This is a genomic window from Nocardia sp. NPDC055050, from assembly GCF_053608345.1.
This window is the reverse complement of sequence record NZ_JBSGVG010000003.1, coordinates 54,970-112,640: the sequence shown is the minus strand read 5'-3', so window position 1 is coordinate 112,640 and position 57,671 is coordinate 54,970. Positions and strand designations below refer to the sequence as shown.

The following is a 57,671-nucleotide window of genomic DNA, read 5'->3' as shown; positions in this document are numbered from 1 at the left end:
AGCGAGTCGAAGTCGGTGGACTGGGCCAGCGTGACCGGTGGCTTCCGCCGCGGATCGATGTCGAGAAACATGGTCGGACTCCTCGCGAATCGGCGCCGGTGACCGCCGGGAAAATTGGATCAACTGATCCAATCATCGACATCTGACACGGCCGGTGTCAACAGTCGGATCGGTTGCTTCTTCGGTGAATCGCAGCATTTCCCGCTGATCGGGAGAAGCACTTCTGGATCAGTTGATCCAAGTCGAAGCTGAGGACGACGCCGTGAGCCCGCTCACCGCACCGTTTCGACGAGGAGACGCACCATGTGGAGCCCCAGTTCGATCAGATTCGGTGCCTTTCTGGCTCCCTATCACCCGCTCGACGCCGACCCAGCCCTGCAGCTGCGTCGCGACATCGACCTGATGGAGCACCTCGACCATCTCGGATTCGATGAGGCGTGGATGGGCGAGCACCATTCCACCGGCGCCGAGATCGTGCCCGCGCCGGACCTGTTCATCGCCGCGGCGGCCGAACGCACCCACCGCATCCGGTTCGGTACCGGGGTGGTGTCGCTGCCCTACCATCACCCGCTGGTCACCGTCGACCGCATCACCCAACTCGACCTGCAGACCCGCGGCCGGGTCATCTTCGGCACGGGGCCGGGCAAGATCCCCCTCGACGCGCACATGATGGGCATCAACCCGTCCGATCAGCGCCGTCGCCAGGGCGAAGCACTCGAGGCGATCCTGGGGCTGCTTCGTGGCGATGTCGTCGATATGCGGACCGACTGGTTCACCCTGCGCGATGCACGGGCCCAGCTGCCCACCTACGACCCGGCCGGTATCGAGGTGGCCACCGCGTCCACCATCTCCCCGAACGGATCGGTCCTGGCGGGAACGCACGGACTGTCATTGCTGTCACTGGCCGCGGGTTCGCCGACCGGTTTCGCGGCGCTGGACCGCAATTGGGGCGTCTACGAGAAGACCTGTGCCGAGCACGGTCATCTCGCCGATCGGGCGAACTGGCGGCTGGTCACCCCGATGTTCTTGGCCGAATCGCGCGCCGATGCCGAACGCGCGGTCTCGCGGCGCATCGGGTCCATGGCTGCTTACGTCAACCGCCAGACCGGGCAGCGCCCGGACTGGGCGCGGACCTCTCACGGGATCGTCGAGCAGTGGCGCAACGACACGCTCGGTGAGTTCGGGCAGGCCGTCATCGGCACACCGGACGAGGCCATCGCGCAGATCCAGCGGTTGATCGACAAGACCGGCGGATTCGGCACGTTGCTGATCCTGCACGTGGACATGGCCGATTGGGAGGACACCAAACGCAGCTACGACCTGTTCGCCTCCGAGGTCGTCCCGCACTTCAAGAATCGCAATGCCGGACGCCGGGCCAGCCTCCAGTTCGCCGAGGATCACCGCGAGTTGCTGATCGGGCAGTTGGTCACCGCGATCACCGAGGCCACCACCGACTACTACGGCGCCGACGCCGTGACGGGAGCGTGAGGATGCGCGCCGTGCGATTCCTCGACGGAGAATTCACCGTCGGCGAGGTACCCGAACTGCCCGAGACCGGTCCCGGCCAGGTTCGCATCGCGGTGGCTGCCTGCGGAATCTGCGGCAGTGACCTGTCGGTGTCCAAGGATGCGTGCCGCTTCGTCGAAGTCGCCGAGGCGGGCGGGTACCCGCTGGCCGCGTTCGACACCGAACGACCGGTGGTGCTCGGGCACGAGTACGCCGGGGTGATCACCGAGCTCGGTGCCGGGGTCACCGATTTCGCGGTGGGCGACCGGGTGGCGGGTATCGGCTTGGCCACCGATGCCGCGACCGGTATCCCGACGATCATCGGCTACTCCAACACCTACCACGGGGCGTTCGGTGAGGCGATCATCGTCGATGCCTGCTGGGTGCGCGCAGTCCCCGACGACCTGCGACTGGACCATGCGACCCTCGCCGAGCCCCTGCACGTGGGTGAGATGCACGTCCAGCAGTCGGGGCTCACCGCCGCGGATTCGGCGCTGGTGATCGGCTGTGGGACCATCGGTTTGGGCGCCGTCGTCGCGGCCAAGGCTCGTGGCGCGAGGATGGTGATCGCCTCCGAGCCCTCGCCTCGGCGCCGGGAACTGGCGACGCTCATGGGCGCCGACATCGTCGTCGATCCGACCGAGCAGAATCCCATCGAGGTGTGGAACGCCCTGGTCGCCGACGCCGGCTCCGTTGTCGGTGCGGCCGCGAACGGAATCCTGATCGCCTACGAATGCAGTGGGCGTGCCGGGATACTGAACGAGCTCACCCATCAGATGCCGTTCAATTCGCGGATCCAGGTGCTCGCCGCCGGATTCACGGCCGAAACCATCACCCCGGTCGTGCCCCAATTCCGGCGCATCGCCGTCAATTTCGGTCACGGGCCCTACCAGGACGCCTATGACATCACGCTGCGGCGGCTGGCGGCCGGGTCGATCGACGCGGAGGCGATCATCACCGCGCGCGTGGATCTCGGCGGTGTCGCGGACGCGTTCACGACCCTGCGTAGCCCACAGGATCACGTGAAAATCATCGTCCGGCCCGGTCTTTCCGCGGACTGACCCCCACCGTACGCGGGCAGACCGGGTCTGCCCGCGTCAGTTCAGATGCCGAAACCGCCGGAGACCGACAGTTGCTGACCGGTGATGTACCCGGCCTGTTCGGAGGCCAGGAACACGCAGGCGGCGCCGATGTCGGCCGCCGTGCCCCATCGTTTCATCGGCACGAAGCGGCGGGCTTCGGCCTCCCAGGCCGCGTCGACCACGCCCGTGGCTTTCAGCTCGAGGAACATGCCTGCCTCGATGACGCCGACCAGCACCGAATTGGCGCGGATATTGTGCCTGCCTTCCTCTTTCGCGATGCCGCGGACCAGCGCCTCGTTGGCGGCCTTGGGCAGCACGGACAGACCGTCGAGCCGGGGCCACCACCGGTCACCGGCGGAGCCGAGGTGGATCACCGAGCCGCCGCCGTGCTCGCGCAGATGCGGCAGCACGGCGTGCACGGCGGTGAACATTCCGAGCGCTTCCACCTCGATCGACTGCCGGTAGCGGTCGGGTTCGGTGTCGACGAGGGTGATCTGGTCGACGACCGGGCCGGCACCCCACACCAGCGTGCGGATCCGTCCGTGCTCGGCGATCACCTCCGCGATCACCCGGTCGACGGCGGCCGTGTCGCGGACATCGACCTGATGGGCACTGGCCCGCACGCCGAGCGCACGCAATTCGGCCACGGTGGTCTCGGCCACGGATTGTTTGCTGCGGTAGCAGATCGCCACGTCACCGCCCGCCCGTGCGAAGTCCGCGGCGACGGCGCGGCCGAGGCCGCCACTGCCACCGAAGACCAGTGTGACACCGTCGAGAAGAGTCAGTTGCATCATGGGGGAAAGCTAGCGGCGCCGTGTCTTTCGCCGCATGCGGGTCTCCCGCCCAGCGGGAGCCACGACTGCCGCCTCAACGGACGCCGAAGAGCGCGCCGCCACCGAATGCCGCGCGATGCGAGACCGGTTGTCCGCCATCGATATCGGTGATCCCGTAGTCGACGGCGGCCTCGGCCGTGATCACCGTACTGCCGCTGCGCGCGCCGACCTCCGGATCGGTGGCCAGGGCCAGGACGACCCGGCCGACGAATTCCGGTGTCTCCGCGCCGGCGATCGGGAACCCCTCGATGTCCTCGACACCCAGTGCCAGGACCTGCTCGGTGCGCACGATGCCGGGCCACAGCGACAGCGTGCTCACGCCGGTGTCGCGCAGTTCTACGGCCATGTCGGCCGCCATCTTGTCCAGGCCGGCCTTCGACATTCCGTACAGCACCGAGTGCAGGTAGCCGCGGGTGCCGAACGAGGAGATGTTGGCGATGACGCCGCTTCCGCGAGGCACCATGAGCCGTGCCGCTTCGACCGAGGCCACGTAGTGTGCCCGCAGGCCGACACCGATCAGGGTGTCCCAGTCGGCGACGGGCCGTCGCCAGAACGGATCACTGAATCCGGCGAAACCGTCGGGATTGGCCCAGACGTTGTTGACCAGCAGGTCGAGCCCGCCCTGTTCGGCGGTGATGCGAGTGAACACCGCGGCGATCTGCGCGTCGTCGCGGTGGTCGCAGCGCACGGCGATGCCGGCGCCACCTCGAGCGCTCACCTCAGCGGCCGCGACTTCCAGGGGGCCGCCGTCACCTTCGGTGCCGCGCCCGGTCAGATACACCGTCCAGCCTGCTGTGCCCAGTGCCAGCGCGATTCCCTTGCCGACGCCACGGCTGGCGCCGGTCACCAGAGCGATCTTCGACATGTCCGCTCCTACTGTGCGATCCGGGTGGCGTCATCGAGGGGGTGGGTGATCGCCCACAACTGGTGGAACGTGCATGTCGCGATCTTCCAGTGCCCGTCCTGCACCCGGTATTCGTCGGCGTACTCACCGGTGGCGACGGTTTCGGTGCGCTCGATCAGGTTGACCTGGCGAAAGCGCAGCGTCCACCGGCCGCTGGCCGTGCCGTCCTCGCGCACGGTGATGTCGGGGTGCACGCCGTGGTGCATGTCGAGGATCGCGTTCTTGCCGTCCACCTGCTGCAGCGCGATCGAGGCGAAGACCGCGGCCATGCCGTCGGCGTCGGTCGTACCGAGCGTGCCGTAGTCCAGCACCGAGCCGGCCGCGACGAAACAGTCACGGAACCCGACCGGGTCTTTGGCATCGCAGGCACGGAAATAGCGGTGCTTGAGCGCGGTGATCGACTCGATCGCCGCCAACCGTGCGAGGTGGCGGGCCGGGTCGTCGGACGGCGGTGTTGCAGACATCGAGCTCCTTGGTCGAATCGACAGATCAGACGTGAAGAAACTCGAATGGCTGTGAGCGTCCGCTACGTCCCGCGGTCGCCACCGTAGGCCCGGAACGCGGTCACCGCCTGCCTGTCTTCCCGCTCATCGGGAACGCCCGCGGGCCTGTGTACACGCTCAGGGGCGGTCGACGTCGGCGATGATGACCTCGGGCTTGAAGATGACCTTGTAGTGGTAGCGACTCACCTCGGCGGCCTCGAGCTGTTCGACGAAGTAGCTCACGTTGTCCGAGAGGCCGAGAAAGTGCTTCTTGTATTCGTCATCGCCGGTCTTGCACGTCACCTCGAGCTGGTTGTTCTCGTCCTTGATCGAGCACTTGCCCTCGATGGACAGCAGGTACTTGTCGGTGATCCCGTTGAAGAACACCACGCGACGGTTGATCTTGAACTGGTCCGATTCCTTGGACAGGTTCTTCGAGACCACGTCGGCGTCGCTCGAGCACCCGGTCACTGCGATGGCACCCGCGAACAGCGCCGCGACAGCGGCGATCAGTTTCTTGTTCATTCCCCCACCTCGTTCGTCCTTCTTCAGACCATCATGAGTGTCAGCGGTCGAGATCGCCACTGTCAGTGCCATTCCCACCCGATTCGGGCGATGACACGTCGGACGGCGGCGAGCTGATCGCCGACCCGATGGCTGCGCCCGCCCGGCTGTGCATCCCGCACAAACCAGCTGGGCTCAGATTGTCCGAGTCAGGACGTGGGGGTACCAGCGGCAGATGCCCAGGGCGAAGCGTAGTTCGAAGGTGTCGGTGTCGACGGCGATGCCGTAGCGGCCGGTGACCTGTTGGATGCGGTACTGGACGGTGTTGCGGTGGACGTCGAGGACGCGGGCGGTGCGCGAGTAGCTGGCGCCTTCGGCGAGGAACACCTCGAGGGTGTTGCGCAAAAGTTCCACTTTGGCGCCGTCGCCTGCCAGCGATCCGAGGACGCGGTGGACGAGGCCGGTCAGCTCGTCGGGATCGTCGGACAGCAGCGCGAAGGGCGCGATCGTGTCGTAGTCGACCACAGTAGGCGCGGTCTCCCCGGCCGAGACGACGAGCGCCTTGGCCCGTGCCGCGCTGCGGGCCGAGCGCCGGAAGCCCGGCAGCCCCTGGCCGACCGGCCCGAGCGCTACCCGTATCGGCAAGCCGGAAGCCGCGAGCTGGGCGGTGAGTTCCTCGACCGCGCAGGGCTGTCCGGTCGGGAACCACAGGCACATGGCGCGGTCTCCCGACGCGGCGACCAATTCGGCGCCACCGGTGCCCATCGCCGCGGCGAGCAGCTGTCGGGCCTGCTCGAGCGCGCGCACAGCCTCCGCGCCGGTGACCGTCGACCACACTTCAGTGGCGTAGTGCCACTGATCGAGTTGGTAGCCCAGCACTTCCTGGGCGGCGGCGACATCGACATCGTCGTTGTCGAGCAACCGTGCGATCCATTGCTGGCGTGCGGCTTGGCGGCTGCTGAGCCAGCGGTCCCGTTCGGCCTCGTAGATCCGCCCCATCGACGAATTGAGGCGATCCAGGTAGGTGCCCGCGAATTTGAGCAGTTCGGCAATCCGGGCGGGCTGGTCAGGGCCGGGAACGGCCAGGACGAGCCCGATCGCGGCGTCGAGGATCCGGTACTGCCCGAGCCCGTAGGCGCGCAGCAGGATCGTCAGCGGCACACCGCGCCGGGCCAGCCGTTGGGCGTAGGCGGCGGCCCCGGGGGGCGGGCCTGCGGTGGCCGGGTCGATGCCGTTCGCCAGCACGTACTGCACGGCGGCGATGTTCTCGGCGATGCTGGCGGCTCGCATCTCGGCCAGATCGGCGGCGACGTCGTTGAGCGGGATCATCTGCTCGGTCACCCGGATGAGGTCGGCGGTGATGGCGTCGACGCGCGGGCCCAGGGCCTGTCCCACCCACACCAGGGATCCGTATGCCGCCATGCGCGCTTCCGTCCGTTGAACAAAAACCGTCGACGGCATTGTGCCATCCGCACAAATTTCTGGTCGATTCGGTCTCGGCGTCGATAAACAAACCGGTCATGTGGTCGTGACAGCGTGACATGTGGTGTCATGGTCGCCGAACGCCCCGATATCGACTCCTTCTTGCTTGTTCGACACTGGTCCGCCCCGGTAGGCCGAATCCGACAGGGTTCGTGGGTCATCGCAGAGCTGTGGGCCGGTTAGCTGAAGGATGTTGTACTCGAATGCGTGAAGCGCGCACCTCTCCACGTGAAGTTCGTCGTGCGCCGCGCGGTCGAGGCAACCGAAAGTCGAGTGCTCCCCTCTTCCCTCAGCTGCTGACCGCGGCGGTCGACACCGCCGGTGATGCCGTCGCTGTGTCCTGTACCCCGGTCGACGGTGCACGCCGCGAACTCACCTACACCCAACTCGACGAGTACTCGTCCCAACTGGCCAGAGACCTGATCGCGCGCGGCATCGGTCCCGGCGATGTCGTCGCGCTGGGATTCACCCGGTCGATCGAGTCGGTGGCGGCGGTGTGGGCGGTGGCCAAGACCGGCGCTGCCTACGTCCCTGTCGATCCGGCGCTGCCCGCCGAGCGGATCGCCTATCTTCTCGAAGACTCCGGCGCCGTCCTCGGTCTCACCGGCACGCCACATCGGGAGATGCTGGGCGATTCGGTCGACTGGCTCGACATCGACGCCCCGGCCCAGCGCGACCGCATCGCCACCTACCCCGCCCACCCGATCTCCTACCTCGACCGAGTTCGTCCGCTGACCGATCAGCACCCGGCCTATGTCATCTATACCTCCGGTTCGACCGGGCGTCCCAAAGGCGTGGTCGTCACCCATACCGGTCTCGGTGCCTTGGTCGCGGCCGCCCGGGAACGCTATTCGGTCGACGAAGGCGACCGCGTGCTGCACGTGTGTTCGCCGAACTTCGACGTCTCGGTACTCGAGCTGCTGGTGGCATTCAACTCCGGTGCCACGCTGGTGGTCTCACCGTCGACGGTCTTCGGCGGCCCCGAACTCGCCGAGCTGCTGCGCCGCGAACGCGTGACCCACCTGCTGATCACCCCGGCGGCGTTGGAATCTGTCGACCCCCGCGACCTGGACGCCCTGCGTGTCGTCGTCGTAGCGGGCGACGCTTTCGGCCCGACCCTGGTCGAGCGCTGGGCCGACGGGCGTGCCTTCTTCAACGGCTACGGCCCGACCGAGGCCACCATCCTCGCCACCGGCACCACCGCGCTACGGCCCGGACAGCCCATCACGATCGGCACGGCGTTCGCCGGAGTCGGTGCGACAGTGCTGGATTCGCGCCTGCGCCCGGTTCCCGCGGGCGTGGCGGGTGAGCTGTATCTGTTCGGGCCCGCGCTGGCCCAGAGTTATCGGGGCAGGCCCGCGCTCACCGCTGAACGATTCGTCGCCTCACCTTTCACCGATTCCCGCATGTATCGGACCGGCGACCTGGTCCGGCGCACCGCCGACGGTGACATCGAATACCTCGGCCGCTCCGATTTCCAGGTCAAGATCCGCGGCTTCCGCGTCGAACTCGGCGAGATCGACGCCGCGCTCACCGCCCACCCCGACATCGAGTACGCGGTCACTCTCGGCACGAAAGCCGACTCGGGGGCGACCGTGCTGGTGTCGTATGTGCTTGCCCAGCAAGGCAAGTCGATCGACGCCGACGCGGTAGCGCGCTTCGTGGGCACCTCCCTGCCCGCCCATATGGTGCCGACCGTCCTGATGACCCTCGACGAGATCCCGTTGACCCCCAACGGCAAACTCGACCGCAACGCCCTGCCCGCACCGGTTTTCGGGGCTGTGGGTTCGCGTGCGCCCGAGGGCCCGGTCGAGACCGCCATCGCCGAACTGTTCACCCAGATCCTGGGTCTGGAGCAGATCGGTGCCGAGGATTCGTTCTTCGCCGCCGGTGGTGACAGCATTCTGTCCATCCAGCTCGTGTCGCGCGCGCGCAATGCCGGCATCACGTTCACCCCGCAGGCCGTGTTCGAACACCGCACCGTCGCCGGGCTGGCGCGGGTGGCGGTGGTGGGTACCGAGTCCGCGCCCACGTTGACCGAACTACCCGGCGGCGGTGTGGGCATGATGCCGTTGACGCCGGTGCTGGCCGCGTCGCTGGCCGGTGGGCGGGTGTTCGGCCGGTTCACCCAGCAGATGGTGTTGGCCCTGCCTGCCGGTATCGACCGAAATGCCCTGGTGGACACTCTCACCGCGGTGATCGACCACCACGACATGCTGCGGGCCGGTCTGCGACAGGTCGACGGGCAGTGGGAGCTGCACACTCTGCCGCCGGGCGCGGTGGACGTGGGCGACCTGCTCCAGCGCGTCGATGTCCCGGCGGGCACCGACGCGCTCGGTGAGATCGCCGACACCGCGATGGATTCCGTGCTCGCGGCGCTGGACCCGCAGACGTACCGGATGATCGGCTTCGCGTGGCTCGCTCGTCCGGACGGCCCCGACGGTTTAATTGTCGCCGCCAACCACGCGGCGATCGACGGAGTGTCGTGGCGAATCCTGTTGTCGGACCTGGTCGCCGCGGGGGCCCAGGTCGGCCGACGTGTCGTCCTGCCCCCGGTCGGCACGTCGTTTCGTCGCTGGGCGCACGGCCTGACCGAGGCGGCGCCGAGCAGGCGCGAGGAACTCGACCACTGGCGCCGGACCCTGTCGGTACCCGACCCGCTGCTCGGCGATCGCCCGCTCGACTCCCGCGATACCGCGTCGACGGTGCGAACCATCAACGTCGAAGTTCGCGCCGACATCACCCAGGCGATCCTGACCGACCTGCCCACCCGGTACCGCGCGGGCGCCGAGGACGGCTTGCTCGCCGCCCTGGCCATGGCTGTGCGCACGTGGCGAGCCCGGCGCGGTGTCGACGCCCCCACGACCCGCGTCCGCCTGGAAGGCCACGGCCGCGAACAGTCCGCGGTCGACGGCGCCGATCTGACCCGCACGGTCGGCTGGTTCACCAGCATGTATCCGATCGCCCTCGACCTGAGCGAGGTCGAGGGCGACGCCGCGTGGCACGGTGGCGACGCCACGGCCGCCGTCGTCAAGGCCATCAAGGAACAGCTGCGCGCCGTGCCGCACAAGGGCATCGGTTTCGGCATGCTCCGCCATCTGGACCCGGAATCGGCATCGCGGCTCGACGGCCCCCTCGGCCAGGTCGGCTTCAACTATCTGGGCCGGATCACCGCGGGCGACCTCGGCGATACCGACCACAGCTGGCTACCCACCGCCGGGTGGGGCGAGCCCGTCGCCGAACAAGACCCCGATCTGCCCGCTGCCGCCGTCATCGACATCAACGCCCTGGCCACCGGTACCGACGCCGGCCTGACTTTGCGCGCGTCGTTCTCCTACGCCTCCGGCATCATCGACGAGGCGTCGGTGCGCGAACTGGCCGACTGCTGGACCGCGGCCCTGACGATCCTCGCCGAACACCTGCGCGATCCGGCAGCCGGTGGACTCTCGCCCGCCGACGTGCCGCTGGTCCAGGTCACCCAGGCAGAACTCGACACCTGGCATCGCGAACGCCCGCACCTGACCGATGTGCTGCCCTTGGCGCCGCTGCAGCTCGGTCTGTTCTTCCTCGCCCAGGTGTCGCCGGCCGACCCGTATCTGGTCCAGCTCGCGGTCGAGCTGACCGGCGAGGTCGACACCGACCGCCTGCGCCGAGCCGCCCGAACCGTCCTCGACCGCCACGCGATCCTGCGCACGGCCTTCGGATCGTCGGCGGCGGGCACGCCGGTCGGTTTCGTGGCCGAGGGTGTTGCGGTGCCGTGGCAGATCATCGACACCGAACTCGACGATGCCGACGAGTTCCTGGCCGCCGAGGCGCGGATCGGTTTCGAACTCTCCACTGCGCCGCTGCTGCGCTTCACGCTGTACCGCCGCACCCACGGCATGCATCTGGTGTTGACCGCGCACCACCTCCTCGTCGACGGCTGGTCGATGCCGTTGCTGATGCAGGAACTACTGCTCTGCTACGCCACCGACGGCGCCCCGGCGGTGCTGCCGCGGGTACGCCCCTACCGTGACTACCTCGCCTGGCTCGCGGGCCGAGACCGTTCCGCCGCGTTGCGCGGCTGGCGCGAGGCGTTGACCGGGCACACCCCGACCCTGCTGACCACCGTGGTCGCGCCGCCGACCGAGCCGTGCGAGGGCCACGGGATGTGCACCGTCGAGCTGTCACCGGCGGAGGCCGGGGACTTGGCGGCCTGCGCCGCGGCCAACGACGTCACGGTCAACACCCTGTTCCAGGCGGCATGGGGTGTGGTGCTGGCCGGTGCGTTCGGCCGCGACGACGTGGTGTTCGGTGCGGTGGTCTCGGGTCGCCCGCCACAGTTGGACGGCGTCGACACCATGGTCGGACTCTTCGCCAACACCATCCCCGTTCGCGTCCGTTTCGCCGAGTCCGAGCCGTTGCGGAACATGTTGTCGCAGCTACAGTCCGAGCAGATCGCGGTGTTGGACGGCCATCACCTCGGTCTCGCCGAGATCCAGCGGGCCGCGGGCACGGGCGAGCTGTTCGACACGCTCATGGCCTACGAGTCCTACCCCGTCGACACCGAGGGAATGCGACGCGCGCACGGCTCCATCGACGGCCTCGAGGTCGTCGATATTCGAGCCGCCAACGCCACGCACTACCCGGTGGCCGTGGGCGTCGAGGTGGGCGAGGGGATTCGCGTCGGCCTCCAGTACCGCCTGGACCTGATCGACACCGGCATCGCACAAGCTCTCGCGCACCGCCTCCGCGCCACCCTCGACGCCTTCCTCCACACACCCGATCAGACCGCCGCACAGCTCCTGGACACCCTCGACCAGCACAACGATCCGATCGCGGAGGCTGGCTACTGGCATCGCGTCCTCGCGGACCTGCCTGCCGAACTGGACCTCCCGACAGATCGCGCCCGCCCCACGGGGCCCGTGCGGGCCGATGCCCGCATCGGCTTCGAGATTCCCGCCGAACTCCATCACCGCATGCGGGACTTCGCCGCTGCCCGCGACACGACGGTCTTCAGCCTCGTGCACACGGCCTTTGCGGTGCTGCTGGCCCGGTTGGCCAACACCGAAGACATCGCGATCGACACCCCGTGCCCGCAGTCTCCGGATGCCCGCCTGGTGTTGCGACTGCCGGTGTGCGGCGCGACCTGTGTCGACGAGCTGCTGGCTGAGGCGACCACGGTCGCCCGGCGAGCATTCAGGCGAAATGGGTTGTCGCACAGTAATCTCCAGACCGTCCGCGACGCGGCCGGGCCACTGGTGCGGGTCACTGTGATGTCGGACGAATGCCCGACTGTGGCTGCCGTGGAGCGCGACCTCGTGCTGTCGCTGCGCGCCCCGAGCTCCGACGACCATCGACGATCAGGCGCCGCGGATGACCACCGACCAGGTGTCGCCGCCAGCGACCGCCCGTCCGGTCCCATCACCGCCGAATTCGTTTACGCGAGTGCGCTGTTCGACCGGGCAACGGTCGACGTGTTCGCGCAGCGCCTGATTCGCCTGCTGGCGGACGCGATCGAGCGCCCGGATACCGCTGTCGGTGATCTCACTGTCCTCGATGCCGCGGAAGAATCGGCCCTCACAGCGCGCAACACCGACACCGGTTCCGCCCTGTTCCCCGACCTGATCGCACGCGGCAACGCGCTGGGCCTCGACAGGATCGCCGTCCGGCACGAGGGCCGTTCGATCACCTACGGCGAACTGACCGAGCGGACCACCCGCTGGGCCCGCGAACTGATCGCCCAGGGCGTCGGCCCCGAAGTCGCTGTCGCCGTTGCCCTTCCCCGGTCCTACGACATGGTCGCGGCCGCGCTCGCCATCGCCGCGGCGGGTGGGGTGTATGTGCCGATGGACCCGCGCAATCCCACACGTCGCCTCCAGCACCTGGTCACCGACTCGGGCGCGATACTCGGCATCACCGCCGCCGCGCACCTCGGCGACCTGCCCGACGACCTGACCTGGCTCACCCTCGACGACCTCGACCGAGTCACCGCTACCCACCCGACGACACCGATCACCGACGCCGACCGCCGCTCACCCCTGCGCGTCGACCACCCGGCCTACCTCATCTACACCTCCGGCTCCACCGGTCTGCCCAAGGGCGTCACCGTGACCCACGCCGGTCTGGCACCGCTGGTCGAGGAAGCGGTCCGCCGCTACCGCCTCGAATCCGAGCACCGCTTCCTGCACATCTGCGCCCCCTGGTTCGACCCCTCCGTGCTCGAATGGCTGTGCGCCTTCACCACCGGTGCGACGCTGGTCGTCGTCGGGTCCGACATCGCGGGTGGGATCGAACTCGCGGATCTGCTGGCCGCCGAGTCCGTCACCCACGCCATCATCACCCCCGCCGTCCTGGGCACCCTCGACCCGGCCGGTCTGCACGCACTGGAATCGTTGTCCGTCGGCGGCGACGTGACCACCCCGGAACTGCTCGCGAAATGGCAGCCCGGCCGCCGCTACCTCAACGGTTACGGCCCCACCGAGACCACGATCATCTCGTCCTACGCCGAACTCACTGCCGGACACCCGATCTCGATCGGCGCCCCCGTGCGCGGCACACACGCGATGATCCTGGACGCCCGCCTGAACCCGGTCCCGCCGGGTGTCACCGGCGAGCTCTATCTGAGCGGGCGCGCGTTGGCGCGCGGCTACCGCAATCAGCCGACGACGACCTCGGCCCGATTCGTCCCCGACCCGTGGGGTGCGCCCGGCACCCGCATGTACCGCACCGGCGATCTGGTGCGGCTGCGCGACACCGGCGAGATCGACTACCTCGGCCGTGCCGACACCCAGGTGAAGGTGCGCGGTTTCCGGATCGAACCGGGCGAGATCGATGCTGTGCTCGTCAGCCACCCCGATGTCGAATTCGCGGTGACCATCGGACGTCGGAGCCCCGCCGGATCGACCACGCTGGTGTCCTATGTGCTCGCGGCACCGGATCGTTGCGCCGACCCCCTCGTCCTCACCGCGTACGCCACCGACCGCCTGGCCGCGCACGCGGTACCGTCGGCGATCGTGGTGCTCGACGCGCTGCCCCTGACCTCCAACGGCAAACTCGACCGCAACGCCCTACCCGAACCGGTCGTCGCCACCGCGCCCACCGCGGCACCCATCGGTGCGAGTCAAACCCTGCTGGCCGAGCTGTTCGCCCGCGTCCTCGGCATACCGCGCGTCGGCGTGCACGATTCGTTCTTCGCGCTCGGTGGCGACAGCATCCTGTCGATCCAGCTGGTGTCGCTGGCCCGCGCCGCGGGCATCGTCTTCACCACCCGTGACGTGTTCGAACACCGCACCGTGGCAAAGCTGTCCGACATCGCCGCGCTCGACAGCCCACAGTCGCCCGTGCTGGCGGAACTGCCCGGTGGGGGCATCGGCGATATCGCGTTGACGCCGGTCCTTGCCGAGTTCCTGACCACCGGTTCCAGCGACCGTTTCGCCCAGACCATGGTCCTGGCACTCCCCGAGAACATCGACCGCCCAGCTCTGGTCGCCATCATCGCCGCGGTCCTGCGCCACCACGACATGCTGCGCTCGCGCCTGCGACGCGACAGCGACGACTGGCAGTTCGAAGTCCTGCCACCCCATCGTGTCGACGCGGACTCTCTGATCACCGAGATCGACGCGTTCTCGGCGCTCACACCGGATGAGCTGACCCGAATCGGCACGGCCGCCATGGATTCGGCGCTCTCGGCGCTGGATCCCGCCACCGCCCGCATGATCGCCTTCACCTGGATCCGCAGGCACGGCGCTCGCGATGTCCTCGCGGTCGCCGCCCACCACTACGTCATCGACGGTGTCTCCTGGCGGATCCTGCTCCCCGACCTGGTCGTGGCCTGGGCCCAGTACGCAGCAGGACAGCAGATCGCCCTGCCGCCGGTCGGTACGTCGTTCCGCCGATGGGCGCACGGCCTCGCCACCGCCGAGCGCACCGCCGAACTCGACCACTGGCAACAGGTCCTGTCCACCCCTGACCCGCTGCTCGGCGCCCGCGCGGTCGACAGCAGCCTCGATACCGAGGCGACGATGCGGTCGATCACCGTGCAGATCCCCGCCGAGATCACCGAACCCCTGCTCACGACGCTGCCCTCGCAATACCGGGCAGGCGCCGATCACCCGCTGCTCGCAGCCTTGGCCTTGGCCGTGCGGGTCTGGCGTGCCCGGCGCGGTGTCGACGCTCCCACTCTGCGACTGCGACTCGAAGGCCACGGCCGCCAGGAGGACGCCGTCCCCGGCGCGGATCTGACCCGCACCGTCGGCTGGTTCACCACCGTCTACCCCGTAGCCCTGGACCTGTCCGCGATCACACCGACGGTCTTCGACGACGAAGCCCTCGCCGCGACGATGCGCACCGTCAAAGAACAGCTGCTGGCCGTGCCGGACAACGGTATCGGCTTCGGTGTACTGCGCCGGAACCCGCACACCCGAAACCGGTTGTCCGGCACCATCGGCCAGATCGGCTTCAACTACCTGGGTCGCGCGAGCACCGCGGCCCGGACCACCGACGACACCGCGTGGCTGCCCACCGCCGACCTCGGTGACATCGCCGTCGACTACGACCCCACCCTGCCCGCGCACACCGTTCTCGACATCAACGCGATCGCCGTCACCACCGACACCGGGCCGCGACTGCGGGCGGACTTCCGCTACGCCACCGGCATCCTGTCCGAGTCCGAGGTCCAGGAGCTGGCCGACGACTGGACGAGCTGGCTCACCGCGCTCGCCGACCACACCCTCCACCCGTCCGCGGGCGGGCTGACCCCCTCCGATGTTGCCCTGGTACAGGTTTCGCAAAACGACCTCGACACCTGGCGCACGACCCACCCGGGTCTGTCGGATGTGCTGCCGCTGTCGCCGTTGCAGCACTCGTTGCTCGCGCTGGGCGAGATGCTCGACGAGTCGGTCCACGCCTACGTCATCCAGCTCATGGCCGAATTGACCGGCGAGCTCGACATCGACCGGCTTCGCCACGCGGCCGCGACGGTGCTGAACCGGCACGCCAACCTGCGCTCGGCCTTCGTCACCACCCCCGACGGCACCCCCGTTCAGCTCGTCGCCGACGCCGTCGAGGCACCGTTGCGGATCGTCGAAGCCACCGACACCGAGCTGCCCGCTCTGCTCGCCGCCGATCAACAGGCAGGTTTCGACCCCACGATCGCGCCGCTGCTGCGATTCACGGTGTACACCATCGGTTCCGGGCGCAGCCATCTCGTCCTGACCGGCCATCACATCCTCCTCGACGGCTGGTCCATGCCGCTGCTGATGAAGGAACTGCTCGTCCTCTACGCCACCCACGGCGACGCGACCCCGCTGCCGCCGGTGCGCCCCTACCGCGACTACCTCGCCTGGCTCACCCGCCAGGACCGCACCGCCGCGGAGCGCGCGTGGTCGGAGGTCCTCGACGGGGTGTCGGCGACGATGATCGCCCCCGAGCTCACCTGGCCGCCGGCGACCGGCCACGGCTACGGCCTGTGCGAGTTCGAACTCGACGCCGCGCGGACGTCCGCGCTGACCGCCGTCGCCGCGGCCGCCGAGGTCACCGCGAACACCGTGTTCCAAACAGCCTGGGGCCTGGTCGTCGCCGCGAGCACCGCACGCGAGGATGTCGTGTTCGGTGCGACCGTGTCCGGGCGCCCGCCCCAGCTGGACGGCGTCGGCGACATGATCGGACTGTTCGTCGACGCGGTCCCGGTGCGGGTGCGCATCGACCCCACCGCCACCGTCGGTGACCTGATCCGCGCCGTCCAAGCCGAGCAGGCCTCCCTGCTCGATCACCACCACCTCGGCCTCGGCGCGATCCAGCGCGTCGCGGGACCGGGCGAACTCTTCGACACCATGCTCGCTTTCGAGTCCTACCCCGTCGACGTCGAAGGTCTCCAACAGGCAGGCGGCGCGCTCGACGAACTGAGCATCGACGACCTGCACGGCGCCGACCACACCCACTACCCGATCACGGTCCTGGTCTTCCTCGGTGCCCGCACCCAGGTGCAGATCAAGTACCGCCGCGACCTCGTCTCCGATCTCGCGGCCCGCGCGCTCACCGACCGTCTCCGCACGGCGATCGACAACCTCGTCGCCGCCCCGACCACGCCTGTCGTCGAACTCGCCCACCAGCTCACCACCGACCCCGCCGACCCGATCACCCGATCCCGCTACTGGCGCCAGACGTTGGCCGACCTGCCGGCTCGCCTGGTCCTGCCCACCGACCACGTGGTCGCCGGCGGCGCACCTTCCGACCTCTCGCGCGCGCAGCGTGAGCACGGCGACAGTCGCCTCGGCGCCGAGCACGGTTGTGCCAGGTCGACCGTCCCGACGACGGTGCACCGAGCCCTCCATGAACTCGCCGGCACCGCGAACGTGAGCAGGCAATCGCTGGTCGGCACCGCCTTGGCTGTACTCCTCGCGCGACTCACGGCATCCGACGACATCGTGATCCGAACCCGCACTCCTGATCTGTTGCTGCGCATCGCCATCGATCTCGCGGCACCCTTCCTCGATCTGCTCACGCGCGCACACGAGGCCGAGACGCTGGCGCTGGCTCATGCGGGAATCCCGCTCGCGGACTTCGCCGAGCTGCTCGGCGTCGAGCCCCGCGCGCTGGGACAGGTGTCGCTGGAAGTACGGTCCACCGGCTCATCGCACGACCCGTTGCCCGTGCCCGCCGCGGCGACGACCGCAGCCGGTTCGGATGCGCGGCACACCCGGCCCGGGGACGACGCCGTGACAGCCGGCGAACTCCTCGTGACGGTGCTCGAGACGACGTCGGGCGCGGCGATCGAGATGTCTTTCGCCCGAACCGTTTTCGATGACCACGAAGCGGACACGTTCGTGCGGCGCCTGGCCCGGCTGCTCACCGCGATCGCCGCCGACCCACGGATCCCGGCCGGTGACCTACCGCTGTCCGATCACGCCGAGTACACCTTCTTGACTCATCTCGGCGACGGCCCGACTCCGTCGGCCACCCCCACCCTGCCCGAGCTGCTGGTGCGCGGCACCGGCTACGGCCAGCATCGAATCGCCGTGCGCGACACCGCGAATACTTACACCTACGGCACCCTCGACGCCGATTCCTCACGCTTGGCCCGAGTCCTCATCGACGAGGGAATCGGCCCGGAAACAGTCGTCGCCTCGGCGATCCCGCGCTCCTACGAGTCGATCCTCGCGTTCTGGGCCATCGCCAAAGCGGGTGGCGTGTGCCTTCCCGTCGACCCGAACTACCCCGAAGACCGTGTCCGTCACATGCTCGCCGACTCCGGCGCGACCATCGGCCTCACCGTCGCCGCGAGGGCGAACAACCTGCCCGGATCGCTGCGCTGGCTGGCGCTGGACGAACCGGCCGCCCGGGCCCGCACCGCCGCCCGCTCGTCGACCCCGGTACGCGACCGCGACCGCCGAGCACCCTTGCGCCGCGACAACATCGCCTACGTGATCTACACCTCCGGCTCCACCGGCACACCCAAGGGCGTCTCGGTCACCCATGCGGGACTCGGCGCCCTCGTCACCCACTCAGCGGCCCTGATGCGCCTGCGCCACGACCACCGCATGCTGCACGTCTGCTCACCCAGCTTCGACCAGTCGATCGAGGAACTCGCCACCGCCTTCCACCACGGCGCCACCCTGGTCATCGCCCCGCCCGACACCCTGGGCGGCACCGACCTCGACGACCTGCTGCGCACCGAACAGGTGACGCACACGATCATCACCCCCGCCCTGCTGAGCACCCTGAACCCGACCACCCTGCCCGACCTGCGGTGCGTGTCCGCCGGCGGCGAAGCCACCGCCCCCGAACTGCTGGCCACGTGGCAACCGGGCCGCAGCTTCCTCAACGGCTACGGTCCCACCGAGGCAACCATCGGCGCGACCTACTCGGTGCTGCGTGCCGGGGACCGCGTCACGATCGGTCGCCCCGTGCCGGGCATGCGGGCCGTGGTCCTCGACGCCCGTCTGCACCCGGTGCCGGTGGGCGCCACCGGTGAGCTCTATCTCGCGGGTCCCGCACTCGCACGCGGGTACCGTGGCCGCCCCGCCGCCACCGCGGATCGTTTCGTCGCCTGCCCCTGGGCCGGACCCGGCGCACGCATGTATCGCACCGGCGACCTCGTCCGCTGGGTGCACGGCGACACCTACGAGCTGGAATACCTGGGCCGCACCGACTTCCAGATCAAGATCCGCGGCTTCCGGATCGAGCCCGGTGAGATCGACGCCGTCCTGCTGCGGCACCCGCAGGTGAGTTTCGCTCTCACGCTCGGCACGCAGAACCCCGCCGGGGACACCGTGCTGGTCTCGTATGTGACAGGCCGCGAGATCGACCCCGGCGCCATCACACGGTGGTCCGCGTCGATGCTGCCCGCGCACATGGTCCCGGCCGCCGTCGTCGTCCTGGACCGTATCCCGCTCTCGGCCGCCGGAAAGATCGACCGGACTGCGCTGCCCGCACCGGAGTTCGTGACGCGCACCTACCGTGCGCCCGCGGCCGGGCTGGAACGTACCGTCGCCGAGGCGTTCGCCGAGGTGCTCGGTGCCGAACGCGTCGGCGCCGACGACAGCTTCTTCGATCTGGGCGGTAACTCGCTGCTCGCCACCCGCCTGACCGCTCGGATCGGTGCCGCACTCGACATCCGGGTGCCGGTGCGCGTGCTGTTCGCCGCACCCACCGTCGCCGAATGCGCGCACGAGATCGCCGGATTGGCCCGCGCGGCCCGTCGACCCGCCCTGCGGGCGCGCCCACGACCTGATCACCTCCCCCTCTCGCCCGCCCAGCAGCGCATGTGGTTCCTCAACCGCTTCGATACCGGAACCGCCGCCTACAACATCCCGGTCGTGCTCCGCCTGACCGGCGAACTCGACACCACCGCGCTGCGGCAGGCCTTCACCGATCTCGTCGCACGCCACGAGATCCTGCGCACGATCTACCCGACTGTCGACCAGGTACCGGCCCAGATCGTTCTGCCTCCGGACCACCCGGATGTACCGCGCCTGCACGTCACCACGATCGCCCCGGACGTCGACGAAAGCCTGACGCCCGCAGTGACAGCACTGGTGTCGACCGTTTTCGATGTCACCCGAGAAGTGCCCTTGCGTGCCACCCTGTTCGAACTCGGCCCGGACGACCACGTCCTGGCCATGTCCGTGCACCACATCGCCGGTGACGGCTACTCCGGCGGACCCCTCACCCGCGACCTCGTCATCGCCTACACCACACGCGCGCAAGGACAGAGCCCCACCTGGGCACCGCTGCCCGTGCAGTACGCCGACTACGCGATCTGGCAGCAGACCCTGCTCGGCGACGAAACCGATCCCACCTCGGTGTCGGCCACCCAGCTCGCCTACTGGCGCCAAGCTCTGGCCGAGCTGCCCGACCAACTCGAACTACCCCGCGACCGGCCACGACCGGCGATCCAGTCCTACGCGGGCGGCCGGGTTCCGTTCACCGTCGACACCGCCACCCACGCCGCCCTCGCCGAACTGTCACGGACCCACGGCGCGACCCTGTTCATGGCCGTGCACACCGCCTTCGCGGTGGTACTCGCCGAGCTGTCGGGCACCACCGACATCGCCATCGGCACACCGGTCGCCGGCCGCGGCGACGCCGCCCTCGACGACCTGATCGGGATGTTCGTCAACACCCTGGTCTTCCGCACCCGCGTCGACGCGGGTGCGAGCTTCGCCGAACAGCTCACCCGCCAGCGCGACACCGACCTGGCTGCCTTCGCCCACGCCGACATCCCGTTCGAACGGCTGGTGGAAGTCCTCAACCCGGCCCGCTCCACCGCCCGCCACCCCCTGTTCCAGGTCGGTTTGTCGTTCCAGAACCTGGCCGAGGTGCGCATGGACCTGCCCGGCACGAGTGTGTCGTCGGTAGAGCTCGATCGGGAGCTGTCCCAGTTCGACCTGCACCTGATCGTGGCCGACCGCTACACCGCCGAGGGTTCTCCGGCGGGCATCACCGGCTACTGCACCTACGCCGCCGACCTGTTCGACGCGGCCACGGTCGCAGGTTTCCTGGCCCGGCTCACCCGCCTGATCACCGCGGTGGTCACCGACCCCGGCGCACCGCTGCACACCATCGACCTGCTCGCCCCCGACGAACGAGTCCGGATCCTCGACACCTGGAATCACACAGCGCGACAAGCAGATCCGGCCGCGACCCTCGCCTCGATGTTCGACGCGACCGTCTCGCGCGCCCCGGACGCCCTCGCCCTCGTCACCGACGACACCCGGCTGACCTACGCCGATCTCGACGACCGGGTCAACCGCCTGGCCCGCTATCTCATCGCCGCGGGCGTCGGCCCGGAAACCCGGGTGGCACTGGCGATGCGGCGATCGATCGACCTGGTCGTGGCGATGTACGCGGTCAGCACCGCGGGCGGGGCGTACGTGCCGGTCGACCCCGACCACCCTCGATCGCGCACCGGCTACATCCTGGACACGGCCGCCCCGCTGCTCGTCCTCACCAACGCCGACACCTGGCTCGACGCGGCCGAGGACCTCGCGACAACCCGTGTTCGATGTGTCGAGCAGGTGGACCTCGCCGCACACAGCCCCGCCCCGATCACCGACCGTGATCGCCGCGCGCCCTTGCGGCCCGCGAACACCGCCTACGTGATCTTCACGTCGGGATCGACGGGCCGCCCGAAGGGTGTCGCCGTCTCGCACGCCGCGATCGTCAACCAGTTGCGCTGGAAGACAGCTGAATTCGGTCTCACCGCACAGGACAGCGTGCTCCTCAAGACCGCGGCCACCTTCGACCTGTCGGTCTGGGAGTTCTGGTCCGCGGCGATCTGCGGTGGTCGACTGGTCCTCGCCGCGCCCGACGGCCACCGGGATCCGGCCTACCTCGCCGACCTGATACGCCGCGAAGAAGTGACAACTCTGCACGTCGTGCCGTCGATGCTCGACACCTTGGTCACCGAGCAACTCCCCTCCTCGCTGCGCCGCGTCCTGGCCATCGGTGAGACTCTGCCGGTCGCACTGACCCGCCGATTCGCCACCGCGGCGCCGAACACCGCCTTGTACAACGTCTACGGCCCGACCGAGGCCGCGGTCTCGATCACCTGCCACCGGGTGAGCGCCGCCGACACGACCACCGTGGCGATCGGCACACCGGTCTGGAACAGCCAGGTCTACGTCCTGGACGCACGGCTACGCCCGGTCCCCGTCGGTGTCCCGGGCGAGCTGTACCTCGCGGGTACTCAGCTGGCCACCGGCTACCTGGGCCGTCCCGACCTCACCGCCGAACGCTTCGTCGCCAACCCGTTCCACGCGGGCACCCGCCTGTACCGCACCGGCGACCTGGCCGCCTGGCGCGCCGACGGCGAACTCGAATACCGCGGCCGCACCGACTTCCAGCTCAAGATCCGCGGCTTCCGCATCGAACTCCAAGAGATCGATGCGGTGCTGGCTTCCCATCCCGACGTCGGCTTCGCCGTCACCGTCGGTCGTGAGAACCAGGCCGGGGAAACAGTTCTGGTGTCCTACGTGGTGGCCTCGCACGGCCACGAGGCCGACGTGGACAGTGTCGCGCGATGGGCGGCCCAGGCACTGCCCACCCACATGATTCCGGCCACGATCACGGTGCTCGACGAAGTCCCCCTGTCCCACACCGGCAAACTCGACCGCGCCGCGCTGCCCGCGCCCGCACTCGCCACCCGCGCCTATCGGGCCCCGGACACGGCCATCGAACACACCGTCGCCGCAATCTTCGCCGACATCCTGCGCCTGGACCGCGTCGGCATGGACGACCACTTCTTCGAACTCGGCGGCACCTCACTCAGCGCCACCCGCCTGTCGACCCAGCTGGGTGCCGCGACAGCCGCCACCGTCCCCGTCACCTGGATCTTCACCACCCCCACCCCGGCGGGCATCGTCGCGGCACTGCGCGCCGAGGGCACCGACAGCGCCGGCATCGACGCCGCTTTCGACGTCCTGCTGCCTTTGCGCACCGAAGGCACCGGCGAACCGCTGTTCTGCGTCCACCCCATCAGCGGTATCGCCTGGTCCTTCAGCGGCCTCGCAGCCCACCTCGACCGCCCGCTGTACGGCCTCCAGTCACCGGCGCTGAGTTCGAGCGAGCCGCTGCCGGATTCGATCGAGGAATGGGCGCTGCGCTACCTCAAGGAGATTCGCGCGGTGCAGGCCGAAGGTCCGTACCATCTGCTCGGCTGGTCCCTGGGCGGTGTCATCGCGCACGCCATGGCGGTGCAACTCCAGGAGGACGGCGAGCAGGTGGCGGTGCTGGCCATGCTGGACAGCACCCTGTCGTCGGCTTCGACGGCTGTCGCGACGACGGTGACCGCCGCCGACCTGCTCGGCGGATTCGCCGGCACCGAGCAGGTGGACCTCGCCGACCCTGTCGACATCCACCAGCTCGCCCGGACGCTGTTCGAGCGCTCCGCACCACAAGCCGCGGTCGACCCGTCCCGCATCGACCGGATCGTCGACGCGGCGACCACCTCGGTCGCCCTCGACGCCGCCTACCACCCCCGCCGTTTCGACGGCACCATCACCTATTTCACCGCGGCCCACAGTGATCCGACCGGAACCACCGGTGCGTCGTCCTGGTCCGAGGCGGTGACCGGCACCGTCGACAATCATGCGGTGGCCGCAACCCACTGGCGCATGACCGAAGACCACGCCCTCACCGTCATCGCCGACACGCTCCGCAAGGAACTGGGTTAGCCGAAACCGAGTGCGGCGCGGCGCTGTCGGCCTGGTAGCGTCGCGGTGTCCGTGACATCGCAGGAGGAGGTGAGACCCATCAACGCAGTAGTCCATGGGTGCTCCCGCCCAACACGGTCGGCCGCCTGACGCCAAGGTCGCCGGGAGCGCCCCACAAGGCACTCCCGAAGGGCACAATCATGCATTTCACCGCACACACATCGTCGAACGGTGTCGCCGAACGCCATTTCACCCTGGGTGAGATCACCGGCGTTCTCTGGTCTCGCGCAGCCGATTCCGGCACCATCGCCCCGGTGGTGCTGATGGGCCACGGCGGCGGTCAGCACAAGCAGGCACCGGGCATCGTGGCGCGTGCTCAGCACTTCGTCACCGCCTGCGGCTTCACCGTGGTCGCGATCGACGCTCCCGGCCACGGTGGTAGGCCACGAACTCCCGCGGACGACGACCTCATTGCCGCGCTGCGACATGCCCGAGCTGCGGACGAGCCCGTCGCACCGATCATCGTGGAATACAACGCTTCGCTGGCCGCGCGCGCCGTCCCCGAATGGCAGGCAACCCTCGACGCAGTGCAACAACTTGCGAGCATCGGCGTCGACGCCCCCGTCGCGTACTGCGGCACCGCGCTGGGTACCGCCATCGGTGTCGCGCTGACCGCGGCGGACCCCCGGATCTCCGCCGCCGTCTTCGGCCTGCTCGGTCACCGATCCCTGACCGAGGCGGCCGCCTCGATCACCGTCCCCGTCGAGTTCCTGCTCCAGTGGAACGACGAATACGTCGACCGTGACAGCGCGCTCGCCTTGTTCGACGCGTTCGGCTCGGCGGAGAAGACCTTGCACGCCAACCCCGGTGGGCACGCCCAGGTCCCGGCGTTCCAGCTGACCACCACCACCGAATTCCTGACCCGCCACCTGGCCCGAACAGCCTGACACCGGCGTGTCCGGGTCCGGCACGATCAGACCCGGACACGCCGAGTGACCCAGATCACTCTTGCGGTTGACCTTGGGTCAACGTGGACGCTCATCTCATGACTTCGAACGCGAACACCACAGCGAGCACCACCACAACCACTGCCGCACAGCACTATCCGACCCTGCAGCAGACCATCGAGGAGATCGTCGCCACCGGATTCGTCGGCCTGCACGTGCGAGTCGACGACGAGCAGGGCGTGTGGGTCGGCAGCGCCGGGCGCAGCGAGCTGGGCCAGAGCGCACCACCGCCGATCAACGGGCGCGTCCGGATCGGCAGCAATACCAAGACTTTCGTCGCGACCGTGGTCCTGCAACTGGTAGCCGAGGGCACGATCGCCCTCGACGCTCCCGCCGTCGACTACCTGCCCCGGTTCGAGTTGGATCCGCGCATCACCGTCCGCATGCTGTTGCAGCACACCAGCGGGATCTTCAACTTCACCGGCGAGTTCTACGAAGACGGGACGAGCGCGCCGGGAGTCGTCGCCTGGAGTGGCAAAGACTGGGTGGACAACCGTTTCCAGACCCACCACACCGACGAGCTGGTGCGGCGGGCATTGGCAAAGCCCGCGCGGTTCGAACCGGGCACGGACTGGAGCTACGCCAACACCAATTACGCGCTCGCCAAGCTGTTGATCGAAGCGGTCACCGGTCACTCGCTGGCCGAGGAGATGCAGCGACTGATCCTGGGCCCGCTCGGGCTCTGCGACACCGTCGTGCCGGAGACCTCGACCGAGATCGGCGGACCGCACGCCCACGCCTACTACCGCTATGACGACGCCGGGGTGGAGCAGACGGTCGACGTCACCTCCCAGAACCCGTCCTGGATTTCCAGCGGCGGCGACATGATCTCGACCAGCAAGGATCTGCACACCTTCCTCTCCGCACTGCTGCGCGGCACGCTGCTGCCCGCCCCGCTGCTGGCCGAGATGCTCACCCCCGAAGCCAAGGTCGGCTACGGCCTTGGGGTGTTCGTCCAGCAGACCGAGACCGGCACCGTCATCACCCACAACGGCGGCCACGGTGGCCATGCGGCGCTGATGTACAGCACGCTCGACGGCACCAAGACCATGACCGCCGCACTCAACTACATCGACGACGCCGACCTGTCGATGTCGGCGACGTTCCAGGCCGCGACGCAGCGACTGCTCGACGAAGTGTTCGGTGCCGCTACGGCCTGAACGCACCTTCCGGGGTCGCGCCCAGCTGCTCGCGGCCCCGGATGCTTGACCTCGACGCACCATCAAGGTCAACTTTCTGAGTAGGACTACCTCGAACAAGGCGGACTGAGCAGATGATGAACGGCGTCACGATCGGCCAGGCCGCGGTTTTCGCCGGTGTCACGATCAAGACCGTGCGGCACTACGAGAAGAACGGTCTACTCGACGAACCGGCCCGCGACAGCTCCGGCTACCGGCGCTACGGTTCGGCCGAACTGTTGCGGTTGGTGCAGGTCAGAACCCTCGCCGCCGCCGGAGTCCCGCTGGCCGAGATCGGATCGCTGCTCGACGCCGACGCCGACGCGTTCGCCACCGAGCTCGCCGACGTCGAACGGCGTCTCACCGAGCGGATCGAGGAACTGATCGTGCGCCGAGACACGCTGCACCGGCTGGCCGACGGCGACCGCACGCTGCTGCCCGACCGCGCGGTGGAGCTGCTCGCTCGCCTACCCGGCCTAGGCTTTCCCCCGGCGGAGGTGGCAGCGGCCAGGGAAGGGTGGGTGCTGGCCAGAGCGCTGGTCCCGGAGGGCTTCGACGATTACCTCACCAATGTCGAGAACGCCCTCGAAGACACCGAGTTCCTCGCCCTGAGCAGGCGCGCCTCGGAATCGGCCAGCTGGGATCCGGACGACCAGCGCGTCGAGGAAGTGGCTACCGCGCTGGCCGAGCACTATCTCGCCCACCCCGACCAGCTGAAGATCGTGACGGGCCTGCAAGCCCGCACAGACGCCGCGACACGCTACAAATTGATCCGCCACCACGGTGAAGAGCAGGAATCGGCCCCGGCCCGGCTCTCGGCCCTTGTCGAGGCGAAGCTGCGGGCCGCCGGCGTCTACATCCCCGGATCTCGCTGACCCGCACGCTCAGATCTGCCGCACCCACGCGACGAAGAACAACCCGCCCGCCGCCACGAGAACCAGGGCGACCGGAATCGCCCACCACGACCGGTCACCGCCGAGGACCGTCCGCGTCACCCGCAGCTGTAACCGGCCGCACAGGGCGATCACCGCGACGAATGCCGGCGCGATCAACGCACCCGACACCGCGTGCACCAGCCACGCGCCCGCCAGCGTCGGCCCGCCCCACGAGGTCTGGTAACTGTCGGCGGCGACCAACGGATAGGCGAACCCACGCACCAGAACCAGCACGCTGAGCATCGCGAGGAACCAGCCGAGCAGCCCGACACCACCGGAGAGCACCGATTGGATCAGGCAGCGTCGCAGGGAAATGTCGTGGGCGCCGACAGGTTCGCGCAAGAGCAGTCGCGGCACCCGCAGCCGGGTCCGCACCCGGGTGAAGGCCAGTGGCAGTGCCAGCAGTTCGTAGAACGCCGACCGTGCCACCGCGCCGATCACCGCAGCGACCCGGCCGCCGCGAGGTCGTCGAACAACAACTGGTCGACCGGGGGAACCAGATCGCGGTCCCCGAATCCGAACCAGGCCAGCGCCTCGATCTCGCTGCTTGCCGTGAGCACCCCGCGATAGTCGGCGGTGTAGCACGCCATTCGGACGACGGTGTCGTGCCCGTCGGCGATCGCGGCCTCATAGGTGCCGACGTGGGTGGCGCTGTCGGGCGTGAGCTCGACGGTCAGTTCTTCGGCGACCTCGCGGACCAAGGTCTGCAGGTCGGTCTCGACGCCTTCCCGTTTGCCGCCGGGGATGAAGAACACGTCCTTGCCGCGTGGGCGGGCACACAGGATGCGACCGTTCTCGATCAGCACCCAGGCCACCGTATCGATGAGCTGCTGTCTCGCAGGTTCCATCACGGCCCGCAGCTTAATCGGCGCGGGCGCGACAGTGTTGCCCAGTCCCTGGCGCCCGGCCGCGGGCGAGGCGGTGCTACCTCTGGCGCACCCGGCGGTCAGTGGCCGGGCAGCACGCACACGGTGTCCAGCCCGAGGACCCGGTTGAGGCGGCCGAACGCCAGCCAGGAACCGATGCTCATGCTCAGCTCCACCACCTCGGCCTGGGAGTACTCGGCGAACATCCTGGCCCAGAATTCGTCGTCGAGGCCGTGGTGGTCGGTGGCGTAGCGCTCGGCGTATTCGGCGGCGAGGCGGGTCCGTTCGTCGAACCGGTCGGTGTCACGCCAGTGGGTGACGGCATCGGGGAATTCCGCTTCGACCTTCTGTCCGTCGCGTTCGGTGCGCCAGTCCTGACAGAACAGGCAGCCGTTGATCTGGGCGATCCGCAACCGGGCCGCTTCGAATTCACGCAGGCCGAGGGTGGAGTGCTCGTAGACCGACAGCGAGAATGCCGCTGCGGCGACGCCGATGCCGGGCACCATCTCGCCCCATACGTAGCCGATGGGATCTTTGCCCTCGGGAATGTCGATGATCATCGTGGTGTCCTTCCGAGTTTGCCGACCGCGGCGCGCAGCGGCACATCGAGTGCGTCATAGAGACCGGGCGGCGCCTCGACCAGCCAGTCGATGGCATTGACCAAACGTCCCACCGCCGTGGCGTTTCCGCCCGCCGCACGATTGCCGCCTTCATCGGTCGCTTCGACGCTGACCTCGATGCGTGGCGAACCCTCGATGATCACCCGGTGGGCACCGTCACCGTCGGGTGGTGTCGGCCAGTCCGGTGCACAGCTGGGATGGATGCGGGTGACGTGCTCGATCACGATGCGCGCCTGCCCGTCGACGATGCCTTGCACCTCGAACCGCACCGCCCCCTGTGTGCCCGCGTCGAACGCCCCCATCTGGGTGGTCTGCACTGTCGCGTCGAGGGCGCGCCGGTCGACGGTTTCGCGGATCTCGTCGAGTTCGACACCCAATGCTCTGGCCATCAGCCGGATCTGGCCGCCCCACACCATCGTCGGCACGCTCGCCATCAGCATCGGCGGCTGGTAGTCCATCGGCTGTCCCATCCCGACGAGGTAGCGCACCGAGTCGGGTTGGTCGTAGGTGGAGTAGTCGAAGATCTCCTGGCAGCGCACCACGTCGATGGTGGCGGCGAGCCCGCTGATCAACAGCGGCAGCACATCGTTGCCCCAGCCGGGATCCACCCCGGAGACGAACAGCGAACCACCGCCCGCGGCAATGGCTTCCAGCACCGGCTCGCGCATTTCGGCCGGTGCGTTGCGCGGATCGTAGAGGGCGTAGAGGGCCGGGGTGACCACGACGGCGCCGGCCCGGATCGCCCGCACGATGTCGGCGAGCGCGTCGTCGGGCCGGATGTCTCCGGACGCCGCGTACACCACCGCCTGGGGTCCGGTGGCGAGTAGCGCGTCGATGTCGTCGACGGCGGCCACCCCCAATTCGGTGTCGAGGCCTGCGAGCGTGCCCGCGTCTCGGCCGACTTTGTCGGGGTTGTGCACGAGCACCCCGGTGAGAACCAGCGCCGGATGGGCAGCCACGGCACGGATGGCCGCGCGGCCGACGTTTCCGGTGCCCCAGACGATCGTGGGGATCATCGAGCCACCGTAGCAAGCGCTTGGTTCGTCGTCTGGCGTATCCGAAATCTCAGCTCGCGCGGACGCCCAGCCCTGGTGTGCCGGTAGCCGCAGCCAGCCGGTTCACCGCTGCGGTCAGGGCGCGCTCGGGGAGCTCGCGCGCGTCGAACATCGACACGACGACTTTGTCGTCGACCTGTTCCCACGTGCCCATGATGCGACCGTCGACCAGCACCAGCGGCGAGATCCAGCCCGCCGTCCTGCTCACCTTCGACCGGTGCTCGGCGGGCAGCAGCACGGTGTCGGCGGTACCGGGTCCCAGCACGTACTGGTCGAACGGACCGAGCAGATGGACACCGCCGTCGAGCGTCGCCGCGCCGAGATCGTCGGCGAACTCGCTCGGAATCCAGCCGATCCGTCCTTCGACGTCGACCTCGGTCAGCGCGTCACCCATCGCCGCGAACCACCCGCGCAGCACGGTTTTGCGCACGCTGTTGCGACTGAGCCACGCGTCGAAGGCCGCCGGGGTCGCGGGACCGTACGCGCCGAGATAAGCGCGGATCAGCGCCGGTGCGGCGATATCGGGTTCCGGGATGCCCTTCCACCCGGGAGTCAGGTCGCCCGGCGCGGTGAAGGTGACCTTGCTCCCGCGCGCGGGACCGTGGCACAGCGCGCCCTGCCAGGCCAACGGCTTGAGCACCGCACCCCAGCCGGAGCGCAACTGCTCACCGAGGTGGGCGAAGCCGGGTTCGGCGAGGACCGCCTCGACCAGTTCGTCCCGGGTCAGGACCTGACCGGCCAGGACTCCCGACACCACCTCCACCAGACCGGCCACCTGCGCCGGGGTCGCGCCGAACGTCTTCTGCCACGACGGTTACTCCCACGTCCGCGCCGATCCGATCAGCGACAGCGCAGCCGCGGCCTGCTCGGGCACCATCGCGTGCAGCGTGCCGCGCATCGCCCAGGTCTTGATCAACGTGCCCGCGGCCAACGCCTCGCCGACACCGAGGCCGTGGGAATCGGGACTGCGCACCGCCACAGCCATCTCCGCCGCCGACGCCACCTGCGCCTGCACCCCGGCCAACCGGGTCGCGACATCCTCGGCAGAACCCGCGGTCGGTGCCGCGACGAACTGGCGGCCCAGCCGCCAGGCGAACACCTGATCCCATCCGACACTCAGCATGCGTCCCGTCCCCGTGACCGATCCCATCGGTGCCCCATCAGATCAGATCACTCCGACACGATCGGGCTAACTCGCCTCGGTCCGCCGGGTGGCGACACGGCGCAACGCGGCTCGCAATCCCGCGAATTCGTCGTCGCTGATCCGGTCGACGAAATAGTTGAGGACGAGGTCGGATCGCCCGCCCACACCGAGCGCCTCGTGCATGAGCCGGGCGCTGTGTTCCTCGCGGGTCACCGTCGGCCAATACCGGTACGCGCGGCCCTCACGCTCGCGGGCCAGCCAGCCTTTGCGGTGCAGATTGTCCATCGTCGACATCACGGTGGTGTAGGCGATGTCGCGCTCGGTCGCCAACTCGTCGAACAGTTCGCGCACCGTGGTCGTGTCCACATCGCGGTCCCACAGCCGATCCATCAGCACTGCCTCGAGATCCCCGAAACCACGCACCGCCGACCGACTCCTTCACCTTGCCCGAACCGCTTCACAGTACCGGCACCGCCTCGGTGAGAGTCGCGAGCATGGCAAAGGCAAGGAGGGAAAACCACTCCTTGCCACCTCTAACATATAGCGCACCCCGGGGCTTGCGGCAAGACCCCGGTGATGCCGCACAATCTCTCGGCGAGCCCGCAACCTGCGGGAATCTTGTCGAAGGGGAGTAGTCGATGATCGACGTGATCGTGGTCGGCGGTGGACCGACCGGCATGATGCTGGCCGCCGAATTGAGGCTGCACGCGGTGCGGGTGGTCGTGCTGGAGAAGGACGCGGAGCCGACGAAGATCGTCCGCTCGCTCGGCCTGCACGCGCGCAGTATCGAGATCATGGATCAGCGCGGCCTGCTCGACCGGTTCCTCGCGCTCGGACGCCGACATCCGCTCGGCGGATTCTTCGCCGGCATCCCCACACCGGCGCCCGAGCGACTCGACACCGCCCACCCCTATGTCCTGGCCATCCCGCAACCTCGCACCGATCAGCTGCTGAGCGAGCACGCCACCGAACTCGGTGCCGAGATCCGGCGTGGCACCGAAGTGGTCGGCGTGAGCCAGCGCGACGACGCGGTCACCGTCGAACTGGCCGACGGCACCCGGTTGCGTGCGCGCTATCTCGTCGGCTGCGACGGTGGCCGGAGCACCGTGCGCAGGCTGCTCGGTGTCGCGTTCCCCGGTGAGCCGAGCCGGGTCGAGACCCTGCTCGGCGAAATGGCATTGACCGCGTCACCGGAAACGATCACCGAGGTGATGACCGAAGTCCGCAAGACCCAGCTGCGATTCGGCGCGATGCCCCTGGCAGACGGGGTCTACCGCGTCCTCGCCCCCGCGGCCGGAGTCGCCGAGGACCGGGCTGTCGCGCCCACCCTCGAAGAAATGAAACAACAGCTCATCGCCACCGCGGGCACCGACTTCGGCGCGCACTCGCCGCGGTGGCTGTCGCGTTTCGGCGACGGCACCCGCCAAGCCGTGCACTACCGCGTCGGCCGCGTGTTGCTGGCAGGCGACGCCGCCCATATCCACCCGCCCACCGGCGGACAGGGCCTGAACCTGGGCGTGCAGGACGCGTTCAACCTCGGCTGGAAACTGGCCGCCGAGATCAACGGCTGGGCGCCGCCGGGCTTGCTCGACACCTACCAGACCGAACGCCACCCCGTGGCCGCCGACGTGCTCGACAACACCCGCGCCCAGATGGAGCTGATGTCGCTGGACGCGGGACCACAGGCAGTACGCAGGCTGGTATCTCAGCTGATGGAATTCGACGAGGTGAGCCGCTGTCTCACCGAGAAGATCATCGCCATCGCGATCCGTTACGACTTCGGCGAGGGCGACCCACTGCTCGGTCGGCGATTGCGCGATATCGCCTTGAAACGCGGTCGCCTCTACGCGCACATGCACGCGGGCCGTGGACTGCTGCTCGACCAGACCGGCCACCTCTGCGTGCGGGGATGGGCGGACCGGGTCGACCACATCGTCGATGTCAGCGACGAACTCGACGCCCCCGCGGTACTGCTTCGCCCTGACGGGCATGTGGCATGGGTCGGTCGAGAGCAGCAGGATCTCCTCGACCACCTGCCTGTCTGGTTCGGTCAGCGCGACAGCACCGCAGCATTGTGAGGTGTCGTCCACAGCATCGACGGGGATCGTCTGCGCGACAGCGTGGTTGCGCTGACTCGCTGTCGCCCGGAATCATCGGTGTATGAGGCGCGCAGGGGTGGCCCGATGACCGAGTCCGACACATTCGCCACATTCCGGCCACTGCTGTTCACGATCGCCTACGAAATCCTGGGCTGTGCCGCCGATGCCGAGGACGTGTTGCAGGACAGCTACCTTCGCTGGCGCGACGCGACGGAGGTGACGCATCCGCGCGCGTATCTGGTGCAGATCGTCACCCGTCAGGCGATCAATCATCTCCGCACGGTCCGGCGGCGCCGCGAGGATTACGTCGGCACCTGGCTGCCCGAACCGATCCGTACCGCGCCCGACGCGGGGCAGGATGTGTTGCTGGCCGAATCGGTGTCGATGGCGATGCTGCTCGTGCTGGAAACTCTCGGTCCCACCGAGCGCGCGGTGTTCGTGCTGTCGGAGGTGTTCGGACACAGCCATCGCGAGATCGCGCGGATGATCGACAAATCCGACACCGCCGTGCGGCAGATCGCCCACCGGGCCCGCGCGCATGTCGCGTCGCGGCGACGGCGCTTCCAACCGGACTCCGACACCAGCCGCGCGGTGATCGGCCGCTTCCTGCTGGCCGCCAACACCGGCGACGTCAGCGCCCTCATGGCGGTACTCGCGCCCGACGTCCTCCAGATCTCCGACGGCGGTGGCCGTGTGAGTGCCGCGCGCCGCCCGATCATCGGCGCCGAGCCCGTGGCGCGGTTCCTGATCGGGCTGACCCAGAACTCGATGGCGGGCGCGACAGTCGAATTCGGCAGTTTCAACGCGCAGCCCACGGTGATCGCCCGATCGAAGAACGGCGATCTGGATACCGTGCTGGTGGTCGAGCTGACCGACGACCTCGTCACCGGGCTCTACGCGGTCCGCAACCCCGACAAACTGCAGTCCATCGATGTCGTGCGCATTCTCGACATCGCGGCCGAACGCACGCTGTGACGGAGGGCACAGCACTTGGGTGTCACGCTGGGAACCTGAGCGGTGTCTCCGAGGGTGTCCAGCAACGCAGCGGAACGAAAGGACCATCCCCATGAAGGTCATCCTCGTGTGCAAGTCGGTCTCGCACGGCAACACCCAGCGCGTCGCCGAAACCATCGGCCAGGTGCTCGGCGGACGGGTCGTCGCCCCCGCCGACATCGATCCGGCCGGGCTCGCCGACTACGACCTCGTCGGCTTCGGCTCGGGCATCTACAACATGGCTTTCCATCCGGAACTGCGCCGGTTCATCGCCTCCCTGCCGGCCGGACACGGGGGCAAGGCGTTCGTGTTCCGCACCAGCGGATTCCCGGAACCGCCGTTTCGCCGCTACGTCGCCACCTTGACCCGCGACATCGAGAACAAGGGCTTCGACGTTGTCGACGCCTTCGACTGCCGGGGCTTCGACACCTGGCTGCCGCTGCGTCTGGTGGGCGGTATCCGCAAAGGCCACCCCGACGCCACCGACCTCACCGCCGCGCGCGAGTTCGCCGAAAACCTGCAGGCCAGGACTATCTCCACACCCTGAAAGGCCGAACTCGTCGGACCCCGATGCGAACATATGTTCGTGTCCGATTCCGCCGCCCCGCGTCGCCCGCGTATCCAGTCCCGCGCCGAGGCCTCGATCCTGCACGCCGACCTCGACTCGTTCTACGCCTCGGTCGAGCAGCGTGACCAGCCGTGGCTGCGTGGCAAACCGGTCATCGTGGGTGGCGGGGTGGTGTTGGCGGCCAGCTACGAGGCCAAGGCGTTCGGGATCCGCACACCGATGAACGCGGGCCAGGCGCTGCGCCTGTGTCCGCACGCGATCGTGGTGCCGCCACGGATGTCGGCCTATGCCGAGGCAAGCAAAGCGGTGTTCGCGGTATTCCACGACACCACCCCGGTGGTGGAGGGGATCTCGATCGATGAGGCGTTCCTCGACGTCAGCGGGTTACGCCGGATCAGCGGCGAACCGATCGACATCGGGCACCGGCTGCGCGCGCAGGTGGCCGGCCGGGTGGGCCTGCCCATCTCCGTGGGCATCGCACGCAACAAATTCCTCGCCAAGGTCGCCTCCGCCGTCGCCAAACCCGACGGGTTACGCCTTGTCGAACCCGGCAAGGAGCTCGACTTCCTGCATCCACTGCCGGTGGAGCGATTATGGGGCGTCGGCAAAGTCACCTCGGCGACATTGCACGCCAACGGCATCACCCGCATCGGCCAGCTCGCCGAACTCGGCGAACCCCACCTGCGCGCCATCCTCGGCCCCGCCGCGGCCCGTCACCTGTTCGCCCTGTCCTTGGCTCAGGATCCACGCCGCGTGGAAACCGGCAAACGACGGCGCTCGATCGGCGCCCAACGCGCCCTCGGCCGCCGCCCGCGTGACCCCGACGAGATCGCCGCCTACCTCGACGGCCTCACCGACCGCCTCGGCCGCCGCCTGCGCGCCGCCGACCGCGTCTGCCGAACGGTGGTGCTGCGCTTACGTTTCGACGATTTCACCCGCGCCACCCGATCGCACACTCTCGTCGAAGCCACCGATGCCTCCACCGCGATCCGCCACGCCGCCCGCCTGCTGCTGCACGCCGCTCAACCGCTGATCATCGAACGCGGCATCACCCTGATCGGCCTCTCGCTGACCAACCTCGACGACGCCGACACCATGCAACTCACCCTGCCGCTGGACGCGCGCGCCGAGAACACCCTCGACGCCACTCTCGACGACCTGCGGCGCCGCTTCGGTTCCACCGCCGTCACCCGCGCCGCACTCCTGCGCAGCGGCGAAGGCCTCTCGGTCCCGCTCCTGCCCGACTGACGTCGGTGGTCACCGACCACTACGGATCCACCGTGCGAGTGGGCGTGGAATAATCGCCGAATGCCTTACGCCGTCATCGGCTTTCTGACTCTCGCCCTGTGGGTGTATTGCCTGGTCGACATCATCACCAGCCCCGACGCGGGCATCCGGCACCTACCGAAGATGGGGTGGATCATCGTCGTCGTGCTGATCCCGACGATCGGTGCGCTGCTGTGGTTGTTCGCGGGCAGGCCGGTCGGCGAGTCAGGACCTGTCTCGAATACCCGGTTCGGTGAATACGATCGCCCCGGTCGCCGGGTCGCGTCGAATCCCGACGACGACGAGGCCTTCCTGCGCGGCTTGCGCGAGCGTGCCGAACAGCAACGTCGCGAGGCCCGCAGGCAACAGCAAGAACGCGACCAGGACCCGGCCTGATCGCCCGCGAAGCACTGTGCCGATCGCGCATCTACATGCGCTGATCGTGTTTGGCGGGCCGGAACAATGACCGCGTCCCGAACAGTGAACTGTCGAACCGCTTGCCCGCGTCCGGTTCCCGGTGATACCGCTCGATGCGCAGCACCTCGTTGCGGGAACCGAAGATAAACGGCACCCGCTGATGCACCTGGGCCGGGGGAACCTCCATCATGCGCTCGTGCCCGGTGGTGGCCGCCCCGCCTGCCTGCTCGACGATGAACGCGATCGGGTTCGCCCCGTACAGCAGCGAGACTCGGCCCGGCTGTGCGGGATTGCGCGTATCGCGCGGGTACAGATACAGCCCGCCCCTCGTCAGGATGTGGAAGGTATCGGCCACCAGTGACGCCACCCACCGCATATTGAAATCGCGCCCGCGTGGCCCTTCGACTCCCTCCAAGCACTCGAGCACATACCGGCGCACGGGCCGCTCCCAGAATCGCTCATTGGCGGCATTGATCGCGAAACCCGAGGTGTCCTCCGGGATTCGCATCTGCGGATGAGTCAGCACGAACGCACCGATCTCCCGATCGAGGGTGAACCCGTCGACGCCACTGCCCGTGGTGAGGACCAACATCGTGGCGGGCCCGTACAGGGTGAACCCCGCACACACCTGCTCCACTCCTGGCTGCAGGAAGTCGGTGTCGGCAGGTTCGGCGTCGCCGGCGACAACCGCTTCCGGCGCCCGCAGAATGCTGAAAATCGAACCGACAGGCAGATTCACGTCGATATTGCTCGACCCGTCCAACGCGTCGTACGCCAGCAGGTACTTCCCCCGGCGCTGCGTCGCGGGCAGCACCGTCGCATGCTGCTCGGACAACAACCCGGACAGATGCCCCGACCACTGCGTCTGCCCCACCATGATCTCATCAGTCAACACATCGAGCCGCCCACTCACCGACGTCTCGTCCTCGACCCCCGACCCGATGATCGCCCCGCGAGTCACCTGATTGGCAATGATCTTCGCCGCCGTTGCCACCACATTCACCAGCGCGGAGAATTCCCCCGACGAACCGGGATGCCGATGCTCTTCCTCGATCGTGTACCGCGTCAGCGTTTTCGGTCCATTCGGCATTCGGTCACGACCCCCTGCGAAATCCGGTGCGTCCCTTGCCCTTTTCAGAATGGCTCACCGACCGCCGATAGGCAATGTGAACTCTCACTTGACCTTGCCCCTGGGGGCAGCGTTTACATTCGCTGCATGAGGATCGGAGAGCTCGCGCGGCTGGCTCAGCTCAGCCCCAAGGCCATCAGGCGGTACGAGGCACTCGGGCTGGTCGCACCCGAACGGCACCCCAACGGCTTCCGCGAATACGACGACCACACCGTCCGCCTGGTGCGCGAAATCCGATCCCTGAACCGTCTGGGCATCCCGGTAGAGGAGACTCGCCCATTTCTGGACTGCCTGGCAACCGGCAGCGAACACGTCGACGACTGTCCCGCCTCCCTGGCCGAATACCAGCGGACCATCGACGCACTGACCGCGGAAATCGACGCCCTCACCGCCCGCAGAGACGCCCTCACCGATCGCCTCCGCGAGGCCGCACACCGCCACAGCACCACCCGACGGCTTCCGTGGCCGACGGCCGTCTCCGTTCTGCAGTCCCCCGATGCGGCGACCCAGCAGGCCGAGCGAACACACGACATCCCCACCGAACAAGAGGAATCCCGATGACCCTGAGTTCTGCGATCGCCGGCACCGTCGCGGTGACCGATGAGACTTTCAACCACGACGTGCTCGCCCACCCCGGCCTCGTTCTCGTGGACGTCTGGGCCACGTGGTGCCCTTCGTGCAAAATGATCGCCCCCGTGCTGGCCGACGTTGCCCGCGAACGTGCGGCCACACTCGCCGTTCGCACGCTCAATGCCGATGAGAACCCACTCACGGCCCGCACCTACCAGGTCATGGCCGCTCCGACGCTGCTGCTCTTCCGCGATGGCCAACTCCTGCGCACCCTCGTCGGCGCCCGCTCCAAGGCCCGGCTCCTCGCCGAGTTGGACGACGCAGTGCGTCACTGATCCCGAAACCTCCGCCCCCACACGAACACCCATCGATCGCTGTCGGTGGGCTGTGCCACGATCTCACGCGTGACCGAACCCTCCCATCTCCTCGCCGAGCATCGACTGGAACTGACGCTCGATTACGGCCAGTTCATCCTGCACGGAGGGGAGGGTGAGGAGGACGTAGAGCTCGCGCTGCTCGACGCCGCGCATGCGGACAGGCCCTCGGCAGGCGACGGACACACCGTGGTGGTGCTCAGCCCGCACCAGAACAACTTCGACATGCCGATGCACATACAGGTGTGGGATCGGCGACCGGCCGACGAGGGCGAGTGGCAGCAGGTCAGCGAAGCCCGGCTACACATCGGCGAGCACGGCCTGACCATCAGTTCACCCGTCGACGGCTGGGCCGACGCACCCGTGCCGCCCGGCGACTACCTCGCCGAGATCGCCGGAACGGGTTTCGCGAACTACGGCTGGCCTGGCGACACCACCCCCGGCGACCACTGGCGAATCCGGCTCTGGCCCGACGACGGCACCGCTCCTCGACCCGCCCGGCAGTGGGACATGCCCGGCTACGGCATTCCCGCCAACAGCGCCGCACCGCCGACCGAGCCTGCCCCGAATCTGCCCGAGCCCGAATCGGACCGGCAGCGAGAGCTCCGCGCACAGGCCCAGGCCAGAGACCGCGAGGGATGGGGCGGCGACCCGATACCAGCCTTCGCCGGTACCTATCACGGACGCGAACTCGCGAGCTACGACCGTGCGTTGGCCGAGTCGATAGCCGCCATGAGTGCCACGCGATTGCGTCGACTGGCCGAGTACTGCGCACAGCGCGCCTACGACCTCGCCGGTCTCAGCGAACGCGTCTGGGTGCGCCCCGCGTTGGACGCGCTCGCATCCGGCGCACCGCTGCCCGAACCCTTCCACGACAACGACGCCGCGTTCGCGCGACTGGACAAAGACCAGTACGGACCCGACGAGGCGAGCTTCCAGAGCAGCGTCGTGCGGGAAGTGGCGCAGGCCCTCAGCCCGACGCCGAACCCGTACGACCGCGGCAACATCAGTCGCCCCCACTTCGCCCTCAACACGGTTTTCCATGCGCGGCATACCGATCCGTTGCAGGGCGCACTCTCCGCGATCACCGAAGCCGCGATCACCTTCGGCCCAGACGTCGAGAGCCTGTTCACCGGCATCCGCGGCGAGTTCGATCTACCTCCGCGGTCGTGAGCGCCGGGCCCGCTGTCATCGATACCACTGCGCGACTGGTCGATCCGGCGAACCTGCCACGGTGGCGCCACCCTCGGACGTACGATCCGAGCGTGGCCGAATCCCATGGTTCCACCCCTCTGCGTGTGCTGGTCTACAGCAACGATGCCGATACCCGCCAACAGGTGATCCTCGCGCTGGGCCGTAAGCCGCGCGCCGACCTACCGGAGCTCGAATTCTTCGAGGTCGCTACCGCGCCGGTGGTCATCGAGCAGATGGATGCTGGTGGGATCGATCTGGCGATCCTCGACGGTGAATCCGCCCCGACGGGTGGACTCGGTATCGCCAAACAGCTCAAAGACGAGATCGATCAGTGCCCGCCGGTGGTCGTGCTCACCGGCCGACCCGATGACGCCTGGTTGGCCAACTGGTCGCGCGCCGAGGCCGCCGTCTCCCACCCGATCGACGCCATGCAGCTCACCAACGCGGTCGCGGGCATCCTGCTCGCCCGCTGAACAGGACCATCCGGGCATCGTCCCGACCTGTCGGATAGTCCGCTTCGCACCTTTCTATCTATCACCACTGGTAACGCCAGTGGTTCGCTGCCGCATGCCCGGAGCTGATTACCCCCGTATCGCTCATGAATCGCGGTACCGATATCGATCAAACCCCACCCCGGAAACGTGCGGCGGACCCCCGAAACGGCGGTAGTCTGTGCTCTAGCTCACACGAGCACGGGCTCTTGTATAACGCTCCGCCATCGCTGCACAGCCTTGCGCGAGCCCCGGTTCGGCGGACAACGTTGTCGGCCCCGTCTCGCCGAAAGCTGCCGTCCGCGGCCGGGCCACACGGCTCGGCCTGCTCCAGCGAGGAGGGGAAGTGCAGTCGTGAACATCGAGGTGCCCGCACTCGTACTCGGCGCCATCGCCGCGGCGTTCGCGGTGTTCTCCGTCATCATGGCGGCGCTCATCGGCCCGAAACGCTACAACCGGGCCAAACTCGAACCCTATGAATGCGGCATCGAGCCGACCCCGCACGCCATCGCCGGCGGTCCGGGAAACGCAGCGGGACAGCGCTTTCCGGTGAAGTACTACCTCACGGCGATGCTGTTCATCATCTTCGACATCGAGATCGTGTTCCTGTACCCGTGGGCCGTGCATTTCGACACGCTCGGGCTGTTCGGTCTCGCCGCGATGGCGCTGTTCATCGTCAACGTGTCTGTCGCCTACGCCTACGAGTGGCGTCGCGGCGGCCTCAGCTGGGAATGAGTGGGAAATAATGGGTCTCGAAGAGAAACTGCCCAGCGGGTTCCTGCTGAGCACGGTCGAGGATTTCGCCGGCTACCTGCGTAAGGGCTCCGTCTGGCCCGCCACGTTCGGGTTGGCGTGCTGCGCGATCGAGATGATGGCCACCGGCGCCGGACGGTTCGACATCGCCCGCTTCGGCATGGAAGCGTTCCGCGCCTCCCCACGCCAGGCCGACCTGATGATCGTGGCGGGCCGGGTGAGCCAGAAGATGGCGCCGGTGCTGCGCCAGGTCTACGACCAGATGACCGAACCGAAATGGGTGCTGGCCATGGGGGTCTGCGCGTCCTCGGGCGGCATGTTCAACAACTACGCCATCGTGCAGGGCGTCGACCACATCGTCCCGGTCGACATCTACCTGCCCGGCTGCCCGCCCCGCCCGGAGATGCTGCTCAACGCGATTCTGGCGCTGCACGCGAAAATCGCCGAGATGCCGATGGGCGTCAATCGCGAGGAAGCGATCCGCGCCGCCGAGCAGGCCGCACTGGCCAGCACGCCGACCATCCGGATGGAGGGCCTGCTGCGATGACATTCGACTCCCCCGACAACACCGACAACCCTGCGGGACACCCGGTTCCGGAGGAATCGCCCGCGCAGGCGCAACCCAAACCGCCACAGGACGAGGTGATCGGCACCCGGCGCGGCATGTTCGGCGTCAGCGGCACCGGTGACACCTCCGGCTACGGCGGCCTGGTCACCCCCGTCGCCCTGCCCGCGGGCACACCTCCCCCGTACGGCAGCTGGTTCGACGCCTTCGTCGGCACCTTGCGCGCCGCACTCGTGGGCCGGGTCATCGCCTTCGATACCGTGATCGAGAGGATCGTGGTCTTCCGCGACGAACTCACCCTGCACGTGAAGCGCGAACACCTCGTCGCGGTCGCGAGCGCGTTGCGCGATGACAGCACACTGCGATTCGAACTGTGCCTGGGTGTCAACGGCGTGCACTACCCCGACGACGACGGCCGCGAACTGCACGCGGTCTATCACCTGAAATCGATCACACACGGACGTCGTGTGCGGCTGGAAGTGTCCGCGCCCGATGCCGATCCGCACATTCCGTCGCTGTTCTCGGTCTATCCGACGACCGACTGGCACGAACGCGAAACCTACGACTTCTTCGGCATCCTCTTCGACGGTCACCCCTCCCTGACCCGCATCACCATGCCCGACGACTGGCGCGGGCATCCGCAGCGCAAGGACTACCCGCTCGGCGGGATCCCGGTGGAGTACAAGGGCGCGCGCATACCACCGCCCGACGAGCGGAGGACCTACAGCTGATGACCGACACCGACTTCCGCCGCGACGAACCACCGGTAGTGACCGTCGCAGGCCAGGACTGGGACCAGGTCAGCGAAGTGATCGACGGCGGCGCCGAAGAACGCATCGTGGTGAACATGGGCCCGCAGCATCCGTCCACGCACGGGGTGCTGCGCCTGATCCTCGAAATCGAAGGTGAAACCGTCACCGAGGCCCGCTGCGGCATCGGCTACCTCCACACCGGCATCGAGAAGAACCTGGAATTCCGCAACTGGACCCAGGGCGTCACCTTCGTCACCCGGATGGACTACCTGTCCCCGTTCTTCAACGAAACCGCCTACTGCCTCGGCGTGGAGAAACTCCTCGACATCACCGACCAGATCCCCGAACGCGCCACCGTGGTGCGCGTGCTGCTGATGGAGCTCAACCGCATCTCCTCGCATCTGGTCGCCCTCGCGACCGGCGGCATGGAACTGGGCGCGCTCACCCCGATGCTGTTCGGTTTCCGTGAACGCGAACTCATCCTCGACGTCTTCGAGAACATCACCGGCTTGCGGATGAACCATGCCTACATCCGTCCCGGCGGCTTGGCGCAGGATCTGCCCGCCGACGGCGTCACCAAGGTCAGGGAACTGCTCGACCTGCTGCCCGGTCGCCTGCGCGACATGGAGCACCTGCTCAGCGCGAACCCGATCTGGAAGAAGCGCACCCAGGACATCGGCTACCTCGATCTCACCGGCTGCATGGCCCTCGGCATCACCGGGCCGGTCCTTCGCGCCACCGGTCTGCCGCACGATCTGCGCAAATCAGATCCGTACTGCGGGTACGAGAACTACGAATTCGACATCCCGACGACCACCGGCTGTGACTGCTACGGCCGCTACATCATCCGGATCGCCGAGATGACCGAGTCGATCAAGATCGTCGAACAGTGCCTGGACAAACTGCGCCCGGGACCGGTGATGATCGACGACAAGAAGATCGCCTGGCCCGCCGACCTGGAACTGGGCCCCGACGGTCTGGGCAACTCACCCAAGCACATCGGCAAGATCATGGGCACCTCCATGGAATCGCTGATCCACCACTTCAAGCTCGTCACCGAGGGCATCAGAGTGCCTGCCGGACAGGTGTATTCGGCAGTGGAATCCCCCCGCGGGGAACTGGGTGTGCACATGGTCAGCGACGGCAGCACCCAGCCCTACCGGGTGCACTACCGCGACCCCTCGTTCACCAACCTGCAAGCGGTGGCCGCGATGTGCGAGGGCGGCATGGTCGCCGACGTGATCGCCTCGGTCGCCAGCATCGACCCGGTCATGGGCGGAGTGGACAGATGACAATCGACAACCCCACCAGCACACCGATTCTCCTGAGCCTGAGCACTCGTCCCGAACCGTATCCGCCGCATGTGCGCGAACGTCTCGAACTGGACGCCAAAGAGATCATCACCCGCTACCCGCACCCCCGCTCGGCCCTGCTCCCCCTGCTGCACCTGGTACAGGCAGAAGAGGGGTACGTGACGGGCACCGGCATCGACTTCTGCGCCGATCATCTGAACCTCACCGGCGCCGAGGTGACCGCGGTCGCCACGTTCTACTCGATGTACCGGCGCACTCCCACCGGCGACTACCACGTCGGGGTCTGCACCAACACCCTCTGCGCGATCCTCGGCGGCGACGCCATCTACGAAGCACTGCAACAACATCTGGCCGTCGAGCACGGCCAAACCACACCCGACGGGGCCATCACCCTCGAACACATCGAATGCAACGCCGCCTGCGACTACGCCCCGGTCATGATGGTGAACTGGGAATTCTTCGACAACCAGACTCCCGAATCAGCAGTCGCGATCACCGACGCCCTCCGAGCGGGCCACCAGGTCCGCCCCACCCGTGGCGCACCACTGTGCACGTTCCGCGAGACCGCCCGCATCCTCGCCGGATTCCCCGACGAGCGTCCCGGCGCGCTCGAAGGAACACCGGGCGCCCCCACCTTGGCAGGGCTCGACATCGCTGCCGCAGAAGAGGACTCGGCAGGGGGTTCGCGATGATGACTCTCACCCCGGTACTCAGCGAACACTGGGCCACCCCGCGGTCCTGGACCCTGGAAAGCTATCGCGCGACCGGTGGCTACGACGGTCTCCGCGCCGCCTTACGCAAGACGCCCGACGAGGTGATCCACACCGTCAAGGACGCGGGTCTGCGCGGTCGTGGTGGCGCGGGCTTTCCCACCGGGATGAAGTGGTCGTTCATCCCGCAGGGTCCCGGCCCCGACGGCACCACGAAACCGCACTACCTCGTCGTCAACGCCGACGAATCCGAACCCGGCACCTGCAAAGACATCCCGTTGATGCTGGCCACCCCGCACACCCTCATCGAAGGCATCGTGATCGCCGCCTACGCGATCCGGGCCGCGACCGCGTTCATCTACGTGCGTGGCGAAGTGGTGCCGGTATTGCGCCGACTGCAAGCCGCCGTCGCCGAGGCCTACGCGGCCGGCCTGCTCGGCCACGACATCCTGGGCTCGGGATTCGACCTGGACCTGATCGTGCACGCCGGCGCGGGCGCCTACATCTGCGGCGAGGAAACCGCGCTGCTCGATTCCCTCGAAGGCAGGCGCGGACAGCCCCGTCTGCGCCCACCGTTCCCCGCCGTCGCGGGCCTCTACGCGTGCCCGACGGTCGTGAACAATGTGGAATCCATTGCCAGCGTGCCCTCGATCCTGCGCAACGGCACCGAGTGGTTCCGCTCGATGGGCAGCGAGAAGTCACCCGGCTTCACCCTGTACTCCCTGTCGGGGCATGTGGCCCGGCCCGGCCAGTACGAGGCTCCACTGGGCATCACCTTGCGCGAGCTGCTCGATTACGCGGGCGGTGTGCGAGCCGGGCACACCCTCAAGTTCTGGACCCCCGGCGGTTCCTCGACCCCGATGTTCACCGACGAACACCTCGACGTCGCCCTCGACTACGAAGGTGTCGCCGCCGCCGGATCCATGTTGGGCACCAAGGCCTTACAGATCTTCGACGACACCACCTGCGTGGTGCGCGCGGTCCTGCGCTGGACAGAGTTCTACGCCCACGAATCCTGCGGCAAATGCACACCGTGCCGCGAAGGCACCTACTGGCTGGTGCAGTTGCTGCGCCGACTCGAAGCCGGCGACGGAACCGAAGCCGACCTGGACAAGCTCGCCGACATCGCCGACAACATCAACGGCAAATCGTTCTGCGCGCTCGGTGACGGCGCGGCCAGCCCGATCTTCTCCTCGCTGAAGTACTTCCGCGACGAATACCTCGCGCATCAGCGACTCGGCGGCTGCCCGTTCGACCCGGCCGCCTCGACCGTGTGGGCACCAGCGAAAGAGGACCGATGACAGCCATCGCGCCAGGCAACAGCAGCGATGTGGTGCCCGCCGACATGGTGAGCGTCACCATCGACGACACCACGATCGAAGTTCCCGTGGGCACCTTGCTGATCCGTGCCGCCGAACTGATCGGCGTGCAGATCCCTCGCTTCTGCGATCACCCCCTGCTCGACCCGGTCGGCGCGTGCCGTCAGTGCCTCGTCGAGGTCGAAGGGCAGCGAAAGCCGGTGGCCTCCTGCACGATCCCGGTCACCGACGGCATGATCGTGCGCACCCAGGTCAGCTCTCCGGTCGCCGAAAAAGCCCAGCGCGGGGTGATGGAGCTGCTGCTCATCAACCATCCGCTGGACTGCCCGGTGTGCGACAAGGGCGGCGAGTGCCCGCTACAGAACCAGGCGATGTCCACCGGCAGCGCCGAGTCCCGATTCGACGGCGAGAAGCGGACGTATCCGAAGCCGATCCCGCTGTCCACGGCGGTGCTGCTCGATCGGGAGCGGTGCGTGCTGTGCGCACGCTGTACCCGGTTCTCCCAGCAGGTCGCCGGCGACCCGTTCATCGAACTGATGGATCGTGGTGCGCTGCAACAGGTCGGCATCGCTCGAGCCGAACCCCTCGACTCCTACTTCTCCGGCAACACCGTCCAGATCTGTCCCGTGGGCGCTCTCACCGGTACCTCCTACCGTTTCCGGGCCCGCCCGTTCGACCTGGTCTCCACCCCGAGCGTGTGCGAGCACTGCGCCTCCGGATGCGCACAACGCACCGATCACCGCCGCGGAAAAGTGTTGCGCCGCTTGGCCGGTGACGACCCGCAGGTCAACGAAGAATGGAACTGCGACAAGGGTCGCTGGGCCTTCGCCTACGCCACCGAGCGCGACCGCCTCACCACGCCGATGGTGCGCGGCTGGGACGGCGTTCTCGCCGCGGCCTCCTGGCCCGAAGCTCTCGCCGCCGCCGGAGCGGGCCTGAGCGCGGCGATCGGCAATGCCGGAGTGCTCGTCGGCGGCCGCGTCACCGAGGAAGAAGCGTACGCGTACAGCAAGTTCGCGCGCATGGTCCTCGCGACCAACGACATCGATTTCCGCAGCCGGGTGCATTCGGAGGAGGAAGAACGATTCCTTGCCGCCCGCATCGCCGGACGCGGTGTGCGGGTCGACTTCGCCGCGCTCGACCGAGCCCCCGTCGTGCTGCTGGTCGGGTTCGAACCGGAAGAGGAATCGCCCATCGTCTACCTGCGGCTGCGCAAGGCCGCACGGACCCGCGGGCAACGGGTGGTGTCGCTGGCACCGTTCGCCTCCCGCGGCCTCGAACGTATGTCGGGCGCGCTCATCCAAACCCCGCCGTGCGGGGAAGCCGACGTGATCACCTCGATCATGGCCGAAACATCCGCCGACGCCGCCGAACTCGTGACGATGCTGAACACGCCCGGCGCGGTCATCATGGCGGGCGAGCGGCTCGCGGGCAGCCCCGGCGCGCTGTCGGCGGTGACCCGCCTGGCCGATGCCACCGGCGCGGCACTGGCGTGGGTGCCCCGTCGTGCGGGCGAACGCGGTGCGCTGGAAGCCGGTGCCCTGCCCAGCCTGTTGCCCGGCGGCAGGCCTGTCGTGGATCCTTCGGCGCGTCAACAGGTTCGGCATCGGTGGCAGGCCGGTGAACTCCCCGTCACCGTCGGCCGTGACGCCAACGCGATCCTGGCCGGCGCCGCCCAGCTGGGTGCGCTGGTCATCGGCGGCGTCGACCCGGCCGACCTGCCCGACCCGGCCGCCGCCCTGGCCGCGATCGACGCGGCCCGGTTCGTCGTCAGCCTCGAAATGCGGCACAGCGCCGTCACCGAACGCGCCGACGTCGTGTTCCCGGTGGCGACCGCGATGGAGAAGTCCGGCACCTTCCGCACCTGGGAAGGCCGCCCGCGCCCCTTCGCCGCGGCCTCGCTCGACACCACCCGCCGCGTCGCCGCTCCCCTGTCGGACCTGCGGGTGCTCAACTCGCTGGCCGCGCAGATGGGCGTCCCGATCAACCTGCCCGACCCCGCCGCCGCCCGCACCGAACTCGACGGGCTCGGCGCCTGGAACGGTGAGCCCATCCCCGCTCCGGAGCTGACCAGCCAGACCCGACCCGTGCCCGGGCCAGGAACGGCGGTGCTCGCCGGATGGCGGATGCTGCTCGACGCCGGCCGCATGCAAGACGGTGAACCCAATCTCGCCGGTGTCGCCCGCCCGCCGGTCGCACGGCTCTCGGCCGCGACCGCCGCCGAGATCGAAGCCGACGATGCCGATCACGTCATCGTCTCCACCGACCGCGGCGAGATCTCGGTGCCGTTGATGATCACGGACCTGCCCGACCGGGTGGTGTGGCTGCCGCTGCACTCACCCGGTTCGACGGTCGCCGCCGAACTCGGTGTGACACCCGGCGCCGTGGTGCGCCTGCGTCGCGCCGACGACAGGATGAAGGAACACCGTCATGAGTGATCGAGTCCTACTCCTCGCGGCCGACGCCGGACCTGTCTTCGGCACCGATCCGCTGTGGCTGGTGGTCGTCAAGGCACTCGGCGTGTTCATCTACCTGATGCTGGTGCCGTTGATCGCGGTCTACGCCGAACGCAAAGTCGTCGCGTGGATGCAGATGCGGATCGGGCCCAACCGGATCGGCCCCGGCGGCATGCTCCAGTCGATCGCCGACGGCGTGAAGATGGCGCTCAAGGAAGACATCATCCCGGCGATCGTGGACAAGCCGATCTTCGTGCTCGCCCCGATCATCTCGGTGATCCCGGCGTTCATGGCCTTCGCGGTGATCCCGATGGGCCCGGAGGTCTCGATCTTCGGCACCCACACCGCGTTGCAGCTCACCGACATGCCCGTCGCGGTGCTCTACATCCTCGCCATCACCTCCATCGGCGTGTACGGCATCGTGCTCGCCGGCTGGTCCTCGGGTTCGACCTATCCGCTGCTCGGCGGCCTGCGCTCGACCGCGCAGGTCATCTCCTACGAGATCGCGATGGCACTGACCTTCGCCACGGTGTTCCTGCTGTCGGGCACCATGGCGACCTCCGAGATCGTGAGCGCGCAGGAGGGCACCTGGTATGTGTTCCTGCTGCTGCCCTCGTTCCTCATCTACTGCGTGTCGATGGTCGGCGAGACCAACCGGGCGCCCTTCGACCTGCCCGAAGCCGAAGGCGAACTGGTCGGCGGTTTCCACACCGAGTACTCGTCGCTGAAGTTCGCGATGTTCATGCTCGCCGAATACGTGAACATGGCCACGGTGTCCGCCCTGGCGACGACGCTGTTCCTCGGCGGCTGGCGGGCGCCGTTCCCGATCAGCCTGTGGGAGGGCGCCAACTCCGGATGGTGGCCGCTGCTGTGGTTCACCCTCAAGGTGTGGACGTTCCTGTTCGTGTTCGTCTGGCTGCGCGGCACGCTGCCCCGCCTGCGCTACGACCAGTTCATGAACCTCGGCTGGAAACTGCTCATCCCGACCTCGCTGGTGTGGGTGATGGTCGTGGCCGCCGCACGGGTGCTCGATCTCGAGGGCATCCCCGGACAGAACTTCATCCTGGTCGGCGTGGGGCTGGTGATCACCGCGGCCATGATCGCGATGTTCCTGCGCGCAGGCCGCAGCAAGGGGCTACCGCCTTTGCCGCCGCAGGAGCCCTCGACCTCGGCGGTGTTCCTGGGTTTCCCGGTGCCGCCGATGCCGGCACGCCCCGCGAACGACCAGCCCGAGTTCGGGTTGTTCGACCCGCTCGCCGGGTTCGCGGTCACCGCGGCCACGATGTTCAAGAAGCCCAATACCGAGTCCTACCCCGAGCAGAAGGTGCCGACCGCGCCGCGCTATCACGGTCGCCACCAGCTCAACCGCTACGACGACGGACTCGAGAAGTGCATCGGCTGCGAACTGTGCGCGTGGGCGTGCCCAGCCGACGCCATCTTCGTCGAAGGCGCCGACAACACCGAGGAGCAACGTTTCTCCCCGGGTGAGCGGTACGGCCGCGTCTACCAGATCAACTACCTGCGCTGCATCGGCTGCGGCCTGTGCATCGAGGCCTGCCCGACGCGCGCGCTGACGATGACCAACGAATACGAACTCACCGACGACAACCGCGCCGACCTCATCTACGAGAAGGACCAACTGCTGGCCCCCCTGCAACCGGGCATGACCCCCGCGCCGCACCCGATGGCACCGGGCACCGACGCGGCCGACTACTACCTCGGCCGGGTCGGTCCCGCACCGTCTGAGCAGGAGGTACTGCGATGAGCACCGCACACGTGCTGGCCGCCGAAGTCGCCCGCACCTCCACCGGTGAGGGTGTGCTGTTCTGGGTGCTCGCCCCGATCGCGGTGCTCGGCGCCCTCGGCATGGTGACCGCGGCCAAGGCCGTGCATTCGGCGATGTGCCTGGCCGCCACCATGATCGCGCTCGCCGTGTTCTACATCGCGCAGGGTGCGCTGTTCCTCGGCGTCGTGCAGATCGTGGTGTACACGGGCGCGGTGATGATGCTGTTCCTGTTCGTGCTGATGCTCGTCGGCGTCGACTCCGCGGAATCGCTGCGGGAGACGTTGCGCGGTCAGCGCATCGCCGCCGCGATCGTCGGCCTCGGATTCGGGTTGCTGTTCATCGGCGGCATCGGCGCGGCCCTGCGCGACAGCGGAACCAGCTTCCCCGGCCGTGGTTTCGGCGACCGCGACGTGATCGCCGAACTCGCCGAGTTGATCTTCCTGCGCTATGTGTGGGCGTTCGAACTCACCGGCGCACTGCTGATCACCGCCACGATCGGTGCGATGGTGCTGGCCCACCGCGAACAGTTCACCCCGAAACGCGGACAGCGGGAAATGTCGCGCGATCGCTTCCGCACTGCCGGCGAACGGGCCACCCCGCTGCCGACACCGGGTGTCTACGCACGGCACAACGCCGTCGACAGCCCCGCCCAGCTTCCCGACGGCTCTTTCGCCGAACTCTCGGTGAGCACGATCCTGCGTCACCGCCGCAACCGCGCCCACACCGAAGCCGCTGTGCTCTCGGTCGGCACGGTCCGCGACGACAATCCGACGGCCGACGAGGAAGGCAAGCGGTGAACCCCCAGAACTACCTGTTCCTGTCTGCGCTGCTGTTCACCATCGGCGCCGCGGGAGTGTTGTTGCGCCGCAACGCGATCGTGGTGTTCATGTGCGTGGAGCTGATGCTCAACGCGGTGAATCTGGCGTTCGTGACCTTCGCCCGGATGCACGGCAACCTCGACGGTCAGGTGATCGCGTTCTTCACCATGGTGGTCGCCGCCGCCGAGGTCGTCGTCGGCCTGGCCATCATCATGACGATCTTCCGCGCCCGCCGGTCGACCTCGGTCGACGACGCCAACCTGCTGAAGTTCTGACATGGGTACCGCAACGCTGTGGCTGCTGCCCGCCCTCCCGCTCGCAGGGGCGATCGTTCTGCTCCTGTTCGGTCACCTCACCGACCGCTGGGGCCCCTACCTCGCCACGACGGCCGCGCTGTCCTCGTTCGTCGTCGCCGCTGTCGCGTTCTTCGGCATGCTCGGGCGCGCCGACGCCGACCGGGCCGTGCACAAGGAACTGTTCAACTGGGTGCCCGTCGGTGATCTACAGGTCGGGTTCAGCCTGCAACTGGACCAGTTGTCGATCTGCTTCGCACTGCTCATCACCGGGGTCGGGTCGCTGATCCACCTCTACTCGATCGGCTACATGAGCCACGATCCGGGCAAGCGCCGGTTCTTCGGCTATCTCAACCTGTTCCTGGCCGCGATGCTCGTCCTGGTCCTGGCCGACAACTTTCTCGTGCTCTACCTGGGCTGGGAAGGCGTGGGCCTGGCGTCCTACCTGCTGATCGGCTTCTGGTACGAGAAGCCCTCGGCCGCAACGGCAGCCAAGAAGGCGTTCGTGGTCAACCGGGTCGGCGACATGGGCCTTGCCATCGCCATGATGGTCATGTTCGCGGCATTCGGTTCCTTCGACTTCCGCACTGTGTTCGCGGCGACCCCGGGCGCGAGCGAAGGCACCCTCACCGCGATTGGTCTGCTGTTGTTGCTGGCCGCCTGCGGAAAATCCGCGCAGGTGCCCCTGCAGTCGTGGCTCGGCGACGCGATGGAAGGCCCCACTCCGGTCTCGGCGCTCATCCACGCCGCCACCATGGTCACCGCCGGTGTGTACCTGATCGCCCGCGCCAACCCGATCTACGACCTCGCGCCGAACGCGCGCACGGCGGTGCTCGCCGTCGGCGCGGTGACGTTGCTGTTCGGCGCCGTCATCGGCTGCGCCAAGGACGACATCAAGAAGGCCCTCGCCGCCTCGACGATGAGCCAGATCGGGTACATGATCCTGGCCGTCGGCCTCGGCCCGGCCGGGTACGCGTTCGCGATCATGCACCTGCTCACCCACGGCTTCTTCAAGGCAGGGCTGTTCCTCGGCGCCGGCTCGGTGATGCACGCGATGAACGACGAAACAGATATGCGCCGCTACGGCGGCCTGCGCACGCTGATGCCGATCACGTTCATCACCTTCGGCCTGGGCTATCTCGCCATCATCGGAGTGCCACCGTTGTCCGGGTTCTTCTCCAAGGACAAGATCATCGAGGCAGCCTTCGACCACGGCGGATCCACCGGAATCCTGCTCGGCGCGGTCACTCTCGTCGGCGCCGCGCTCACCGCGTTCTACATGACCCGCGTCATGCTGATGACCTTCTTCGGTGAGCGCCGCTGGAAGCCCGACACCCACCCGCACGAGTCACCGGCGGTGATGACCGGGCCGATGATCCTGCTCGCGTTCGGATCGGTCTTCGCCGGTGGTCTGTTCGTCTGGGGCTCGTCGCTGGTGAACTGGCTCGAACCCGTCGTCGGTTCTCATCACGCGGAGCCGGTGATCCCCGCGGCGGTGGTCACCGGTCTGGCATTGACCGCGGTCGCCATCGGTGTCGCCGTGGCCTACCGCAAGTACGCCGAGAGCCCGATCCCCGAGGTCGCGCCCGAGCCGGTCAGCGTGCTGACCGGGGCCGCCCGTGCCGATCTCTACGGCGACAAGATCAACGAAGCCGTGTTCGAACGCCCCGGCCGCCACCTCACGAGGGCGCTGGTGTTCCTCGACGCGAAGGGCGTCGACGGGATCGTCAACGGAACCGCTGCCTCGATCGGCGGACTGTCGGCGCGAATCCGCAAGGTGCAGACGGGTTTCGTGCGCTCCTACGCCCTGTCCATGTTCACCGGCGCGGCCCTGGTGGCCGCCGCCCTGCTGGCGGTGAGGTTCTGGTGAACTCGTTTCCCTGGCTGACGACGCTCTGGCTCGCCCCCGCGATCGGGGCGGGTGTGGTGCTCGTCCTGCCCGCCGCCCGCCGCACGGTGGCGCGTGGCGTGGCGTTCGCGGTGTCGATCGGTGTGCTCGCACTGGCCGTTGTCCTCGCGGCGCGATTCAAGCCCGGCGGTGCCCAGTACCAATTCGTCGAATCCCACGAATGGATCCCGACATTCGGTGTGGGCTACACACTCGGCCTCGACGGTATCGCCACCGCCCTGGTCCTGCTGACAGCGGTGCTGGTGCCGCTGCTGATCCTGGCAGGCTGGAACGACGACACCCCCACCGGCGACGGACCCAAGACCATCCACCTCTACATGGCGTTGATGCTGCTGGTCGAGTCGATGGTGCTGATCTCCTTCCTCGCCCTCGACATCCTGCTGTTCTACGTGTTCTTCGAAGCGATGCTGATCCCGATGTACTTCCTCATCGGCGGCTTCGGCACCCGCACCACCGACGCCGCGGTCCGCGCCCAACGTTCGCGCGCGGCGGTGAAGTTCTTGCTCTACAACCTCTTCGGTGGGCTGATCATGCTCGCCGCGGTCATCGGGTTGTACGTGCTGACCGCCCAGGCGGGCCTCGGCGAGGGGTCGGCGGGGACCTTCGACCTGCGCGTCGTGGTCGCCGCGGCCAACAACGGTGAACTCGGGGGCAGCACAGCGGTTCTCAACGCCCTGTTCCTCGGGTTCATGTTCGCCTTCGCCGTGAAGGCGCCGCTGTGGCCACTGCACACGTGGCTGCCCGACGCGGCGGTCTCGGCCACCCCGTCCAGCGCGGTGCTGATGATGGCGGTGGTCGACAAGGTCGGCACCTTCGGCATGCTGCGCTACTGCCTGCTGTTGTTCCCCCTGGCATCGGACACCTTCGCGCCCTTGGTGATCACCCTGGCCGTCATCGGCATCCTCTACGGCGCGCTGCTCGCCATCGGCCAAACCGATGTGATGCGCCTGATCGCCTACACCTCGATCTCGCACTTCGGGTTCATCATCCTCGGCATCTTCGCCATGACCAGCCAGTCCCAATCCGGGGCGACGCTGTACATGGTCAACCACGGACTGTCCACGGCCGCACTGTTTCTCATCGCCGGGTTCCTCGTCTCCCGGCGTGGCACCAGGATGATCGCCGAGTACGGCGGCGTGCAGAAGGTCGCGCCGGTGCTGGCGGGCACGTTCTTCATCGCGGGCCTGGCCACGCTCTCGCTGCCAGGGCTCGCGCCGTTCGTCAGCGAATTCCTGGTCCTGATCGGCACTTTCCCGAAGTACCAGGTGGCAGCGGTGATCGCGACCGGTGCACTGGTCCTGGCCGCGATCTATGTGCTGTGGCTGTATCAGCGGTTGATGACCGGCCCGCTGAAGAAGGGCAACGAACACCTGCGTGATCTGGTGCCGCGCGAGCTGGCCGTGGTGGTGCCGCTGCTGATCGCGCTGCTGGTGCTCGGGTTCTATCCGAAACCGATCCTGGATCTGGTGGATCCCGCGGTGGGACACACTCTCTCGACGATCGGTAAGCACGATCCCGCTCCGACGGTCCCCGCTCCCGAAGCAGGTGCGGCCACCCCGCCCGCAGGCGGCCACAAATGAGGACGGACTCCGTGACCATCACCGAGCTCGCGGCCATCGCGCCCGCACCGAGCATCGAATACCACCTGCTCGCCCCGATGCTGATCGTGTTCGGGGTCGGCGTGGTGGGTGTACTCGTCGAAGCGTTCGTGCCGCGGCCCTACCGATATCCGACACAGTTGGTGCTCGGGTCGGCCGGTGTGGTCGGCGCTCTGGTGGCCGTGGTGCTGCTCGCGGGATCCGAGGGCACCGCGGTGATGGGCGCGGTCGCGATCGACGGGGTCACGCTGTTCCTGCAGGGCACGATCCTGCTGGTCTCACTGCTGGGCCTGCTGCTGATCGCCGAGCGTGGGGCGGTCCCGCGGGCGCGCAGCGGGCCGGGCACGTGGAGTCGGGCGGCGGCCGCGTTGGATCGAGGGGTCGACGCGTTCACACCGCAGGCCTCCGCGGTGCCCGGCAGCGCGCACGAGCTCGCGGCGGTGCGCTCGGGGGTTTCGACCACCGAGGTGTTCCCGCTGACGATGATCGCGGTCGGTGGTCTGCTGCTGTTTCCCGCGTCGAACGATCTGCTGACGATGTTCGTCGCGCTCGAAGTGCTGTCGCTGCCGCTGTATCTGCTGTGTGGGCTCGCCCGCCGCAGGCGGTTGCTCTCGCAAGAGGCGGCGATGAAGTACTTCCTGCTCGGTGCGTTCTCCTCGGCGTTCTTCCTCTACGGTGTCGCGCTGCTCTACGGGCAGACCGGCACGGTGTCGCTGCCGGGAATCGGTGCGGCACTGGACAAGCAGCCCGAGAACGCGACTCTGGCCCTGCTCGGTCTCGGCATGCTCGCCGTCGGGCTGCTGTTCAAGATCGGTGCAGTGCCGTTCCAGGCCTGGGTGCCCGATGTCTATCAGGGCGCCCCGACCCCGATCACCGCGTTCATGGCCGCCGCCACCAAGATCGCGGCCGTCGGGGCGACCATGCGGGTGCTGATGGTGGGAGTCGGTGCGCTGGGCTCGGATTGGCGCCCGGTGCTCGCCGCGGTCGCGGTGGCGACGATGGTCGTCGGTGCGATCATGGCGATCACCCAGACCGATGTGAAGCGCATGCTGGCCTACTCCTCGATCGCGCACGCCGGTTTTCTGCTCGTCGGTGTCGTCGCCGCCGACAGCGCCGGTGTGGCCGCCGTGCTGTTCTACCTGCTGGCCTACGGCCTCGGCACCGTCGGCGCGTTCGCGGTGGTCAGTCTGGTGCGTGACGCCTCCGGTGACGAAGCGACCGCGCTGTCGCAGTGGGCGGGCCTCGGTCGCCGATCCCCGTGGCTCGCTTCGGCATTCGCCCTGTTGCTGCTGTCTTTCGCCGGTCTCCCGCTCACCAGCGGATTCGTCAGCAAGTTCGCGGTCTTCGCCGCTGCCTCCGGTGCGGGCTATACCGCCTTGGTGATCGTCGGTGTCCTCTGCAGCGCCATCGCGGCCTTCTTCTACGTCCGGGTCATCGTGCTGATGTTCTTCACCGACCCTCCGGCCGACGCGCCCATCGTGACCGCCCCGTTCGCCACCACCTTGGTCGTGGCGTTCAGCGCGGGCGCCACCGTGTTGCTCGGTCTGTTCCCCCAGCCGGTTCTCGACCTCGCCGACCGCTCCAACCTGTTCATCCGCTGATGCCGCCGAGTTCCCCGCCCGACCCCCGCCCACCGACCAGCCACGAACGCCAGGCCGGTCAGCCGTGGAACGCGTCCTATCTCGACGGCCCCGCACCGTGGGACATCGGTACCCCGCAGCCCGCTGTCGTGCGGCTGGCCGAATCAGGCGGGTTCTGCGGACCGGTCCTCGATGTCGGGTGTGGCACCGGCGACAACGCCCTGTTCATCGCCGCCCGCGGGTTGCCCGTGCTGGGTGTGGACGTGGCCGAAACGGCGTTGGCCACTGCCAGGCAGGCAGCCGACGATCGCGGGATCGAGGTGGCCTTCGCTATGGCAGACGCCCTACATCTCCAGCGCCTGTATCGCCGCTTCGAAACAGTCCTCGACTGCGGCCTGTTCCACACCTTCGACGAGTCCGAACGCACCGAGTACGCGGCAAGCCTGGCCTCGGTCACCGACTCCGGTGGCACCCTGTACGTATTGTGCTTCAGCGATACCGGTCCTGACACCGGTCCGCACCCCGTCACCAGGCAAGCCCTCACCGCACCCTTCGATGACAACCCCGCCTGGCACATCGCCGCCATCGCCCCCGAGCATCTCCGAACACGCTTCGCCGACTCGACCTCCGCCTGGCTCGCCACGATCGAACGCCGATAACAGCTCGGCCGATTTCGGGCTTGACCTGAAGGGTGTTTGAGCTCTTCACAGTTGGCGCGCGAGCACCGTGCTTACTAATTCCACGGCCAGATCATGACCATCGCTGCGGCCATTCGCCCAGCAGGCCGACCCTTCGCTCGCCCCTCCCGTCAGTGGCCTACGTGCGCGACTCCCCGACCGTGATCCGATACCGCCGTGCCGGACCGAGTTCGGTGTCCTGGATGCTCTCGAGGACGCCACCACAGCGCTCGATCGTCTTCACCGACCCGATATTCTCGGCCGCGCAAACAATCAGTACTCGGTCCATCCCAGCCACTCGCGCCTCAGCGATGATCTCTCCCAATGCCCACGTGGCCAGCCCTCGACGGCGCGCGGACGGCCGGATCCCGTACCCGATATGCCCGACCGCCCGCTCAAGTTCACCGTCCCCGTGCCGCAATGCGATCCCGCCGAGTACACGATCACCCTCGACTATCCAGCGATACGAGCAACGCCCGTCCCCTGACGTGGTGATGAGCCGCGCGACCCAGAGCTCGAATCCACTCGCCGAGTCGACATCGTCACTCGGCAACAAACCGAAACCGTCCTCGTGGACACCGGGCCCCCATTCGACATGCGCGTCGCGCCATTCTCCGTACATATCGACACTGGGTGAGATCAATCTGTGCCCGGACCCGACCGGAATTCCACTGGAGGTGAACACTCTTTCAATCTAATGGGCGATCCGGATCGAACCGCCGGGAATTCGCGCCCGCTTGCTAGTCTCACCGATGTGACCATTGCACGGAGCTTTGTGAACATCCTTAGCGACCAACTCGCTACGACGCGTGACTTCTACGTCGACCTATTGGGTTTCCAAGTCGCCTACGACAGCGATTGGTTCGTACAACTCGTCGACTCGGGCTCGGCGACAACCATCGGCATCATGGCGCGCGATCACGAGCTGGTGCCCGACCATGTTCGTGGCGGGTTCGGCGGCTCCTACCTCACCATCGTCGTCGACGATGTGGAAACTGTCTACGCCCGTGCCAAGGACCTCGGCATTCCCATCGTCGAGGAGCCCCGGGATCTGTTCTACGGCCAAAGACGTTTGCTGGTAACCGATCCCAACCGTTTCCTCGTCGATGTATCGAGCCCGACCGTGTCACCGCCCACCGACCTCTGACGTAGCTTCTTCGAAAGGTGCGGCCGGCGCATGCCGGACGAGACCGGCTGGGTGATTCAGCTCGGGAGGTCCAGAGTGTCGAACTGGTGGGCTGACCAGATGCGGCGGGAGCCTTCTTCGGGGTAGGGCTGGGTGATGGGTTCGGCGTGGTAGACGCGCGTGGTTCGCGCCTGTGGATCGTAGGGCGCCCAGCCGGGGGTTCCCGAGGTAGCGAAATTCACCCAGTCGGTACGCATGCGGTGGGCGACATCGGTGATTTCGTTCGCGGCGTTCGGATGGGCGAAGCGGTGGGCGCGGACCTCGTCGGGACCGAGGGTGCCGAGGACGAGCAGGAAGTCCAGGCAGTGCGCGGCGCCCTGTTGCGAGTTGAAGCTCCACGCCAGTTCGCACAGCCACACGCGCCCGCCGCCCGAGTACGCAGCATCGGCCAGATGCAGGCTCGGCATCCGGAACAGCCAGTCGGAGTTGAGGATTTCGAACAGCTGGCCAGATGTCGCCTCCGGATAGGCCGCGCGGTAGCGCCTGTCACCATCCGTGCCTGGTGCGAGGTGGCGAAAAGCTGCGGTCATGGCCTCCGGTGCCGGTTCGCTCCCCGGGCGAGATGTGTAGAGCCGGAACTCGTCACGGGTGTGGCTGACGAGCAGGTCGACGTCGCGTGCGGC

General features: G+C 68.0%; 44 protein-coding genes and 1 pseudogene (2 of these 45 only partly in view). 30 read left to right on the top strand and 15 right to left on the bottom strand.

Annotation, left to right across the window (positions count from 1 at the left end):
- Nucleotides 1-71 carry the 5' portion of a hypothetical protein gene (locus tag ACWGCN_RS05030; protein WP_452451104.1) on the bottom strand. The gene continues 250 nt to the left of window position 1, outside the view, so only the first 71 of its 321 coding nucleotides appear in the window; its start codon is at nt 69-71; its stop codon lies beyond the left edge, outside the window.
- Nucleotides 72-303: 232 nt separating this feature from the next.
- Here ACWGCN_RS05030 and ACWGCN_RS05025 point away from each other — a divergent pair, with 232 nt between their 5' ends.
- Nucleotides 304-1,488 (top strand): LLM class flavin-dependent oxidoreductase, encoded by a 1,185-nt coding sequence (locus ACWGCN_RS05025; RefSeq protein ID WP_452457480.1) that lies wholly within the window; start codon nt 304-306, stop codon nt 1,486-1,488.
- Nucleotides 1,489-1,490: 2 nt separating this feature from the next.
- Nucleotides 1,491-2,567 carry an alcohol dehydrogenase catalytic domain-containing protein gene (locus ACWGCN_RS05020; protein ID WP_378991770.1) on the top strand — a complete coding sequence of 359 codons (1,077 nt, stop codon included), beginning with the start codon at nt 1,491-1,493 and terminating at the stop codon, nt 2,565-2,567.
- Nucleotides 2,568-2,608: 41 nt separating this feature from the next.
- Here the strand turns inward: ACWGCN_RS05020 and ACWGCN_RS05015 are convergent, their stop codons facing one another.
- The 5 genes from ACWGCN_RS05015 to ACWGCN_RS04995 form a co-directional block, all read right to left on the bottom strand.
- On the bottom strand, nt 2,609-3,382 hold the full coding sequence (locus tag ACWGCN_RS05015; protein ID WP_452457481.1) for an SDR family NAD(P)-dependent oxidoreductase: 774 nt from the start codon (nt 3,380-3,382) through the stop codon (nt 2,609-2,611).
- A gap of 73 nt (nt 3,383-3,455) precedes the next feature.
- Nucleotides 3,456-4,286 (bottom strand): SDR family NAD(P)-dependent oxidoreductase, encoded by an 831-nt coding sequence (locus tag ACWGCN_RS05010; protein WP_452457482.1) that lies wholly within the window; start codon nt 4,284-4,286, stop codon nt 3,456-3,458.
- An 8-nt stretch (nt 4,287-4,294) separates the two neighbouring features.
- A complete protein-coding gene (locus ACWGCN_RS05005) occupies nt 4,295-4,789 on the bottom strand; it encodes a nuclear transport factor 2 family protein (RefSeq protein ID WP_452457483.1) in 495 nt (164 codons plus the stop codon).
- Between the two features lie 156 nt (nt 4,790-4,945).
- On the bottom strand, nt 4,946-5,332 hold the full coding sequence (locus ACWGCN_RS05000; RefSeq protein ID WP_378991765.1) for a beta-sandwich lipoprotein: 387 nt from the start codon (nt 5,330-5,332) through the stop codon (nt 4,946-4,948).
- Nucleotides 5,333-5,506: 174 nt separating this feature from the next.
- A complete protein-coding gene (locus ACWGCN_RS04995; RefSeq protein WP_379312322.1) occupies nt 5,507-6,733 on the bottom strand; it encodes a PucR family transcriptional regulator in 1,227 nt (408 codons plus the stop codon).
- 263 nt (nt 6,734-6,996) lie between these two features.
- Here ACWGCN_RS04995 and ACWGCN_RS04990 point away from each other — a divergent pair, with 263 nt between their 5' ends.
- From ACWGCN_RS04990 to ACWGCN_RS04975, 4 genes are all read left to right on the top strand, one after another.
- Nucleotides 6,997-23,448: an amino acid adenylation domain-containing protein gene (locus ACWGCN_RS04990; RefSeq protein ID WP_452457484.1), complete on the top strand. Its 16,452-nt coding sequence runs from the start codon at nt 6,997-6,999 to the stop codon at nt 23,446-23,448.
- 179 nt (nt 23,449-23,627) lie between these two features.
- Nucleotides 23,628-24,374 carry an alpha/beta hydrolase family protein gene (locus ACWGCN_RS04985; RefSeq protein WP_452457485.1) on the top strand — a complete coding sequence of 249 codons (747 nt, stop codon included), beginning with the start codon at nt 23,628-23,630 and terminating at the stop codon, nt 24,372-24,374.
- Nucleotides 24,375-24,472: 98 nt separating this feature from the next.
- On the top strand, nt 24,473-25,594 hold the full coding sequence (locus ACWGCN_RS04980) for a serine hydrolase domain-containing protein (RefSeq protein WP_452457486.1): 1,122 nt from the start codon (nt 24,473-24,475) through the stop codon (nt 25,592-25,594).
- 113 nt (nt 25,595-25,707) lie between these two features.
- Entirely contained in the window at nt 25,708-26,487 is a 780-nt protein-coding gene (locus tag ACWGCN_RS04975) for a MerR family transcriptional regulator (RefSeq protein WP_452457487.1), read from the top strand.
- A 9-nt stretch (nt 26,488-26,496) separates the two neighbouring features.
- Here ACWGCN_RS04975 and ACWGCN_RS04970 read toward each other — a convergent pair whose 3' ends face one another.
- From ACWGCN_RS04970 to ACWGCN_RS04945, 6 genes and pseudogenes are all read right to left on the bottom strand, one after another.
- A complete protein-coding gene (locus tag ACWGCN_RS04970) occupies nt 26,497-26,976 on the bottom strand; it encodes a hypothetical protein (RefSeq protein ID WP_378991756.1) in 480 nt (159 codons plus the stop codon).
- A gap of 8 nt (nt 26,977-26,984) precedes the next feature.
- On the bottom strand, nt 26,985-27,395 hold the full coding sequence (locus tag ACWGCN_RS04965; protein ID WP_378992046.1) for an NUDIX hydrolase: 411 nt from the start codon (nt 27,393-27,395) through the stop codon (nt 26,985-26,987).
- A gap of 98 nt (nt 27,396-27,493) precedes the next feature.
- Nucleotides 27,494-27,973, bottom strand: coding sequence for a carboxymuconolactone decarboxylase family protein (locus tag ACWGCN_RS04960; RefSeq protein WP_378991755.1), 480 nt, complete (start codon nt 27,971-27,973; stop codon nt 27,494-27,496).
- A complete protein-coding gene (locus tag ACWGCN_RS04955) occupies nt 27,970-29,049 on the bottom strand; it encodes an NAD(P)H-dependent amine dehydrogenase family protein (RefSeq protein ID WP_378991753.1) in 1,080 nt (359 codons plus the stop codon). The genes ACWGCN_RS04960 and ACWGCN_RS04955 overlap by 4 nt, the downstream gene beginning before the upstream one ends.
- Nucleotides 29,050-29,098: 49 nt before the next feature.
- Nucleotides 29,099-30,211: pseudogene (locus ACWGCN_RS04950) on the bottom strand (winged helix DNA-binding domain-containing protein).
- A 66-nt stretch (nt 30,212-30,277) separates the two neighbouring features.
- Nucleotides 30,278-30,655: a BlaI/MecI/CopY family transcriptional regulator gene (locus ACWGCN_RS04945; protein ID WP_378991750.1), complete on the bottom strand. Its 378-nt coding sequence runs from the start codon at nt 30,653-30,655 to the stop codon at nt 30,278-30,280.
- Nucleotides 30,656-30,870: 215 nt separating this feature from the next.
- Here ACWGCN_RS04945 and rox point away from each other — a divergent pair, with 215 nt between their 5' ends.
- The 5 genes from rox (at nt 30,871) to ACWGCN_RS04920 (ending at nt 35,554) form a co-directional block, all read left to right on the top strand.
- Nucleotides 30,871-32,310 (top strand): rifampin monooxygenase, encoded by a 1,440-nt coding sequence (gene rox, locus ACWGCN_RS04940; protein WP_452457488.1) that lies wholly within the window; start codon nt 30,871-30,873, stop codon nt 32,308-32,310.
- Nucleotides 32,311-32,415: 105 nt separating this feature from the next.
- On the top strand, nt 32,416-33,306 hold the full coding sequence (locus ACWGCN_RS04935; protein ID WP_387445013.1) for an RNA polymerase sigma-70 factor: 891 nt from the start codon (nt 32,416-32,418) through the stop codon (nt 33,304-33,306).
- Nucleotides 33,307-33,397: 91 nt separating this feature from the next.
- The gene (locus ACWGCN_RS04930; RefSeq protein WP_452457489.1) at nt 33,398-33,871 is read left to right on the top strand and encodes a flavodoxin family protein; all 474 of its coding nucleotides are present in this window, start codon (nt 33,398-33,400) and stop codon (nt 33,869-33,871) included.
- 33 nt (nt 33,872-33,904) lie between these two features.
- Complete coding sequence (gene dinB, locus ACWGCN_RS04925) at nt 33,905-35,140, top strand: DNA polymerase IV (RefSeq protein WP_452457490.1); 1,236 nt, start codon at nt 33,905-33,907, stop codon at nt 35,138-35,140.
- Nucleotides 35,141-35,200: 60 nt separating this feature from the next.
- Nucleotides 35,201-35,554, top strand: a complete 354-nt coding sequence (locus ACWGCN_RS04920; RefSeq protein WP_378652648.1) for a PLD nuclease N-terminal domain-containing protein — start codon at nt 35,201-35,203, stop codon at nt 35,552-35,554.
- 31 nt (nt 35,555-35,585) lie between these two features.
- Here the strand turns inward: ACWGCN_RS04920 and ACWGCN_RS04915 are convergent, their stop codons facing one another.
- Complete coding sequence (locus tag ACWGCN_RS04915; protein WP_452457491.1) at nt 35,586-36,665, bottom strand: class 1 fructose-bisphosphatase; 1,080 nt, start codon at nt 36,663-36,665, stop codon at nt 35,586-35,588.
- Between the two features lie 126 nt (nt 36,666-36,791).
- Between ACWGCN_RS04915 and ACWGCN_RS04910 the strand changes: the two genes are divergently transcribed.
- From ACWGCN_RS04910 to ACWGCN_RS04825, 18 genes are all read left to right on the top strand, one after another.
- A complete protein-coding gene (locus ACWGCN_RS04910) occupies nt 36,792-37,265 on the top strand; it encodes a MerR family transcriptional regulator (protein ID WP_452457492.1) in 474 nt (157 codons plus the stop codon).
- Nucleotides 37,262-37,609, top strand: a complete 348-nt coding sequence (locus ACWGCN_RS04905; protein ID WP_452457493.1) for a thioredoxin family protein — start codon at nt 37,262-37,264, stop codon at nt 37,607-37,609. The genes ACWGCN_RS04910 and ACWGCN_RS04905 overlap by 4 nt, the downstream gene beginning before the upstream one ends.
- A gap of 69 nt (nt 37,610-37,678) precedes the next feature.
- A complete protein-coding gene (locus ACWGCN_RS04900) occupies nt 37,679-38,821 on the top strand; it encodes a hypothetical protein (protein WP_452457494.1) in 1,143 nt (380 codons plus the stop codon).
- A gap of 92 nt (nt 38,822-38,913) precedes the next feature.
- The gene (locus ACWGCN_RS04895) at nt 38,914-39,315 is read left to right on the top strand and encodes an Rv3143 family two-component system response regulator (protein WP_378991733.1); all 402 of its coding nucleotides are present in this window, start codon (nt 38,914-38,916) and stop codon (nt 39,313-39,315) included.
- 372 nt (nt 39,316-39,687) lie between these two features.
- Entirely contained in the window at nt 39,688-40,068 is a 381-nt protein-coding gene (locus tag ACWGCN_RS04890) for an NADH-quinone oxidoreductase subunit A (protein WP_452451073.1), read from the top strand.
- Between the two features lie 10 nt (nt 40,069-40,078).
- Nucleotides 40,079-40,633, top strand: coding sequence for a NuoB/complex I 20 kDa subunit family protein (locus ACWGCN_RS04885; RefSeq protein WP_019047013.1), 555 nt, complete (start codon nt 40,079-40,081; stop codon nt 40,631-40,633).
- Nucleotides 40,630-41,382, top strand: coding sequence for an NADH-quinone oxidoreductase subunit C (locus ACWGCN_RS04880; protein WP_379315361.1), 753 nt, complete (start codon nt 40,630-40,632; stop codon nt 41,380-41,382). Before ACWGCN_RS04885 ends, ACWGCN_RS04880 begins: the two co-directional genes overlap by 4 nt.
- Entirely contained in the window at nt 41,382-42,695 is a 1,314-nt protein-coding gene (nuoD, locus tag ACWGCN_RS04875; RefSeq protein WP_378629165.1) for an NADH dehydrogenase (quinone) subunit D, read from the top strand. Before ACWGCN_RS04880 ends, nuoD begins: the two co-directional genes overlap by 1 nt.
- On the top strand, nt 42,692-43,408 hold the full coding sequence (gene nuoE, locus ACWGCN_RS04870; RefSeq protein ID WP_449962408.1) for an NADH-quinone oxidoreductase subunit NuoE: 717 nt from the start codon (nt 42,692-42,694) through the stop codon (nt 43,406-43,408). Before nuoD ends, nuoE begins: the two co-directional genes overlap by 4 nt.
- Entirely contained in the window at nt 43,408-44,727 is a 1,320-nt protein-coding gene (gene nuoF / locus ACWGCN_RS04865) for an NADH-quinone oxidoreductase subunit NuoF (RefSeq protein ID WP_378992045.1), read from the top strand. Before nuoE ends, nuoF begins: the two co-directional genes overlap by 1 nt.
- Nucleotides 44,724-47,183, top strand: coding sequence for an NADH-quinone oxidoreductase subunit G (locus ACWGCN_RS04860; RefSeq protein ID WP_452457495.1), 2,460 nt, complete (start codon nt 44,724-44,726; stop codon nt 47,181-47,183). Before nuoF ends, ACWGCN_RS04860 begins: the two co-directional genes overlap by 4 nt.
- A complete protein-coding gene (gene nuoH / locus ACWGCN_RS04855) occupies nt 47,176-48,966 on the top strand; it encodes an NADH-quinone oxidoreductase subunit NuoH (protein ID WP_452457496.1) in 1,791 nt (596 codons plus the stop codon). The genes ACWGCN_RS04860 and nuoH overlap by 8 nt, the downstream gene beginning before the upstream one ends.
- Entirely contained in the window at nt 48,963-49,784 is an 822-nt protein-coding gene (locus tag ACWGCN_RS04850) for an NADH-quinone oxidoreductase subunit J (protein ID WP_379312089.1), read from the top strand. The genes nuoH and ACWGCN_RS04850 overlap by 4 nt, the downstream gene beginning before the upstream one ends.
- The gene (gene nuoK / locus ACWGCN_RS04845) at nt 49,781-50,080 is read left to right on the top strand and encodes an NADH-quinone oxidoreductase subunit NuoK (RefSeq protein WP_378991725.1); all 300 of its coding nucleotides are present in this window, start codon (nt 49,781-49,783) and stop codon (nt 50,078-50,080) included. The genes ACWGCN_RS04850 and nuoK overlap by 4 nt, the downstream gene beginning before the upstream one ends.
- 1 nt (nt 50,081) lies before the next feature.
- Nucleotides 50,082-51,968, top strand: a complete 1,887-nt coding sequence (gene nuoL / locus ACWGCN_RS04840; protein WP_378991723.1) for an NADH-quinone oxidoreductase subunit L — start codon at nt 50,082-50,084, stop codon at nt 51,966-51,968.
- Nucleotides 51,965-53,587: an NADH-quinone oxidoreductase subunit M gene (locus ACWGCN_RS04835; protein ID WP_452457497.1), complete on the top strand. Its 1,623-nt coding sequence runs from the start codon at nt 51,965-51,967 to the stop codon at nt 53,585-53,587. The genes nuoL and ACWGCN_RS04835 overlap by 4 nt, the downstream gene beginning before the upstream one ends.
- The gene (gene nuoN / locus ACWGCN_RS04830) at nt 53,584-55,206 is read left to right on the top strand and encodes an NADH-quinone oxidoreductase subunit NuoN (RefSeq protein WP_387445028.1); all 1,623 of its coding nucleotides are present in this window, start codon (nt 53,584-53,586) and stop codon (nt 55,204-55,206) included. Before ACWGCN_RS04835 ends, nuoN begins: the two co-directional genes overlap by 4 nt.
- Complete coding sequence (locus ACWGCN_RS04825) at nt 55,206-55,844, top strand: class I SAM-dependent methyltransferase (protein WP_378991719.1); 639 nt, start codon at nt 55,206-55,208, stop codon at nt 55,842-55,844. The genes nuoN and ACWGCN_RS04825 overlap by 1 nt, the downstream gene beginning before the upstream one ends.
- A 157-nt stretch (nt 55,845-56,001) precedes the next feature.
- Here ACWGCN_RS04825 and ACWGCN_RS04820 read toward each other — a convergent pair whose 3' ends face one another.
- Nucleotides 56,002-56,547: a GNAT family N-acetyltransferase gene (locus ACWGCN_RS04820; RefSeq protein ID WP_452457498.1), complete on the bottom strand. Its 546-nt coding sequence runs from the start codon at nt 56,545-56,547 to the stop codon at nt 56,002-56,004.
- A gap of 12 nt (nt 56,548-56,559) precedes the next feature.
- Here ACWGCN_RS04820 and ACWGCN_RS04815 point away from each other — a divergent pair, with 12 nt between their 5' ends.
- Nucleotides 56,560-57,009: a VOC family protein gene (locus tag ACWGCN_RS04815; protein ID WP_452457499.1), complete on the top strand. Its 450-nt coding sequence runs from the start codon at nt 56,560-56,562 to the stop codon at nt 57,007-57,009.
- Between the two features lie 56 nt (nt 57,010-57,065).
- Here ACWGCN_RS04815 and ACWGCN_RS04810 read toward each other — a convergent pair whose 3' ends face one another.
- Nucleotides 57,066-57,671 carry the end of a carboxylesterase/lipase family protein gene (locus ACWGCN_RS04810; RefSeq protein WP_452457501.1) on the bottom strand. Its footprint extends 903 nt past the window's final position, so 606 of the gene's 1,509 nt are visible here — the last part of the coding sequence; its start codon lies beyond the right edge, outside the window; its stop codon occupies nt 57,066-57,068.

Excerpts from the sequence above, each read along its gene's own strand:
- ACWGCN_RS05025 (WP_452457480.1), top strand. The coding sequence starts at position 304 with ATGTGGAGCCCCAGTTCGATCAGATTCGGTGCCTTTCTGGCTCCCTAT.
- ACWGCN_RS05020 (WP_378991770.1), top strand. The coding sequence starts at position 1,491 with ATGCGCGCCGTGCGATTCCTCGACGGAGAATTCACCGTCGGCGAGGTA.
- ACWGCN_RS05015 (WP_452457481.1), bottom strand. The coding sequence starts at position 3,382 with ATGATGCAACTGACTCTTCTCGACGGTGTCACACTGGTCTTCGGTGGC.
- ACWGCN_RS05010 (WP_452457482.1), bottom strand. The coding sequence starts at position 4,286 with ATGTCGAAGATCGCTCTGGTGACCGGCGCCAGCCGTGGCGTCGGCAAG.
- ACWGCN_RS05005 (WP_452457483.1), bottom strand. The coding sequence starts at position 4,789 with ATGTCTGCAACACCGCCGTCCGACGACCCGGCCCGCCACCTCGCACGG.
- ACWGCN_RS05000 (WP_378991765.1), bottom strand. The coding sequence starts at position 5,332 with ATGAACAAGAAACTGATCGCCGCTGTCGCGGCGCTGTTCGCGGGTGCC.
- ACWGCN_RS04995 (WP_379312322.1), bottom strand. The coding sequence starts at position 6,733 with ATGGCGGCATACGGATCCCTGGTGTGGGTGGGACAGGCCCTGGGCCCG.
- ACWGCN_RS04990 (WP_452457484.1), top strand. The coding sequence starts at position 6,997 with ATGCGTGAAGCGCGCACCTCTCCACGTGAAGTTCGTCGTGCGCCGCGC.
- ACWGCN_RS04985 (WP_452457485.1), top strand. The coding sequence starts at position 23,628 with ATGCATTTCACCGCACACACATCGTCGAACGGTGTCGCCGAACGCCAT.
- ACWGCN_RS04980 (WP_452457486.1), top strand. The coding sequence starts at position 24,473 with ATGACTTCGAACGCGAACACCACAGCGAGCACCACCACAACCACTGCC.
- ACWGCN_RS04975 (WP_452457487.1), top strand. The coding sequence starts at position 25,708 with ATGATGAACGGCGTCACGATCGGCCAGGCCGCGGTTTTCGCCGGTGTC.
- ACWGCN_RS04965 (WP_378992046.1), bottom strand. The coding sequence starts at position 27,395 with ATGGAACCTGCGAGACAGCAGCTCATCGATACGGTGGCCTGGGTGCTG.
- ACWGCN_RS04960 (WP_378991755.1), bottom strand. The coding sequence starts at position 27,973 with ATGATCATCGACATTCCCGAGGGCAAAGATCCCATCGGCTACGTATGG.
- ACWGCN_RS04955 (WP_378991753.1), bottom strand. The coding sequence starts at position 29,049 with ATGATCCCCACGATCGTCTGGGGCACCGGAAACGTCGGCCGCGCGGCC.
- rox (WP_452457488.1), top strand. The coding sequence starts at position 30,871 with ATGATCGACGTGATCGTGGTCGGCGGTGGACCGACCGGCATGATGCTG.
- ACWGCN_RS04935 (WP_387445013.1), top strand. The coding sequence starts at position 32,416 with ATGACCGAGTCCGACACATTCGCCACATTCCGGCCACTGCTGTTCACG.
- ACWGCN_RS04930 (WP_452457489.1), top strand. The coding sequence starts at position 33,398 with ATGAAGGTCATCCTCGTGTGCAAGTCGGTCTCGCACGGCAACACCCAG.
- dinB (WP_452457490.1), top strand. The coding sequence starts at position 33,905 with ATGTTCGTGTCCGATTCCGCCGCCCCGCGTCGCCCGCGTATCCAGTCC.
- ACWGCN_RS04920 (WP_378652648.1), top strand. The coding sequence starts at position 35,201 with ATGCCTTACGCCGTCATCGGCTTTCTGACTCTCGCCCTGTGGGTGTAT.
- ACWGCN_RS04915 (WP_452457491.1), bottom strand. The coding sequence starts at position 36,665 with ATGCCGAATGGACCGAAAACGCTGACGCGGTACACGATCGAGGAAGAG.
- ACWGCN_RS04910 (WP_452457492.1), top strand. The coding sequence starts at position 36,792 with ATGAGGATCGGAGAGCTCGCGCGGCTGGCTCAGCTCAGCCCCAAGGCC.
- ACWGCN_RS04905 (WP_452457493.1), top strand. The coding sequence starts at position 37,262 with ATGACCCTGAGTTCTGCGATCGCCGGCACCGTCGCGGTGACCGATGAG.
- ACWGCN_RS04885 (WP_019047013.1), top strand. The coding sequence starts at position 40,079 with ATGGGTCTCGAAGAGAAACTGCCCAGCGGGTTCCTGCTGAGCACGGTC.
- ACWGCN_RS04880 (WP_379315361.1), top strand. The coding sequence starts at position 40,630 with ATGACATTCGACTCCCCCGACAACACCGACAACCCTGCGGGACACCCG.
- nuoD (WP_378629165.1), top strand. The coding sequence starts at position 41,382 with ATGACCGACACCGACTTCCGCCGCGACGAACCACCGGTAGTGACCGTC.
- nuoE (WP_449962408.1), top strand. The coding sequence starts at position 42,692 with ATGACAATCGACAACCCCACCAGCACACCGATTCTCCTGAGCCTGAGC.
- nuoF (WP_378992045.1), top strand. The coding sequence starts at position 43,408 with ATGACTCTCACCCCGGTACTCAGCGAACACTGGGCCACCCCGCGGTCC.
- ACWGCN_RS04860 (WP_452457495.1), top strand. The coding sequence starts at position 44,724 with ATGACAGCCATCGCGCCAGGCAACAGCAGCGATGTGGTGCCCGCCGAC.
- nuoH (WP_452457496.1), top strand. The coding sequence starts at position 47,176 with ATGAGTGATCGAGTCCTACTCCTCGCGGCCGACGCCGGACCTGTCTTC.
- ACWGCN_RS04850 (WP_379312089.1), top strand. The coding sequence starts at position 48,963 with ATGAGCACCGCACACGTGCTGGCCGCCGAAGTCGCCCGCACCTCCACC.
- nuoL (WP_378991723.1), top strand. The coding sequence starts at position 50,082 with ATGGGTACCGCAACGCTGTGGCTGCTGCCCGCCCTCCCGCTCGCAGGG.
- nuoN (WP_387445028.1), top strand. The coding sequence starts at position 53,584 with ATGAGGACGGACTCCGTGACCATCACCGAGCTCGCGGCCATCGCGCCC.
- ACWGCN_RS04825 (WP_378991719.1), top strand. The coding sequence starts at position 55,206 with ATGCCGCCGAGTTCCCCGCCCGACCCCCGCCCACCGACCAGCCACGAA.
- ACWGCN_RS04815 (WP_452457499.1), top strand. The coding sequence starts at position 56,560 with ATGGGCGATCCGGATCGAACCGCCGGGAATTCGCGCCCGCTTGCTAGT.